The sequence below is a fragment of the Arthrobacter sp. JUb115 genome (assembly GCF_004365035.1).
GTDB lineage: Bacteria > Actinomycetota > Actinomycetes > Actinomycetales > Micrococcaceae > Glutamicibacter.
Genome location: NZ_SOBS01000008.1, coordinates 1 through 57,257 on the forward strand (window position 1 = coordinate 1; position 57,257 = coordinate 57,257).

The 57,257-nt window shown below is 61.8% G+C and carries 53 protein-coding genes and 1 pseudogene; 13 read left to right on the plus strand and 41 right to left on the minus strand.

The features are described from left to right. Positions 1-420, plus strand: a 420-nt coding sequence (locus tag EDF61_RS13595) for a fatty acid desaturase family protein (RefSeq protein ID WP_208294274.1), incomplete at its 5' end; no start/stop codon positions are given. A 22-nt stretch (positions 421-442) separates the two neighbouring features. Here the strand turns inward: EDF61_RS13595 and EDF61_RS13600 are convergent. The 7 genes from EDF61_RS13600 to EDF61_RS13630 form a co-directional block, all read right to left on the minus strand. Further along, positions 443-859 (minus strand): META domain-containing protein, encoded by a 417-nt coding sequence (locus tag EDF61_RS13600; protein ID WP_133834423.1) that lies wholly within the window; start codon positions 857-859, stop codon positions 443-445. A 45-nt stretch (positions 860-904) separates the two neighbouring features. Beyond that, entirely contained in the window at positions 905-2,461 is a 1,557-nt protein-coding gene (locus EDF61_RS13605; RefSeq protein WP_133834424.1) for an MFS transporter, read from the minus strand. Positions 2,462-2,559: 98 nt separating this feature from the next. After that, positions 2,560-3,315: a TetR/AcrR family transcriptional regulator gene (locus tag EDF61_RS13610; RefSeq protein WP_105662609.1), complete on the minus strand. Its 756-nt coding sequence runs from the start codon at positions 3,313-3,315 to the stop codon at positions 2,560-2,562. Positions 3,316-3,378: 63 nt separating this feature from the next. Next, complete coding sequence (locus tag EDF61_RS13615) at positions 3,379-4,368, minus strand: hypothetical protein (protein WP_133834425.1); 990 nt, start codon at positions 4,366-4,368, stop codon at positions 3,379-3,381. A gap of 102 nt (positions 4,369-4,470) precedes the next feature. Beyond that, positions 4,471-5,385, minus strand: coding sequence for a sugar ABC transporter permease (locus tag EDF61_RS13620; RefSeq protein ID WP_133834426.1), 915 nt, complete (start codon positions 5,383-5,385; stop codon positions 4,471-4,473). Beyond that, the gene (locus tag EDF61_RS13625; protein ID WP_133834427.1) at positions 5,385-6,980 is read right to left on the minus strand and encodes an ABC transporter permease subunit; all 1,596 of its coding nucleotides are present in this window, start codon (positions 6,978-6,980) and stop codon (positions 5,385-5,387) included. Before EDF61_RS13625 ends, EDF61_RS13620 begins: the two co-directional genes overlap by 1 nt. Before the next feature lie 116 nt (positions 6,981-7,096). Next, positions 7,097-8,365, minus strand: a complete 1,269-nt coding sequence (locus EDF61_RS13630; RefSeq protein WP_133834428.1) for a sugar ABC transporter substrate-binding protein — start codon at positions 8,363-8,365, stop codon at positions 7,097-7,099. A gap of 267 nt (positions 8,366-8,632) precedes the next feature. Here EDF61_RS13630 and EDF61_RS13635 point away from each other — a divergent pair, with 267 nt between their 5' ends. Both EDF61_RS13635 and EDF61_RS13640 read left to right on the plus strand, forming a co-directional pair. After that, complete coding sequence (locus EDF61_RS13635) at positions 8,633-10,321, plus strand: glycoside hydrolase family 13 protein (RefSeq protein WP_133834429.1); 1,689 nt, start codon at positions 8,633-8,635, stop codon at positions 10,319-10,321. A gap of 112 nt (positions 10,322-10,433) precedes the next feature. Next, positions 10,434-11,441 (plus strand): LacI family DNA-binding transcriptional regulator, encoded by a 1,008-nt coding sequence (locus EDF61_RS13640; RefSeq protein WP_133834430.1) that lies wholly within the window; start codon positions 10,434-10,436, stop codon positions 11,439-11,441. 197 nt (positions 11,442-11,638) lie between these two features. Here the strand turns inward: EDF61_RS13640 and EDF61_RS13645 are convergent, their stop codons facing one another. Next, positions 11,639-12,979 carry an MFS transporter gene (locus EDF61_RS13645; protein WP_133834431.1) on the minus strand — a complete coding sequence of 447 codons (1,341 nt, stop codon included), beginning with the start codon at positions 12,977-12,979 and terminating at the stop codon, positions 11,639-11,641. Positions 12,980-13,245: 266 nt separating this feature from the next. Between EDF61_RS13645 and EDF61_RS13650 the strand changes: the two genes are divergently transcribed. Continuing rightward, entirely contained in the window at positions 13,246-13,941 is a 696-nt protein-coding gene (locus EDF61_RS13650) for an IclR family transcriptional regulator (protein ID WP_133834432.1), read from the plus strand. 115 nt (positions 13,942-14,056) lie between these two features. On the opposite strand, the gene EDF61_RS13655 is transcribed toward EDF61_RS13650, so the two are convergent. The 3 genes from EDF61_RS13655 to EDF61_RS13665 all read right to left on the minus strand — a co-directional run bounded on the left by EDF61_RS13655 (position 14,057) and on the right by EDF61_RS13665 (position 19,706). Continuing rightward, the gene (locus EDF61_RS13655) at positions 14,057-15,331 is read right to left on the minus strand and encodes an MFS transporter (protein ID WP_133834433.1); all 1,275 of its coding nucleotides are present in this window, start codon (positions 15,329-15,331) and stop codon (positions 14,057-14,059) included. A 113-nt stretch (positions 15,332-15,444) separates the two neighbouring features. Then, on the minus strand, positions 15,445-18,543 hold the full coding sequence (locus EDF61_RS13660; RefSeq protein WP_133834434.1) for an AAA family ATPase: 3,099 nt from the start codon (positions 18,541-18,543) through the stop codon (positions 15,445-15,447). After that, positions 18,540-19,706, minus strand: a complete 1,167-nt coding sequence (locus tag EDF61_RS13665) for an exonuclease SbcCD subunit D (RefSeq protein WP_133834435.1) — start codon at positions 19,704-19,706, stop codon at positions 18,540-18,542. Before EDF61_RS13665 ends, EDF61_RS13660 begins: the two co-directional genes overlap by 4 nt. 51 nt (positions 19,707-19,757) lie before the next feature. On the opposite strand from EDF61_RS13665, the gene EDF61_RS13670 reads away from it, so the two are divergent. Continuing rightward, entirely contained in the window at positions 19,758-20,696 is a 939-nt protein-coding gene (locus tag EDF61_RS13670) for a hypothetical protein (RefSeq protein WP_133834436.1), read from the plus strand. Positions 20,697-20,773: 77 nt separating this feature from the next. Here EDF61_RS13670 and EDF61_RS13675 read toward each other — a convergent pair whose 3' ends face one another. The 5 genes from EDF61_RS13675 to EDF61_RS13695 all read right to left on the minus strand — a co-directional run bounded on the left by EDF61_RS13675 (position 20,774) and on the right by EDF61_RS13695 (position 24,686). Beyond that, positions 20,774-21,775, minus strand: a complete 1,002-nt coding sequence (locus EDF61_RS13675) for a 3'-5' exonuclease (RefSeq protein WP_133834437.1) — start codon at positions 21,773-21,775, stop codon at positions 20,774-20,776. A 227-nt stretch (positions 21,776-22,002) separates the two neighbouring features. Further along, positions 22,003-22,500 carry an SRPBCC family protein gene (locus tag EDF61_RS13680; RefSeq protein ID WP_133834438.1) on the minus strand — a complete coding sequence of 166 codons (498 nt, stop codon included), beginning with the start codon at positions 22,498-22,500 and terminating at the stop codon, positions 22,003-22,005. 187 nt (positions 22,501-22,687) lie between these two features. Next, positions 22,688-23,383 carry a hypothetical protein gene (locus tag EDF61_RS13685; protein ID WP_133834439.1) on the minus strand — a complete coding sequence of 232 codons (696 nt, stop codon included), beginning with the start codon at positions 23,381-23,383 and terminating at the stop codon, positions 22,688-22,690. After that, positions 23,380-24,297: an ABC transporter ATP-binding protein gene (locus tag EDF61_RS13690; protein WP_133834440.1), complete on the minus strand. Its 918-nt coding sequence runs from the start codon at positions 24,295-24,297 to the stop codon at positions 23,380-23,382. The genes EDF61_RS13685 and EDF61_RS13690 overlap by 4 nt, the downstream gene beginning before the upstream one ends. A gap of 29 nt (positions 24,298-24,326) precedes the next feature. Beyond that, the gene (locus tag EDF61_RS13695; protein ID WP_181148913.1) at positions 24,327-24,686 is read right to left on the minus strand and encodes a GntR family transcriptional regulator; all 360 of its coding nucleotides are present in this window, start codon (positions 24,684-24,686) and stop codon (positions 24,327-24,329) included. Positions 24,687-25,069: 383 nt separating this feature from the next. Between EDF61_RS13695 and EDF61_RS13700 the strand changes: the two genes are divergently transcribed. Further along, entirely contained in the window at positions 25,070-26,197 is a 1,128-nt protein-coding gene (locus tag EDF61_RS13700; protein WP_133834441.1) for a hypothetical protein, read from the plus strand. A gap of 66 nt (positions 26,198-26,263) precedes the next feature. Here the strand turns inward: EDF61_RS13700 and rdgB are convergent, their stop codons facing one another. The 3 genes from rdgB to EDF61_RS13715 all read right to left on the minus strand — a co-directional run bounded on the left by rdgB (position 26,264) and on the right by EDF61_RS13715 (position 28,373). Continuing rightward, entirely contained in the window at positions 26,264-26,896 is a 633-nt protein-coding gene (rdgB, locus tag EDF61_RS13705) for an RdgB/HAM1 family non-canonical purine NTP pyrophosphatase (protein ID WP_133834442.1), read from the minus strand. Continuing rightward, positions 26,893-27,627: a ribonuclease PH gene (gene rph, locus EDF61_RS13710; protein WP_133834443.1), complete on the minus strand. Its 735-nt coding sequence runs from the start codon at positions 27,625-27,627 to the stop codon at positions 26,893-26,895. The genes rdgB and rph overlap by 4 nt, the downstream gene beginning before the upstream one ends. Positions 27,628-27,716: 89 nt before the next feature. Continuing rightward, the gene (locus EDF61_RS13715) at positions 27,717-28,373 is read right to left on the minus strand and encodes a helix-turn-helix transcriptional regulator (RefSeq protein ID WP_133834444.1); all 657 of its coding nucleotides are present in this window, start codon (positions 28,371-28,373) and stop codon (positions 27,717-27,719) included. 88 nt (positions 28,374-28,461) lie between these two features. Between EDF61_RS13715 and EDF61_RS13720 the strand changes: the two genes are divergently transcribed. Beyond that, on the plus strand, positions 28,462-28,926 hold the full coding sequence (locus EDF61_RS13720; protein ID WP_286172256.1) for a hypothetical protein: 465 nt from the start codon (positions 28,462-28,464) through the stop codon (positions 28,924-28,926). Between the two features lie 227 nt (positions 28,927-29,153). Here EDF61_RS13720 and EDF61_RS13725 read toward each other — a convergent pair. The 4 genes and pseudogenes from EDF61_RS13725 to clpS all read right to left on the minus strand — a co-directional run. Further along, positions 29,154-29,948 (minus strand): annotated as a pseudogene (locus tag EDF61_RS13725) (MBL fold metallo-hydrolase); the annotation flags it as partial. Beyond that, positions 29,945-30,868, minus strand: a complete 924-nt coding sequence (murI, locus tag EDF61_RS13730; RefSeq protein ID WP_133834445.1) for a glutamate racemase — start codon at positions 30,866-30,868, stop codon at positions 29,945-29,947. The gene murI and the pseudogene EDF61_RS13725, both read right to left, overlap by 4 nt. Before the next feature lie 3 nt (positions 30,869-30,871). Beyond that, on the minus strand, positions 30,872-31,450 hold the full coding sequence (locus EDF61_RS13735) for a DUF2017 domain-containing protein (protein ID WP_133834446.1): 579 nt from the start codon (positions 31,448-31,450) through the stop codon (positions 30,872-30,874). 2 nt (positions 31,451-31,452) lie between these two features. Next, entirely contained in the window at positions 31,453-31,737 is a 285-nt protein-coding gene (clpS, locus tag EDF61_RS13740) for an ATP-dependent Clp protease adapter ClpS (RefSeq protein WP_105658428.1), read from the minus strand. 142 nt (positions 31,738-31,879) lie between these two features. Between clpS and EDF61_RS13745 the strand changes: the two genes are divergently transcribed. Both EDF61_RS13745 and EDF61_RS13750 read left to right on the plus strand, forming a co-directional pair. After that, complete coding sequence (locus EDF61_RS13745) at positions 31,880-33,178, plus strand: nicotinate phosphoribosyltransferase (RefSeq protein WP_105662594.1); 1,299 nt, start codon at positions 31,880-31,882, stop codon at positions 33,176-33,178. Positions 33,179-33,282: 104 nt separating this feature from the next. Then, a complete protein-coding gene (locus EDF61_RS13750) occupies positions 33,283-33,876 on the plus strand; it encodes an isochorismatase family protein (protein ID WP_133834447.1) in 594 nt (197 codons plus the stop codon). 85 nt (positions 33,877-33,961) lie between these two features. On the opposite strand, the gene EDF61_RS13755 is transcribed toward EDF61_RS13750, so the two are convergent. From EDF61_RS13755 to EDF61_RS13790, 8 genes are all read right to left on the minus strand, one after another. After that, positions 33,962-34,909, minus strand: coding sequence for a hypothetical protein (locus tag EDF61_RS13755; protein WP_133834448.1), 948 nt, complete (start codon positions 34,907-34,909; stop codon positions 33,962-33,964). After that, the gene (locus EDF61_RS13760) at positions 34,910-36,685 is read right to left on the minus strand and encodes an AAA family ATPase (RefSeq protein WP_133834449.1); all 1,776 of its coding nucleotides are present in this window, start codon (positions 36,683-36,685) and stop codon (positions 34,910-34,912) included. It lies immediately after the preceding gene. Positions 36,686-36,940: 255 nt separating this feature from the next. Then, complete coding sequence (locus EDF61_RS13765; RefSeq protein WP_133834450.1) at positions 36,941-38,707, minus strand: DEAD/DEAH box helicase; 1,767 nt, start codon at positions 38,705-38,707, stop codon at positions 36,941-36,943. A 55-nt stretch (positions 38,708-38,762) separates the two neighbouring features. Next, the gene (locus tag EDF61_RS13770; protein WP_105658424.1) at positions 38,763-39,014 is read right to left on the minus strand and encodes a DUF3039 domain-containing protein; all 252 of its coding nucleotides are present in this window, start codon (positions 39,012-39,014) and stop codon (positions 38,763-38,765) included. A gap of 301 nt (positions 39,015-39,315) precedes the next feature. Beyond that, positions 39,316-40,881 carry a transporter gene (locus EDF61_RS13775; RefSeq protein WP_133834451.1) on the minus strand — a complete coding sequence of 522 codons (1,566 nt, stop codon included), beginning with the start codon at positions 40,879-40,881 and terminating at the stop codon, positions 39,316-39,318. Further along, a complete protein-coding gene (locus EDF61_RS13780) occupies positions 40,863-41,621 on the minus strand; it encodes an ABC transporter ATP-binding protein (protein WP_105658422.1) in 759 nt (252 codons plus the stop codon). Before EDF61_RS13780 ends, EDF61_RS13775 begins: the two co-directional genes overlap by 19 nt. Before the next feature lie 139 nt (positions 41,622-41,760). Continuing rightward, positions 41,761-42,672, minus strand: coding sequence for a co-chaperone YbbN (locus EDF61_RS13785; protein ID WP_133834452.1), 912 nt, complete (start codon positions 42,670-42,672; stop codon positions 41,761-41,763). Between the two features lie 5 nt (positions 42,673-42,677). Further along, a complete protein-coding gene (locus EDF61_RS13790; protein ID WP_133834453.1) occupies positions 42,678-44,372 on the minus strand; it encodes a hypothetical protein in 1,695 nt (564 codons plus the stop codon). A gap of 161 nt (positions 44,373-44,533) precedes the next feature. Here EDF61_RS13790 and EDF61_RS13795 point away from each other — a divergent pair, with 161 nt between their 5' ends. Beyond that, on the plus strand, positions 44,534-45,901 hold the full coding sequence (locus tag EDF61_RS13795) for an AI-2E family transporter (protein WP_133834454.1): 1,368 nt from the start codon (positions 44,534-44,536) through the stop codon (positions 45,899-45,901). 23 nt (positions 45,902-45,924) lie between these two features. Here EDF61_RS13795 and EDF61_RS13800 read toward each other — a convergent pair whose 3' ends face one another. Beyond that, positions 45,925-46,296, minus strand: coding sequence for an Rv1322 family protein (locus tag EDF61_RS13800; RefSeq protein WP_105658418.1), 372 nt, complete (start codon positions 46,294-46,296; stop codon positions 45,925-45,927). Between the two features lie 59 nt (positions 46,297-46,355). Here EDF61_RS13800 and nucS point away from each other — a divergent pair, with 59 nt between their 5' ends. From nucS to nagA, 3 genes are all read left to right on the plus strand, one after another. Next, positions 46,356-47,051, plus strand: a complete 696-nt coding sequence (nucS, locus tag EDF61_RS13805) for an endonuclease NucS (RefSeq protein ID WP_133834455.1) — start codon at positions 46,356-46,358, stop codon at positions 47,049-47,051. Positions 47,052-47,227: 176 nt separating this feature from the next. Beyond that, positions 47,228-47,974, plus strand: a complete 747-nt coding sequence (locus EDF61_RS13810; RefSeq protein ID WP_133834456.1) for a DUF4126 domain-containing protein — start codon at positions 47,228-47,230, stop codon at positions 47,972-47,974. 129 nt (positions 47,975-48,103) lie between these two features. Next, positions 48,104-49,312 carry an N-acetylglucosamine-6-phosphate deacetylase gene (gene nagA, locus EDF61_RS13815; RefSeq protein WP_133834457.1) on the plus strand — a complete coding sequence of 403 codons (1,209 nt, stop codon included), beginning with the start codon at positions 48,104-48,106 and terminating at the stop codon, positions 49,310-49,312. A gap of 24 nt (positions 49,313-49,336) precedes the next feature. Here nagA and EDF61_RS13820 read toward each other — a convergent pair whose 3' ends face one another. The 9 genes from EDF61_RS13820 to EDF61_RS13860 form a co-directional block, all read right to left on the minus strand. After that, entirely contained in the window at positions 49,337-50,323 is a 987-nt protein-coding gene (locus tag EDF61_RS13820; protein ID WP_133834458.1) for an NAD-dependent epimerase/dehydratase family protein, read from the minus strand. 258 nt (positions 50,324-50,581) lie between these two features. After that, positions 50,582-51,010: a DUF2550 domain-containing protein gene (locus EDF61_RS13825; RefSeq protein WP_105658413.1), complete on the minus strand. Its 429-nt coding sequence runs from the start codon at positions 51,008-51,010 to the stop codon at positions 50,582-50,584. Positions 51,011-51,018: 8 nt separating this feature from the next. After that, positions 51,019-51,288 carry a F0F1 ATP synthase subunit epsilon gene (locus EDF61_RS13830; protein WP_038990466.1) on the minus strand — a complete coding sequence of 90 codons (270 nt, stop codon included), beginning with the start codon at positions 51,286-51,288 and terminating at the stop codon, positions 51,019-51,021. A 2-nt stretch (positions 51,289-51,290) separates the two neighbouring features. Then, entirely contained in the window at positions 51,291-52,736 is a 1,446-nt protein-coding gene (atpD, locus tag EDF61_RS13835) for a F0F1 ATP synthase subunit beta (protein ID WP_133834459.1), read from the minus strand. 35 nt (positions 52,737-52,771) lie between these two features. Next, on the minus strand, positions 52,772-53,665 hold the full coding sequence (locus tag EDF61_RS13840) for a F0F1 ATP synthase subunit gamma (protein WP_133834460.1): 894 nt from the start codon (positions 53,663-53,665) through the stop codon (positions 52,772-52,774). A gap of 76 nt (positions 53,666-53,741) precedes the next feature. Continuing rightward, entirely contained in the window at positions 53,742-55,379 is a 1,638-nt protein-coding gene (atpA, locus tag EDF61_RS13845; protein WP_133834461.1) for a F0F1 ATP synthase subunit alpha, read from the minus strand. 125 nt (positions 55,380-55,504) lie between these two features. Next, positions 55,505-56,317: a F0F1 ATP synthase subunit delta gene (locus EDF61_RS13850; protein ID WP_133834462.1), complete on the minus strand. Its 813-nt coding sequence runs from the start codon at positions 56,315-56,317 to the stop codon at positions 55,505-55,507. Then, positions 56,317-56,871 (minus strand): F0F1 ATP synthase subunit B, encoded by a 555-nt coding sequence (locus tag EDF61_RS13855; RefSeq protein ID WP_013348622.1) that lies wholly within the window; start codon positions 56,869-56,871, stop codon positions 56,317-56,319. Before EDF61_RS13855 ends, EDF61_RS13850 begins: the two co-directional genes overlap by 1 nt. Before the next feature lie 80 nt (positions 56,872-56,951). Next, on the minus strand, positions 56,952-57,164 hold the full coding sequence (locus EDF61_RS13860; RefSeq protein ID WP_013348621.1) for an ATP synthase subunit C-like protein: 213 nt from the start codon (positions 57,162-57,164) through the stop codon (positions 56,952-56,954). Between the last annotated feature and the right edge of the window lie 93 nt (positions 57,165-57,257).

Sequence of the window (57,257 nt, forward strand, 5' to 3'; positions counted from 1 at the left end):
GCCTTCCTCGGCGTGCAGCTGGCAGTCTTCGGCGTCTACATGGGTGCCTCCTTCGCCCCGAACCACAAGGGCATGCCGATGGTTCCCCAGGACGCCCGCATCGACTTCTTCTCCCGCCAGGTTCTGACCGGACGCAATGTCATGGCCAAGTCCAGCTGGGGAAACCGCGTGCTCTCCCACGTCTACGGCGGATTGAACTACCAGGTGGAGCACCACCTGTTCCCGTCCATGCCGCGCGCCAACCTGGCCGGCGTCTCGCGCATCGTGCGCCAGTACTGCGACGAGCACCAGGTGCCGTACACCGTGGCCAGTGTCCGCGAATCCTACGCACAGGTGATCACCTACCTGAACAAGGTCGGGCTATCGGCCCGGGATCCATTCGAGTGCCCGATGATCTCCGGTTACCGCGTCAGCGCATAGTTCCGGCTGAAGCAGCAAAGAGCTAGGATCCCTTGCCACCAAAGGCAAGGGTTCCTAGCTCTTTCCCGTCTGCGTCAAGAACAAGCATCTTTTCGCCGTCCTCCAGCTTGGCGGAGGCAGCGCGCGAGAGCCAGTCATCCACGCCTTCGCAGAACATCTTGGTCGAAGCCAGCGCGGCGAATTCCAGGTCTTCGGATGCATTCCAGGTACCGGCGAGGCGGTTGCAGCCATCGCTGCCGGTGACTTTGCCGTCCTCGGACAGTTCCAGCCACGGCTGGCCCTGCTCCTTGGTCCCCCAAAGGCCGACCGGATCTTGCCGTTCCACGCTGGTCTCGCTTTCAGTTGGCTGGCTGGCGCCCGGCTCGCCCGGGGTCGCCCCGCAGGCGGCAACGCCGAAAGCCAAAGACAGTGCCGCGGTGCGCAGGAAGAATCGCTTCATATCCCCCAGCCTAGGTCTTCGGCCCACCCGCTGGCCAGCACCGGATTACGGCTGGGAGTCTACTGGCTGGGTAGGCTCCTTCGGCCCGGCAACCTCGATTGCCCCCGTCACAGTACGCTGCACGCCGGTGCTGACGGGAACGACTTCTTCGGCAACTGGCTTGCTGCGGGCAGCATGGCTATGGCGCAGATCGAGGATACCGACCAGCAAGGTGGCCAGGACCAAGAGTGAAATGGCAGCGAATGAGAGCGCCATGGCGATCGAGTACCCGGCTACGTGGTTCATGCCGTAGAAGACAGCGGTAATCACCGCAATGCCCACCGCAGTGCCCACGCGCTGGGAAGTCTGCATCAAGCCGCCGGCGCTGCCGGAGTTGGCCACGGGAACTTCCATGAGGGTCAGAGCCTGGTTAGGCGAAATGATGAAGCCCTGGGCTACGCCGATGAAGGCCAGCGAAAGCAGCATCCACCAGATGCTCAGCAGCCCGCGATCCTCCAGGACCACCACGGCAATGGTGGCCAGCAGGCCGAACAGGGCGCTGAGAATGCCGCCAATGACCATTTTCCGCCCCACGGTCATGACATAGCGTCCGGCGATGTCGGAGCTGAAGGCGGAGAGCAGAGCCGCGGGAAGGCAGATCAGCCCTGCCTGCAGGGCACTGAAGCCCTGGGATTGCTGGACGTAAATGGCCACCAGCACCCAGACGCTGGAAACACCCATGAAGTACAGGCCAGCGATGAGCGTGCCGTTGGTGAAGCTGCGGATCTTGAACAGGGCCAATTCCACCATTGGTTCGCGCCCGAGCTTCTTGTACTTCTTCTCCCACCAGACCCAGAGCACCATGACCAGCACTGCCAAGGCCAGCAGCGACCAGAGCCATGGGGTTTCGCGGCCCTGGACGAATGGCAGGAGCAGGGCGAAAATGCCAACCGCCAGCAGGAGGCCGCCAACGGGGTCCAGATCCACCTTGCCCGCTGGCTTGTTGAACAGCGGCTTGGGCAGCCACAGCAGCGCCAGGACGATGGCCAGCACGCCGACCGGGACGTTGATCAAGAAGGTGGCACGCCAGCCGGCGTCTTCGCCAAACCAGTTGATCAGCAATCCGCCCAGCACCGGCCCAATAGCTACCGAGAAGCCGACGGCGGTGCCCAGCAGCCCGTAGGCCCGGCCGCGGGCCGCGCCACGGAAGTGCTGCTGGATCATGCCCATCACTTGGGGGTTGAGCAGGCCCGAGCCAATGCCCATGATGAAGCGGGCAATGTTCAATATCAGTGGATCCGCGGCCAGCCCTGCGAGGATGCTGGCGGCTGTGAAGATTGCCAAACCTGCCACGAACATCACGCCGCGGCCCAGCAGGTCGCCGGCGCGTCCGGCAGCGACCAGCACCACGCCGAAGGTCAGCGCATATCCTGCCAATACCCACTGCAGGTCCGCCTCGGTGGCGTGCAGGGTGGAACCGATGGCAGGAAGAACCACGTTGACGATGCTGACCGAAACCAGCGACATGAACATCGCTGCCAGCAGCACGCCCAGCAATCGCCATCGCGCTCCGGCCGAGAGTTCTTCAGCAACTGGTACCGGATGCGGCTTGCTCTGGGACATGGGTCAACTTTCAAACGAATTCCAGGCCGCACAATCCTGCGGTCCTTCAACCTACAGCGTTGGCCAGCTGGCTAATATTCCCTGTCGAAATGCTTATTTCATTCTTTGTGGTCTTCGGCGGCCCGGTTGAGCTCGAGCATCTGCGCAATAGCCAGCAACCGCAACTCGACGACTTCCCCGAAAAGGTCATCGCTGTCCTGCTGCGGCAGCTCGAGCGCTTGGCGTGCCAGCGGTGTCGGAACTTCCGGGTAGGCGTCAAGCAATTGGACCGGCACCAGCGAGCTCACGTAGTCCGGGCTGTCCTTCGAGCGGCGGTCATAGTAGTAATCCACATGCATCACGAAACCCAGGACATCCCGTTCCAGGGCGCGGACCATGGCCACTGCCTGCTTGAGCGTCAGCCCGATATCCACGAAGAAGGCGAGGATCCGTTCCATCAATTCATTGCGGAACGGGCCGGGCTCCACCTTGAGCTTTTCGTCGAGCGTCAATTGCGAAGCCCGGGGGTAGGCCCGGTAGGCCCGGCGCGTTGCGTTGTATGCTTCGGTCACCCCGAGCTTCCAGTCGTTGCAATCGAACTCGATCAGCGGATTGATCGAAATGAAGCGCCCTACCGCCAGGTTGATGACTTCTTGGCGATCCGCCACGTAGTTGTACAACGCCCGCGGGGTGACATTGAATTCGGCCGCAAGACGGTGCATGGTCAGCGCGTCGTAGCCCTCGGCACCGGCGATTTCCAAGGCCTTCTGGGCCAGCTGCTCTTTGCTCAGGGACTGGAACTCAGAGTCCTTGCGCGGGCGCCCGCGACCACGTTTTGTCGGTTCAGGAGAGGAATTTTCCTTATTCTCGGCCATGTCACGAGGATATACGCATTTTCTCTGTAAATTCCCGTTAAGCGCCTACAAGTATTGAAACTCCTAAAACAGGGCCAGCAATTTCCTGGCTCGCTCGTGCCACATGCCAGCAGCTAGCGCAAGATGTCCTACGGCGAAGCTCATGCCGCCAGCAAGCCACGGCCAGGCCAGGACCGCCCCGTAGGTTCCTGGCAGCGCAGCGACGAATCCAGCGGCCATCACCAGCAGGCCGGCTGCGACCAGCGCAATATGAGCCAGCTTCCAGCGGAAGGGCAGCAGCATCGCCAGCACGGCCAGCAGCGCGGCCGGAGCCACGATCAGCCATGGCGCAGCGCTGAAGCCGGCCAGGCCTTGGTAGCTGGCATACCCCAGGACCAGGATCAGCAGCACCGCCGCGCACACCAGCCAGCCGGGCCCGGGGCTTGCCATGGAACCGCGCATCATCAGCAGCGGGGTGAAAACCTGTGCCCAGAGCAGCACGGTCACCGGAATGAAAAAGAGCGAGAGCTGTCCGCCACCGGCCGCGCAGATAACGGTCATGATCACAGCCCCGAGGATGTGGATGGTAGTGCCGGCACTATTGGGCAGCCACAACGGAACCAGGCTGAGGATGACCGGAATGAACGCCAGCCAAATCAGCTGGGATCCGATCAGCAATTCGAGTTGCCCCAGCAGCCCGCCAACTCCCCCGGCAACAAAGCCGAAGCTCTGTTCGTTGGCCAAGGCGGCTTGCGGCGGGGCGAAAAGCACCACCATCAGGGTCAGCAGTGCGAGAGCGAAAATTGGCCACGCCAGAATACGCGTCAGGAAGTACTTGCCGCTGCCCACTTCCAGGGCTTCGGGCTCATGGCGTTCGAATTTGAGCGCACGCGAGGCAGGCTCGCCGAGCAAGCGGACCAAGTCGCTCTTGCGGCGTCCGCCGCCAGGCAGGCGGAGAATTTCCTGCTTGGTGGTTTCAATGACTTCGTTGCGTTCTTGCAAAGACAAGAAATCCAGCGCACGGCGAAGTTGCTCCAGGTAGTTGCGGGCGGCGCGCGGCAAGTAGGGCTTCATGCCTTTTACTCTACGTGCTCCGGCCCCTGGGCCGACGCAGGCAAAATGGGGCAACGCCAGTGGCGTTGCCCCATCTGCCCGAAGCCGGTCAGCTGCTGCGGGCTACTTGCCTGCGCCGGCGGTCAGGCCGCCGACAATGTACTTCTGCAAGAACAGGAACAATGCCATCACCGGGATCGCTGCCAGTACCGCACCGGCAGCGAAGACCGACCAGTTGGAGGTGAACTCCTCCGAGACGTAGGAGTACAGACCCACAGCCAGCGTCTGGTTCTCCGGGGAGACCAGGATGACCGAAGCGATCACGAAGTCCGAGGTGCTGGAAATGAAGGACAGCAGGCCCACGACGGCCAGGATCGGTGCCACCAGGCGCAGGATCATGGTGAAGAAGATGCGGGCATGGCCAGCACCATCGATCTTCGCCGCTTCGTCGATTTCCACCGGAATGGTGTTGAAGAAGCCGTACATCAGATAGGTGTTCACACCCAGTGCCCCGCCCAGGTACACCATGATCAACGCGATCTGGTTGTCGATGCCCAATACCGGGAAAACATCTCCTAGCGAGGTGAGCAGGATGAAGATCGCCACCACGGCCAGCAGCTGCGGGAAGATCTGTACGATCAGCAAGCTGACCAGGCCCACGCGGCGGCCGGTGAAGCGCATCCGCGAGAAGCTGTAGGCAGCCAATGCTCCGAGGAACACCGAAGCGGCCGCCGTGGTCAGTCCGATCACCAAGGTGTTGATGAACCAGGCGCCGAAGGGACGCTGCTGATTCTGGAACAGCTCCACATAGCTGTTGAAGCCGATGGTGGTGAACAATCCATTGGAAGACAGCAGGGTTCCGTTGGGGTTCAGCGAGGCCGAGAGCACGTAGAGCAGCGGGAAAGCCGCATAGATGCACAGGGCCACGCCGATCAGGTGGCGCCACCCGGTGGAGGCGAACCATTTGCCCAGGCCCTGGCGCCCGGCGCGCCCCTTGGGTGCGCGGGCTACCGGCCTGCCGGTGATTTCGGTGCTCATTAGTTCAGCTCCTCCAGTGCCTTGGTCTGCTTGAAACTGATAATCGAGATGATCGCGACGATGACGAAGATGATGATGGAGAAGGCGCTGGCCAAGCCGTAGTCGCGCTGGGAGCCAACGAAGGCCACCTTGTAGACCATGGAGATCAGGATGTCGGTGGATCCCACGTTCAGTCCTGCATCCTGCATGCGCGGCCCGCCTTCGGTGAGCATGTAGATCACGTTGAAGTTGTTGAAGTTGAAGGCGAAGGAGCTGATCAGCAGCGGAGCCACCGAGACCAGCAGCAGCGGCAGCTTGATCAACCGGAAGATCTGGAACGGCTTCGCCCCGTCGATGGTGGCCGCTTCGGAGAGTTCATTCGGAATGGACTGCAGCGCCCCGGTGCAGACCAGGAACATGTACGGGAACCCGAGCCACAGATTCACCCAGAGCACGGAGAACTTCGCCAGCCACGGGTCGGTCAGCCAAGGGATCTGCGCTCCGCCCAGGAGCACCTGGTTGACGAACCCGAAGTCGCGGTTGAGCATGCCCGCCCAGACCAGCCCGCCCAGGAACGCAGGGAATGCGTAAGGCAGGATCGAGATGACGCGGTAGACCTTCCGCCCCTTCATGCGCATGTCGTTGAAGACAATCGCCAGGAACAGCCCGAGGAAGAAGGTGGTCGCCACCGACAGGAAGGCGAAGGCGAAGGTCCACACGGTGACAGAGAACAGTGCATTGCGGATCGACGAGTCGGTAACGGCACGGGTGAAGTTCTCGAAGCCCACGTTAATGGACCAGCCGGGCATCAGCTGCGAGCCGTCCTGCGCGGTATACGCGCCCACGCCGGTGTCCCGGTACACCACGCCGGTCTTCTGATCGGTCATGGTGTCCGCGGCTTCATCATGCTTGATGGAGGAAGTGTACTGGTAGGCGGTGCGGCCATCACTGGTGCGCAAGGTGCCATCAGCCGGGTTCTCGGTGAATGGAACGGCCAGCGAGGTGACTTCCTGCTGGCGGCCCAGCAAATCGGCGAAAGCCAGTTCGGAGTAGTCCCCCAGGCCAGCGGGGTCTACCGGGGCGAAAGGATCATCCGCATCGCCGAGCAGCTGCTGGCCATCGCGGTCAATGAGCATCGCCAGCCCGTCTTGCCCCTCGAGGATGGAGACCGGGTAGCCGGCTGATCCCTCGACGCGGTTCTGGTTGGATTGCAGCAGCGCGCTGATCGCGTCATCCTTATCCGAGTTGTGCCCCGAACCGTAGTTGGTGAAGGCGATGTACCCGGTGTAGCCGATCACGAAGACCTGGAAGATCAGCAGGAAGATGGTGCCCGGCAGCAGGTACTTTGCCGGCAGCCATCCGCGCTTGAAGTAGACCACGTTGATCAGCACGGCAATGGCCGCGATCACCGCGGCGATCGCCCAGGCTTCGCGCCCCAGTGCGGTGAAGACCGCGAAGAGTGCGGTCGCATCGACGATCGCCACCAGGATGATCTTGGCGAGCATGGCGCCAGTGGAGGTGCTGGTGGCGTTGGCGAAGTGCCTGGCTGCCAGTGACAGCTTGGGCTTCGTCTCCTCGGTGCCGGGTTGCGGCCCTTGGCGGGCGGTCTTTGTCATCTTCCAGATGTCCCTGTCGATCAAGTGCAGTTAGCGCTGGTGCATTGCAGGCGCTGGAGCCCGGAGAAGTTCCTCCCGGCCCCAGCGCTCATCGTTGTGCCTGGTGGCAGGCGTTCCTACTTTGAGATGGCCTTTTCGATATCCGAGGTCATCTGCTTCCAGCGCTTGGCTGGATCGGCCTTGCCGGTGATGATCTCGGCCTCGGCTACGCCCCAGAACTCCCATACGGCAGCCATTTCCGGGATGTTCGGCATCGGCACGCCGTTGGCGCCGACCTCGCCGAAGGCAGCGATGGTTTCATCGGACTTGGCCGCTTCGAAAGCCGCCTTGTTTGCCGGCGGACGGTTGCCTACCTCGTACAGTTCGGTCTGGACTTCTTCGGTGCCGATGTAGTTGGTCAGGAATTCGGTAGCGGCCAGCAGGTTCTCGGTCTTCGCGGAAACGAAGAAGCCCTGCACGGCTACGAATGGCTGGGCTTGTTCGCCACCGGCCGATGGAATCGGGTCGATTTCCAGGTTGATCTCAGCTTCTTCCACTGCTTCCACGTTCCATGGACCGGTCAGGAAGAATGGCGAGTCGCCGGAGACGAACTTCTCCTTGGCGATGTCCCCGTCGAGGCTGGTCTTCAGGTTGCCTTCTTCGCCCTCTTCAGCCAGCCACTTGGCGAATTCGATGCCGCCCTCGTTGCCGATCTGCAGATCTGCCGGGTCATAGGCGCCCGTATCATCGGTGCCGAACACCGGTGCGCCGAAGGAGGTCTGGAACGGGTAGGCGTGGAATGGATCGCCGACATCAGAGACCTGCACCAGGAACGGGAATTCGGTGCCGGCCTTCTCGCCGGCGGCAATCATGTCATCGAAGCTCGTCGGAGCTTCCTTGACCAGATCCGCATTGCGCAGCAGGGCCAGGTTCTCGGTGGCATAGGGAACACCGTAGGTGTTGCCCTCGTAGCTCATTGCGTTGACGGCCACGTCCTGGAATTCGCCGGCCTTGTCGCCCAGCTCAACTGGCTGCACGACGCCGTTGTTGACCAGGTTGCCCAGCCAGTCGTGGGCGCCGATGGTGATATCCGGCCCCTTGCCGGTAGGAACCTGGCGCAGGAAGTCTTCCTGGATCTTGGAGAAGTCCTTGATCACCAGGTCCACCTTGACCCCGGACTGCTTCTCGAAGTCCGCCGCGGCCTCCTTCAGCACTGGTTCGCGGTTGGCATCCACCCATACGGTCAGCTTGCCGCCGGAGGCTGCTGCCGGGGAGGATTGCGCCGTTGCGGGGCTGGAGGAAGCTGCTGGCTCGCTGGTGCCAGACCCGCCGCAGGCGGTGAGCGAGAGTGCGGCAATGGCCGTCAGTGCTCCGCCGAGAAGCCAAGGGTGCTTATTCACCTTCATGGGATGTCCTTTCGTGACAACTGTGTCATCAGGGACCGGGTCGGCCGCGATTTCCGCTGGGCCTGCCGGTCGGGTCTTTAGTGGTGCGAGTAACACATTGATTGTAAGCGTTTACAGCGTGGCACAGATCATGAAAATTGACAACAACGCCGATAAAATCAGTTTTTATCGGCCGAGGCGCGAATTCAGACCTCGCCATGGAACGAGGGCTTTGAAGCATAATTGCAAGCGTTTACAAACTGTGGTGAATCATTTATCGTTACCGTCATGACTTCAATTCGTTCAGCAGCTGATTCCCTTGTGCAATCCGAAGACTCGCAGTGGTGGCGCTCCTCGGTGATCTACCAGATCTACCCGCGCTCCTTCGCCGATTCCAATGGCGATGGGATGGGCGATCTGCGCGGCATTACCCAACGCCTGGAAAGCATCGCTCAGCTTTCGGTCGACGCGATTTGGCTGTCGCCATTCTTCACTTCCCCGCAGAAGGACGCCGGATACGACGTATCGGACTACTGCGATGTGGATCCGCTGTTTGGAACCCTGGAGGACTACGACGCGATGGTCGCCAAGGCCCACGCATTGGGCCTGCGCGTCATCATCGATTTGGTTCCGAACCACTGCTCGGACCAGCACCCGTGGTTCCAGGAAGCGCTCAAGGCGGCGCCCGGCTCCCCCGAACGCGACCGCTTCATCTTCAAGGACACCCCGGCAACCGGGCGCCCGAATAATTGGGATTCGGTCTTCGGCGGCCCGATGTGGACCGAAACCAGGAATCCTGATGGCAGCGCCGGCCAGTCCTACCTGCATATCTTCGACTCCTCGCAGCCGGACTTCAATTGGCACAACGAGGAAGTGCGCGCGATGTTCCGCGACGTCCTGCGCTTCTGGCTGGACCGGGGCACCGACGGCTTCCGCGTTGACGTGGCCCACGGGCTGATCAAGGCCGAGGGCTTGCCGGACTTCACCCCGGACCCATCCGGAGCTTCCATGGGCGGCACCGACGAACTGGCTCCGTGGTGGGGCCAGGATGGCGTGCATGAAATCTACCGCGACTGGCGCAAGGTCATGGACGAGTACGACGGCGAGCGCGTGCTGTGCGCCGAGGCATGGGTCAACCCCTTGTCGCTGATGGCCAAGTGGGTGCGCGAGGACGAGATGCACCAGGCTTTCAACTTCCCTTATCTCTCTTGCGACTTCGATGCCCAGCAGATCCGCGAAACCATCGACCAGTCCCTGGAGGAGTTCGGCAAGGTCGGTGCCCCGAGCACCTGGGTGCTCTCCAACCATGACGTGGTACGTCATGCGACCCGCTTGGCGCTGACCGATGAGAACCCGCAGGGCGAGGGCATCGGCCCGAACACCCCGAACCTGCCGGAGGCTGCCGTGGGATTGCGTCGCGCTCGTGCTTCCAGCGCGTTGATGCTGGCCCTGCCAGGTGGCGCCTACATCTACCAGGGCGAAGAGCTGGGCCTGCCAGAAGCCGTTGAACTGCCAGATGAGGCGCGCCAGGATCCTACCTGGTTGCGCACCAATGGCGAGCGCTATGGGCGTGACGGCTGCCGGGTGCCCTTGCCCTGGGAAAGCGGCAAGCCCGCTTTCGGCTTCAGCGCGACCGGTGAAAGCTGGCTGCCGCAGCCGGCAGGATGGGATTCCTATGCCCGCGATGCGCAGGCCGATGACCAGCCTTCCACGCTGAACCTGTACCGCCGCCTGTTGCAGCTGCGCCAGGATCACGCACTGGGCACCGGCACCCTGGATTGGGTCGAAGGCACTGCGGATGATGTTCTGGCTTTCGCCAACGGCCCTGTGCTGGTCGTGGCCAACTACGCTGCAACTGCACAGCCTTTGCCTGCCGGTGCGCAGGGCGCCACCGAACTGGTGCGCAGCCAGAGGGAGATTTCGGCGGAACCGGGAATGATTCCGGGCGAAACCACGCTCTGGTTCCAGTTGCCGTAGCCGGCAATCTGCTGACCGGCTGCAGCCGCACCGGGTAATGTTGGGCAGGAGCCGTGGCCAGGGGAAGGGATTTCCCCTAGCCACGGCTGTGCCCATGAAGGAAGGAAGAGAAGTGGCCGGGATCAAAGACGTCGCACAAGCCGCTGGCGTATCCATTGCCACCGTCTCGCGCGCATTATCTGGCCGGGGTTCTGTCTCCGCGTCCGCGCAGGAGGCTGTGCAGCGCGCCGCCGCCGAGCTGGGCTATGTGGTCTCTTCTTCCGCGTCCGGGTTGGCCTCGGGACGCACCCGCAACATCGGCGTGCTCGTTCCGGTGATCAACCACTGGTTCTATGCCTGCGTGCTGGAAGGCATTTCCAGCCGCTTGATGGACGAGGGCTATGACACCACCCTCTATCAGCTGACCAAGGACCGCACCCAGCGCGAGAAGATCTTCTCCGATTTCCTGTTGCGCCAGCGCGTGGATGCGGTGATCGCGGTCAACGTCGAGTTGGCTGGGGACGAGGTCCAGGCGCTGCTGGCCATGGACAAGCCCCTGGTTGGCGTGGGAGGCCCGCTTCCCGGCGTGCCGACCCTGCACGTGAATGACGAAGCGATTTCTGCCCTCGCGACCGGGCACCTCATCTCCCTGGGCCATGAACGCATTGGCTTCATCGGCGGCAACGCGGAAACCGATGTGGATTTCATGGTGCCCACCCACCGCCGCACCGGCTACGAGCGGGCGCTGGCCGAGGCTGGACTTGAACTGGATGAGTCGCTGTTCGCCAGCGCGGACTTCTCCATGGCCCAGGGCTACGCGGTGGCCAAGCAGCTGCTGGGCAACCCGGCATCCCGTCCGACGGCAGTGTTCGCAGCCAGTGATGAAATGGCCATTGGCGCGATCCTGGCCGCCCGCGATCTCGGTTTGCAGCTGCCCCATGACCTGTCGGTCATCGGCGTGGACAATCACGACCTGGCCGAGCTCTTCGGCTTGACCACCGTCGAGCAGCGTCCGCATGAGCAGGGGCAGCTGGCGGTCGCCATGCTGCTGCGTGCTATCCGCGGCCAGGAACCGGCGCAAGCCCACGAGTTGGGCCATCGGCTGATCGTGCGCTCCTCCACCACCCGCCCCGCCCAGTAGCCGGCCAAGCATTCGGTCCCCGCATGCCGGCGGCCTAGGCGCAATCGATGGCGGCGGCCGGAAATCGGCGGTGCAGCAAGCTGCCCGCCGCATCTGCCCACTGATCGCCAAACCACCGGTCGCCAGACGCGCAAATGCCCGCGCAGGCCCAGGATCGCTTGATCCCTTGCCTGCGCGGGCATTGTGCTGCCGCGGAACTAGTGCGCCACGCGCGAGTCAGCCTGTTCGCCCTCGATTTCTTCCACGTGCAGGTTGCGTCCACGGGTCTCGCCCACCCAGAGCACCGCTGCCACGGAAATGATGGTCAGCACCATGATGTAGATGGCGATCGAGATCGAAGAGCCTGTGGCCTCCAGCAGGATCTGCGCCACGGTGGCCGCGAAGGCGCCGCCCAGAATGGCGCCAATGGCGTAGCCAATGGAAATGCCCGAGTAGCGGATCTGCGCCGGGAACATCTCCGCGTACATCGCCGACTGCGGGCCGTAGGACAAGCCCAGGCCAACGGTCAGCACGAAGATCGCAATGGTGTACAGCACAATGTTTCCGGTGTCGACCATCAGGAACATCGGGATCATCCAGATGAACACCAGCGCGTAGCCGATCACGAAGGTATTGCGGCGCCCGATCTTGTCCGAGAGCCAGCCGCCGACCAGGGTGAAGATCAGCCAGCCCACCGAACCGACGGTGGTAGCCAGGAGGATCGGTGCCACCGGCATCTCGAGGACCTTGGTGGTGTAGGAAATGAAGAACGCGATCACCAGGTAGCCGGCGGCGTTGTTCGAGATGAAGATCAGCGCTGCCTGCAGGACCTGCTTGGAATGGCTGGTCATCAGCTCGCGCAGCGGGGTGTGCTCGGAAGCCTTGCGCTGGGCGAGCTGCTTGAAGACCGGGGATTCCTCAACCGCACGGCGGATCATGTAGCCCACGAAGATCAGTGCAATGGAGAGCAGGAACGGGATGCGCCAGCCCCATGCGGCGAATTCTTCCGGGCTCATGGCAACGCGCAGGATGTAGAGCAGGCCGGTAGCCAGGATCATGCCGATGGGCACGCCGATCTGCGGGTAGGCGCCGAAGTAGCCGCGGCGATTCTTCGGTGCGTGCTCTACCGCCATTAAGGCTGCACCGCCCCATTCGCCACCGGCCGAGAAGCCCTGGACCACGCGCAGGAGCACCAACAGGATTGGCGCGGCCACGCCAATGGACGCGTAGGTTGGCAGCAGGCCGATGGCAGCGGTGGCAACGCCCATGAGGATCAGGGTGAGCACCAGGATGCGCTTGCGTCCGTAGCGGTCGCCCAGGTGGCCGGCAACCACTGCGCCCAGGGGACGGAAGAAGAAGGAGATGCCAATCATTGCGAAGGATAGGATCTGCGCGACACCCGGATTCGACTGCCCCAGGGGCTCGAGGAACAGCGGGGTCAGCAGCGTCGCGGTGAGCTGGGCGAAGATGAAGAAGTCGTACCACTCAATGGTGGTGCCCACGAGGGTTCCGGCAAGAACCCGGCGCTCCTCCTGGGTGCGAGAGACAGTCGATGACATGTGAAGACCTTTTGCGAGTTGTATACCGACCGTTCGGACGGTTTATGTCGGACACCATCATAAGCGCAGAGTGAAGCAGATCACAAGATCTATCCAAATGGTGACCAGCTCCAGCCAGGCACCCTCTCCCGAAACGGGCTGGGAATTCGGTGTTCTAATAGAGAACGACTAAAATCGGATATAGATCACCGACCGCTATGTCCCCCGGTTCACTACGAAGGCCCTCGACGACGTTCCAGCAGCGCCGCACGCCAGATTGAAGAGCAATGCCTACCTCCCAGACGCTTTCGCGTGGAATCCGCGTCCTTGAAATCGTCGCCAATTCCCCGGTCAACCTTTCCATCGCGGAAATCGCCGCGAAACTGGAAGTCCACCGCTCCATTGCCTACCGCATCATCCGCACCCTGGAGCAGCATCACCTGCTCAACCGCGACGAGGCCGGGCACATCCGTTCCGCTTCCGGCTTGGCCGTGCTCGCCCGCTCGGTCCAGCGCGACCTGCAGGCGGCCGCCACCCCGGAACTAACCGCGCTGGCCAACGAGCTGTCGATGACTGCTTTCGTAGCCGTCTGGGAACACGACCTGTGCACCACGTTGCAGTCGGTCTCCCCGTTGAACTCCCAGCGCGCGATCGTCCACCGCCCGGGCTCGGTGCACGGCATGGATGTGGGAGCTGCCGGCATCGCGATCCAGTCGCGCTATGCCAAGGCGGAGTGGGATGCCCTGGACACGGGCATCGAGTACCGCGAAGCTGCCGTCGCGGCCCGGGTTGACGGCTATGCCACCAGCGAGAACGAAGTCATCCAGGGCGTGACCTCCATTGCCGTTCCGATCCAGCATTCCGGGCAAACCCCGGCGGCCTTGGCCGTCGTCTTCGCCGCCAGCACGGTCGGCGGGTACGAGCGCATGATCGAGGAACTCAAGCACGCAGCGGCGCGCATCAGCGAAAAGCTCGCGCACTAGCAATTCCCGGCGGGGAAAGAAGAATCCCGTTGCCCTTCGCCTGCTGGGCGAGGTGCAACGGGATGCTTCTTATCCAGCTTTGCTGGCCGGCCGCAAGATGCGCAGAGTTCTTGCCCTAGCGGACGCGGGCCAGCGACGGGGACTTCGCGACAACGATCTTCATCGCCACAGCGGCCAGGAAGATCACCAGCGCGCCACCGGTGGAGACCCAGAAGGCGCCGAGGTAGCCCAGGGTCTCGGCGAAGACGCCGGCCAAGCCGTTTCCGATCGCGGTTCCCACAACAATGCCGGCAGAGAGCATGGTCATTACGGTGGACAGTCGCTGCGGCGGAGCGACTTCGCCGCCCAGGGTCATGACCGTGACGATCACCGGCCCTACCGCAAATCCTGCGATGAACAGGGCAACGAGCATCAGCGGGACATTGCCGGCCACGTGCAGCCCGAAGCTGAGCACGGTCAGCGCCGCACCGCACAGGATCCAGCGGTTGATCTGCTTGAAGGCCTGCGGCCAAGCGGCCACGGAGATCGCGGCAATCGCGCTGGAGAAGCCCATGGCGCCATAGAGCAGGCCGCCGGAGTTGGAATCGCCCTGCGCCCCGGCAAAGGCCAGGGTACCGGCCGCCGAGGAACCGAAGACCGTGCCCAGCGCCATCATGCCCAGGACCAGGGCGCCGATCGCGGCAACCTGCGCGCCGCTGATCGAGACCTTGGGAGTGTGCTCGGCGGTTCTCGCCGGCTTCACCGCATTGCCGGTACGGTGCGAGGCGAACACCGGCACCAGCACCAGGGTCAGCAGGGCGGCAAGGTAGAGCGGCAGCACCGGATCCACCAGGGATGCCAGCAGGCCCACGGCAACCGGGCCGAAGACGAAGCCCAGTTCATCGAACATGGACTCCAGGCTCAGTGCCGCCGAAAGGACCTTGTGGTTCTTCTTCTGCTGGCGGGTGATCGCAATCCAGCGGACGCGGGACATCGGGCCGACCTGCGGGCCGGTAGCACCGGTGGCCAGGCACATGATCGAGAGCAAGGCCGCGGACATATCCGGTCCCGAGTCGGCAAAAAGCGTCAGGGCAACCAGCAGGATGGTGTGGATGACCGCGACAGTGGTCAATACCGGACGCTGGCCCACCCGGTCAGCCAGATAGCCGATGCTCGGACCGCCAATGGCGGACCCCAGGCCAACCATGGCCGCGGCCAAGCCGCCCATGGCATATGAGCCGGTGGTAGCAGTTACCAGGGTCATGGACCCGATGGTGAGCATCGCCAGCGGGAGGCGTGCAAGGAAAGTAAGCGGCAGGAAGGGTGCTCCTACCAAAGGAACTAACGCGGAGTATCCGGACATCTTCTCGGATTCCTCACTGTTTTCCTTCGACAAAGTAGGCTGAGTCAACAAAACTCCATGACGAAGCGTGCGTCGTCCCACACCCCCCGACGCACAAAATTTCCCAGGCATGCCTGATGGCACTACTTTCAAGATAGCTACTGCCTTGGGGCAAGTCCAATCTATCCAGCCAAGATCACAGTGCCGTCGCGTTCAATGGTGGAACCGTGTTGGGTCTTGCTGACCGAAATCCGATTGGTGATGCGCTGCTTCATTTCTGCCACGTGGGAGACCAAGCCGATGGTCCGTCCCCCGGCACGCAAGTTTTCCAGCGCCTGCATGACTTCTTCCAGCGTCTCGGCATCCAGCGAACCGAAGCCTTCATCGACGAAGAGCGTCTGCATGTCCACGGCCCCGGAATGGTGCGAAATGACATCCGCCAGGCCCAGTGCCAGGGCCAGCGAGGCCATGAAGGTCTCGCCTCCGGAGAGCGTCTGGGTTTCCCGGCGCTTCCCGGTCCACGAATCGAGCACCTGCAACCCCAACCCGGACTTCGAATTGCCCTGCTTGGAATCATCATGGTGCAGCGAGTAGCGGCCGCCGGACATCATGCCCAGGCGCTGCGTTGCGGCGATGGCCACTTCCTCCAGCCGGGCCGCGAGCACATAGGTGCTCAGCGTCATCTTGTAGAGGTTCTCTCCCCCGCCACGAATCACTTCAGCCAATCCGCGCAGCCGGCGGTAGTCCTCGATGACCGGGCCTGCCTCGGTCCGCTGGCGTTCAAGATCAGTGGCTGCTTGCTCGTGGCGAGCGAGCTGGGTCTGCGCCAGCACTTCTTGTTCCCGCGCCGCTTCGAAGCATTCTTCGGCGAGGGAAGAGCGCAGCTTCGCTTCGGCAATCCCTTCTTCGCTTGGCCCTTCCAGGCCCTGCGCGGATAATTCCTGGGCCTTGCGGCAGTCCTGCGACGCTTCAAGCGTGGCAATGGCACTGGCCAGATCGGCATCGGCACGCTGCAGCTGGCGCAGGCGCTCGCGTTCGGCGCTGTCCAGCAAGGCGGCCTCGAAGGCAGCCGGATTCTCGAAACCGGCGGCCGTGCGCTGGCTATTCCAGGTGGCCTCGGCCTTCTCCAGCGCCTCGCTAGCCTCAAGGAAACGACGCAGGTGCTGCACTGCGCTGGCCAAGCCCTGGGACGTGGCGGACAGCTGCGCCACAAGTTCGGCCAGGTTCTCCCGGCCTTGGCGCAGCTGCTCCAGCTTGGCATCGAGTTCTGCCAGCTGGGTTTGCAGGGACTGCGCACGCTGCTTCGCTGTGGCGTGCTCGAGCACCGCCTGGGATGCCCGCGCGTTCTGCTGCTCGGTACGCTGGCGCACCGCGTCCAGCTTTGCCACGCGGGCAGCGATTTCTCCTTGCTGCTTCTGCTCCCGTTCCAGCCCGGCCTGCGCCGTGGCAAGCTCCGTCCGCAGGTCCGCGACCGAGGCGTCGCCCGCGGCTTCCTGCGCGGCCTGGAACTTGGCCACCAGGGTGTCGCGCGCCTGCGCGGCCCGTTGCCCGGCAGCTCTTGCCGCAGCCACCGCGGCTTCCAGCGCTTGGATCTGCTCATCGTCGATCAGCGGCGCATCGGCATCCGCCCGGGCCGGGGCGGGATGCTCTTGCGCACCGCAGACCAGGCACGGTTGCCCGTCTTCCAGCGCGGCAGCCAATCGCAAAGCGCTCTGGGCCAGCTGTTCGGTACGCAGGTCAAGCAAGGTATTGGCTACGCCTACAACCTCCAGCTCTTGTGCACTGGACTTCTCCCGTGCGGCCAGCGCCTGCTTCTCCAGGGCGTCGCGCTCGGTGGCATGCTGGATCCTGGTCTCCAGCCCCTTCACGTGTTCCTTGGCCTGCTGGACCTTGCCGCCGGCGGCTACCTGATCGAGGTCCGCGGCTTCCAGCGCAGCACGTTCGGCCTTGAGCAAGGCAACTTCGGCTTCGGCCTGGGCACGGGTCTCTTCCTGCGCAGCGGCCAGTTCGGCGGCCTTGCGTGCCTGGCCGGCCAGGACGTCGCGGCGCTTTTCATCGTCCAGGCCCGCCTTGGCCACCGCTAGTTCTTCGGCCGCTTGCTGCGCCGGCAGGCGCAGCTGCTCCAGACCGGCAGCGTCGGCACTGGGGTCCAGTCCCTGTTCGGTTTCAAGCCACAGCTTGCTGTCCAGCCAGGTGCCCTTGGCCTGCTCCTGGGCGACGGATGCTTCCTGGAGCTGGGCCTGGTAGGCACGCACCGCGCCCGCCTTGGCATCGCTGTCCAAGCGTGCGGCAGCCGCTGCTGCCGCTTCATGGTTCTGGGCGTAGCAAGCCTGCATGCCGCGCAGCTCGGCCAGGCGCGCGAAGATCCGGCGGCGTTCCTCCAGCGCCTGCGCCTGCTCGCGGGTGCGGGTCATCTCGGTGCGCAGTTTGGCCGCTTCGAGGGCCGAGTCCCGGTGAACCGCCGCGATCCGGCGGTGATAGCCGGCGAACTGCTCGGCACTGCTCAGGTCCCCCGCCGCGGCCTGTCCAGCGCCTTCGCCGTCGGCGTCGGCGTCGGCGTCGGCGTCGGCGTCGGCGGACTCATCAATGGCTTCGCGGCCTGCGAGGAACGCCCGGGCAGCGGAATGGATGGCCTCTTCACTGGCGCTCAGGCGTGCTTCCAGGCTCTCGGTTTTCTTGCGCTCTTCGGCCAGCCGGGCGGCGAATTCATCCTCGATCCGCGCATAGCCGCTGGTATCGAAGAGATTCGCCAGGAGATCTTCGCGGTCCTTGGCCTTGGCCCGCAGGAAGTCCGCAAAGCCGCCCTGCGGCAGCATGACTACCTTGGTGAACTGCTCGCGGTCCAGACCCAGCAGGCTGCCCAGGACGTGGCCCACCTCGTCGTTGCGGGTGGACAGTTCCTTCCAGCTCGAACCGGTGAACTCGCGCAGGAAGCTGGCGGCCTTCTGCTCGGTGGTCTTGTTCTTGCCGCGCTTGGACGGGCGCATCCAGGCCGGCGAACGGGTGACCTCGAAGCGCCGGTCGCCGATGGTCAGCTCGCAGACGACTTCCGGAGCCAAACCGGCCGGGGCATGGTCCGAACGGATCTGCCGGCTGCCGGCACGGCTTCCGGGCAGCGCGCCGTACAGGGCGTAGCAGATCGCATCCAGGATGCTGGACTTGCCGGCACCGGTGGGGCCATCGAGCAGGAACAGCCCGCCTTCGGCCAGTTCATCGAAGTCGATCTCTTCGGTGCCTGCGAAGGGCCCGAACGCCTGGATCTGGAGTTTGTGGATTCTCACTGGCTGGCCTGTGCCTCTCGGGTGGCTTGGATGACGGCGCCGATGACTTCCCGTTCCAGTTCATCGGCCGCGCGTTCGCGGACATGTTCCATGAAGTCCCCCACCACTTGTTCGGTGCTGGCGGCCTTGGCCATGCGCTCGGCATAGCTCGCAGTCTTGGCATCCCCGCCGGCGTGATCGGGGGCGAAGTTCAGCACCACGGTGTCGGGGAAACGGGTTCGAATCGTTGCCATCGCGTCGGCGGGGCGCTCGCTGTCGGTCAGCGTGACCTGGCACCATGCATCGACGGCGGATTCCAGTTCCGGATCCGCCAGGAGCTCAGCGAGCTTGCCCTTGAGGATGGCCAATTTCTTCGGCACCGGAAGCAGGATTTCCTGCACGGACTCTATGCCCCGGGCGTTGGTGTCGATCAGCCACACGCCCTTGCGCTGCGTTGCCTCGGAGAAGGAGTACGCCAGCGGAGAGCCCGAATAGCGAACGTGCTCCTTGACCTTCTGCCGTCCATGCAGGTGCCCCAGCGCCGAGTAGTCGAAGCGCTCGAAGAGCTCTGCCGGAACCACGTCGAGGTTGCCGGTGCTCAGTTCCCGTTCCGAGTCGCTGCCATAGCCGCCGGCGGCAAACAGGTGGGCCATCGCGATGGAAACTACCGGCTTGTCCCCTGCCCGCAGTTGCGCAAGATCTTCTTCGATCTGCGCTATGGCTGCCCGGACCACCGCTTCATGGCTGGCCTTTTCCACGCCCAGGCGTTCCATCACCATGCGCGGTTCCAGGTACGGGATGCCGTAGATGGCTACCCGGTGATCGCCTGCCTCGTGGATGACCGGCAGCAGCATGCGCTGGAGGTCGGCGATGATGTGCACCCCTGCGCTGTCCAATAGCTCTGCGCCGAAGCCCAGACGGGAGGCCGAGTCGTGGTTGCCGCTGGTGACCACGACGGCGGCCCCGGTGGCGCGCAGCTCGCGCAGCACCCAGTTGCACAACTGGACGGCATCCACATGCGGCAGCGCGCGATCGTAGATGTCACCGGAAATCAGCACCGCATCAACCTGCTGATTAATCGTGATATCGATGATTTCCTGCAGCACTGCACGCTGCGCTTCGATCAGGGAGGCCCCGTGGAAGGTCCGTCCCAAATGCCAGTCCGAGGTGTGAAGCAATCGCATGTGTCCAACCTTATGCAATGCCGCGGACAACTTGGACATTAGAATGGTGATGTGAATGAAACCGGTGAAACTGCACTCCTGCCAGAGAACTACTCAGACAAGGTGTTTGCGATCCTCCTCGGCCTAGCCGATGGCGCAACCCACGCCCGTGACGAAATTGACCCCGGGGCCACCGAAATCCTCCCGCTCTACCTGGCCGACGGCCTGCTGGAAGCGCTGGAATGGGCCAACGACGGTGTCGCCAGCGACGAAGCGGCCTGCATGTGGCTTGCGGCCCTGCGCGGCTACAGCAAGATCGCCGGCTCCTTCCCGGAACGCGCCCCGCAACCGCTGGGCCGCTGGATCGACAAGGAATTCGCCAACGTCGAGATCTTCGAGAAGATCCTGGACGGCGATCCGCAGAACCTCGCCGGCCTGGACAGCCCCGACATGGGACAGCCAGGGCGTCCCACCGGGGCTGGCGCCGACTCCACCGGCGTGCTGCCGCGTGCCGCGATTGCCGCGCTGCTGGCCCGGGTCCCTATGGGCACCACCGAGACGCTGGCCCGTTCGGCCGCCTTCCTGACCCACGACGACCAGGCGGCCAAGACCGCCATTGCCGCGGCGAAGATCATCCGTTCGGCGATGGAACGCTCCGAGGCCGCCGCCGGCGAATGGGCCGAGCTGCTCGTTGGCCTGCAGGGCCCGTCGGCCGATGCGCTGCGCGAGGTGGCCACCAGGATCGCCGAGAACATCTCGCTGTCCCCCGAAGAGGCCTACGCGGCGTACTTCGGCGAGCATGCCGCCGAGCAGGACGGGGACTCGGACATCGAGGCCGCCCCGGCGGCAACCGCCGAAGAAGAAGCCAGCCGGGATCCCGAGGTCGACGCCTACGCTGTAGCGCTGCTGGCTGCCATCTACGGCACCGAAGCCGTCGGCGAGCGCCCCGCGAGCGCACTGGATGACATCATCTCCGAGCTGCATGACCGCTGGATGGCGCTGCTGGTCTAGGAACCGCGCCCAGAGAAAAATGGCAGAAGCCCGGCCGGCACAGATTCGATCTGTGCCGGCCGGGCTTCTGCGGTTTGCTAGGCGGTCAGCCCGAACCCGCCAACCATCTGCATGAACTCGCCTTCGGAGATGATGCTGACCCGCTGGCCCTTTTCGCGCAGCCGGAGTACGTGCTTGGCCTTGTTGGTCAGCCGCCCGTTGGCCAGATCCTCCGGGACGAAGCCGTCTCCGACGACCAGCGCCGTGGTGGCTCGGGTGACCCGCGAGGCGGTCTGCGCGCCGTGTTCGGCGGCCAGTTCCTTGGCCTTGGGGCGCGGCATGGACAGGTTGCCGGTGAACACCATGATCTGGCCGAACAGCGGATGGCTGGGATCCGCGTTGTCGCTGGGCTTCGGGTTCGGCCCTTCCTGCGGCCAGTTGTTGAAGGAATCCTGCGGCGGCAACGGGTTGCCAGCAGCCAGCCAGCCTTGGGCGTCGCGGGTGGCGCGGGACAGTTCGTGGCCCGGCTGCCACGGCTGGGTCAGGCTCAGCCGGACGCCATAGTGGTCTGCCGTCTCCAACACGGACTGCCGTCCGCTGCGCCCGGCGATATCGATCATTGCCCAGGCACAGGCCACAGCGTCAGCCAGGGCCTCGTGGTGGTTTTCGATAGGGTGGCCCGCTTCTTCGGCAACGAACGGCAGCGAGTAGCTGGGCAGATCGTAGGCCTTGCGGGAGAGCTTGACGGTGCACAGGTGCGCAATTTCCGGTACCGGCAGTTCGCCGGCTTCGCACGCCGCGCGGATCACTCCGGAATCGAAAGAAGAATTGTGGGCCACCAGCACGTCGGATCCGATGAATTCCAGCAGTTCCGGAATCCTGTCGGTCACCCGTGGCGCGGCGCTCACCATGTCGGGGGTGATGTGGTGGATCGAGACGTTGCGCGGGTCGAAGTGGTCGAAACCTGCCGGCGGCTGCATGAGCCACTGTTCGGTTTCGACGATTTGCCCGGAGCGTACCTTGACCAGGCCCACCGAACAGGCGGAGCCGATAAAACCGTTTGCTGTCTCGAAATCTACTGCTGTGAAGTCCAATGCCACGCCCAATAGCTTACTCGCTTAATCGCTGGCACCGGCATGCGTGACATCCTCGCACCGTGCACCGCGCGGTGACCGCCGGGCGATAGCGTGCCAATAATTCGCTGCAACCCGATGTTGACCTGCATCGATCAAGTTGTCGGCGGCCTGCCTGGCTTGGGCGCAAGGCAGGGCATCTCACAATTGGCAGCCGGCTGCATTGAGCGAGTCGAACCCCGCAAGCAGGGAACTCAGTGCCCGAACAGCTCCTCGTAATGCTCGCTGAGCGCCGGATAGTAATCGGCCTCGAAGTCCACGCTGGCGGCGTCGGCTCCGTTCACCACGGCTGCCAGGCGGTCCAGGTAGTAGTCCCAGCCCGGCCCGACGGAGCCGGCGAGCTGCGGGTCGAGTCCCGGCATCCGGAAGACCAGGGAACTGCCCTCGCCGCAGGACTGCACCGCGAACTCCAGCTGCCAGGCCGAGGGGCCTGTTCCAAGTTGCACCTGCAGGTGGTGCATACGCGGATCGCAACGCAGGATTTCGACTCGTTCGGTGGGTGAACCGTCCTCGAGCAGCATCACTACGTCCACCGCGCCGCGCTCCGGGTCCCCGTGCCATGGGCCATACCAGAGCGCCAAGCACTGGGAGTCAGCCAGATAGCGCCAGATCCTGCTCGGGGATTGGGTGAACTCGCGGCGCAATTCCAGCGCTCCGTCTGCGGTTCGAATTCCGGTCGGCGAGGTGCTCATGATTTCTCTCCTGGGTTGCTTCCCTGCCGCCGCGGCACCGGCGACCCAGCGCCTTCACCGCCAGTCATTGAAGAATAGCAAATCGCGGTCCCGGGCCGCTGGGTGCCTTCTTGCAAAAGCAGGCACCGGTCCGCTTCCCCAAGGGGAAGGGAACCGGTGCCCATATGCCCTGCATTTCCGACCCGAGCTAGGCGGTTGCCTTGCGCAAGGTGAGGTAGGATCCGCCTGCCATCAGCAGGGCAACCAGGCCGCCCCACAGCGTGATTCCCGCGGCGGTCCAGGTCAAGGCCCAGCTCCAGAACTGGTCCCAGTAATTGCCGAAGGTGAACAGGGCGATGATTCCCAGCACCACCACACCCAGCAAGGTGAAGAAAGCCACCATGCCCGTGGTGCGCCACCTCATGTAGATGGTCGCTATCAGGAAGCCGACCATGAACAGCAGCACCATCAGCACGAAGTAGAACAGGATCTGGACCAGCCAGTTGTTATCCGCAATCCATTGCAGGGCGAAGAACTGGCCGCCCATGCCCCATCCACCGGTGGCGACTTCCAGCAATCCAATCAGGTAGTAGAACACCGACAGAACCAGTGCGCAGACCGAGAACAGTGCCACGGTGCCCAGATAGAAGGTACGCCGGGAAATGCTCATGGCCATGGAGAACGGGAAGGTCAACGTCAGCGCCTGGATACCCAGGGCCAGGAAGTACCACATCGGCGCTTGGGCGCCGCCGCTGTACAGCCCTTCGTCGCTGCCGTTGCGCCGGACCAGCCACCAGATGGCCAGTGTGAAGAGGAACGATGCGCCCAGGATCATCAGCGGGATTCCAATGAAGGTGGCTTTGTTGATCAGTTGCATGCGGGCGACTTTGATGATGCGATTCATTTTCTTGCCTCCGTCCGTTCGTCGACCCCTGTTTCGGTGGTGCTGCTCAAGGCGCTGCGGACTACCAGTTGCTGCAGCGAAACCGGACTCAGGTCCAGGCCCATGAGCTTCGCTTGTTCGCGCTGGTCCGAATCCAGCTTGGCTTTGATGGTGACGCTGGCCAGGGCACCGAGTGCATCGCGATGGATTACCTGCGCGGAGCCGATGAATTCCTGGACCTTGGCGTCCTCGCCAGTCACCGTCACCGCAGTGCCGCGCAGTTCTTCGGCATCCGAATCGATGACGATTCGCCCCTTGTCGATCACGATGACGTGTTCGAGCAGATTGGCGACTTCATCGATCAGGTGGCTGGAGAGCACGATGGTGCGTGGATATTCCGCGAAGTCTTCGACGAGGCGGTCATAGAAGATCTGCCGCGCTACCGCGTCCAGGCCGAGGTAGGGTTCATCGAAGAACGTGATGTCCGCCCGCGAGGCCATGCCGATGATCACGCCCACCGCGGACAGCTGTCCGCGGGAGAGCTTCTTGATCCTGCGCCTGGTCGGCAGCGCGAACGCCTCGACGAGATCCTGGGCCAGTTCCTCATCCCAGTTCTCGAAGAACAGGGCTGCGGACTTGAAGGCCTGATGGACCTTGAAGTCATCGGGATACTTCTGGGATTCGCGGATGAAGCAGATGCGCGAGAGCGTCGGATCATGCTCGAACGGGGCGTGGCCGAAGATTTCGGCGGTGCCTTGGTCCGCATAGTTCTGCCCGGTCAGGATGGACATGAGCGTGGTCTTGCCGGCCCCGTTTCGTCCAAGCAGCCCGTAGATCCGGTCGGGTTCCAGTTCCAGGCTGACGTTGTCGAGCGCTCGCACGTCCTTGTAGGTCTTGCTCAGCTCGCGTGTGGCGATTGCTGTCGTTCGTGGCATGTCGTTCCTCCCTGCTTAGTAGAGATGTTTCAAGAATCCGAACCGGTCTTGATCATGGCGACCAGCTCATCCAGGCCAATGCCCAGCTTGGAGGCTTCTGCGGTCAATGGGGTGATGAATTGCTGTTGGAATTTCTCGCGGCGCTGTTCTCGCAGCCGCCGCGGTGCACCTTCGGTGACGAACATGCCGATCCCCCGCTTCTTGTAGAGCAGTCCGTCTTCCACGAGCCGGTTGATTCCCTTGGCGGCTGTGGCCGGATTGATCCGGTAAAACGCTGCGAATTCATTGGTTGATGGAACTTGCGCTTCTTCTGCAAGAACACCAGAGATGATGTCGTTCTCAATCAGCTCAGCAATCTGCAAGAAGATCGGTTTTGAATCATCAATCATGCTGGCTCCTCTCCGTGCTCATTTCCACTAGGTTAGTTAGTGGGTTAGTTACTCATGTAACTAACCATAGAACCTAGTTCGGTTCTGTGCAATAGCGGGGCGGCAAAATGTCCACGGAATAACCGGTACCCCAAACTGTCCGCCTTGCTATCTATGCTGGGAACTGTCGACGGGGCGGCCTGGAACGGGCACTGGAGATGGTGCGTTCACCGTGGTGAGCACGGAAATGGAGCTGCAGACCGAGACAACGCATGGCGCAACCCGAAACCGGGAAGGGCTGGCAATGGCTTCGAATAATTTGCAGTATCTGGTCCGGGAAAATAGTGATCGCACGCTTGGCAATGACCGCAATCCACGGATTGCAGGCCTTTATGGGAGGGACCATGCAAGAACTTTTCAATCGCCTTGAGGCTCCGGATCCGCTTCTCGGAGCATTGGATCGCCAGATCCTGCTCGGGCTGTACAAGGTGCTTTTCCCCGAATCCACCGGTGAAGAAATGGCCCGCGCTACCCGGCGCGAGCTGATCGCCAGAATCCAGGACTCGCGCGCTGGCACCATGCAGCGTCCCGGCCGCAATATCCTGGACTACCCCTTGCGCCGCCCGAACCAAGCGGCATTGAATCGCGCACTGCTCACCGGCACGAAGGGCCAGCTGGTATATTGGTGCCGCCAGGCAAATGCACTGGCTTCCGCGGCGGCTCTGGGGCAGGAGAACGAGGCATTCCGCTGGAATTTGGAGGAACCCCTGCGGGCAGGCGATCTCGTCCTGACGGCATTGGAGGGCACTCCAGCGTTGATTGCCAGCCTTGAAATCACCGAAGCGGATGAGGCGGAGCGGCTCACCTTCACCAATTTGGCGACCTTCACCGACCCGATCTCCGTGGCTGAGCTCGAGTCCATGATCGGCGCAGAACTTCCAGGACGCTCGCAGTATTTGGCAGATTCCCTTGCCCAGAAGCTTCTGGGCAGCATCGGGGATCTGCTCGAACGCCCCCGCCCGATATTCGTCACCGCCGGCCCTTGCACTCCCTCGCAGCCCGCGAAGGCCAATGAGGTGCTGGGCGTTGTGGCCATCCTCCAGAAGGCTTCACCGTACGAACCGCTTGCTTGCGAAATCTGCGATCGGGATATTTCTGCCAGGCCCGAGGTCCATCTGCCGCAGAGCCATCACAACGGCCTGCGTTGGGAGATCCAGGACCATGCCGATGAGGTGGTGCTGCTTTGCCGCTGCTGCCACGACATGGCCCATCAGCCAACTCTGGAACAGCTTCGGAAGTTCGCGAAGCCTGCCTGCCCGGAATGCGGGGAACGCAATCCGCTGAAGATCATCTGGGGAATGCCAAGCTTCATGCCCGATGACGACGAGTACGTCACCGCTGGCTGCATGATGCCTGTGGGGCCTCCCGCACAGTGGCAGTGCCGCGCATGCGAAACCCAATACCTGGTGACCGAGTTCGACGAGCGGCCTTACCTGGCCCTGGCACGATTCGGCGAGAACTTCCCGCACTAGCGCAAGAACGCCAGCAAATCCGTTTCAGGATTTGCTGGCGTTCTTGTTCTATCCGGGATTTGGAGGCTACTTGGCCAAGGCCTTGGCGACCTCGTCGATGATGCTGGGCAGCAATGCGGCGAAGGCGCGAGCCCGGTGCGAGATCGCGTTCTTTTCCTCCGGAGTGTGCTGGGCCATGGACTTGCCGGCGCCGGCAGGTTCGAAGATCGGATCATAGCCGAAACCATGCTCGCCGGCACGCTCGGTGCGCAGCACGCCCTCGACCTTGCCCAGTTCCACGTGCTCGGCACCCTCTGGGGTAGCCAGTGCCGCGGCGCAGACGAACTGCGCTGCGCGGTGCTCGGCTGCAATATCGCCGAGCTGGCCGAGCAGCAGATCGATATTCGCTTCGTCATTGCCGTGCACCCCGGACCAGCGGGCCGAGAAGATTCCCGGTGCTCCCCCGAGCACATCCACGCTCAAGCCGGAATCATCGGCCAGCGCCACCAGGCCGGTGGATGCCGAGATCTCGCGGGCCTTTTTCAGCGCATTGCCCTGGAAGGTGACCTGGTCTTCAACCGGATCGGCAGCCCCAGCGGTGGCGGCGTCGATGACCTGGCTGTCAACATCCAAGCCCGGCACCTGCCCGCGCAGCAATTCGCGCAATTCGCGCAGCTTGCCCTGGTTGCGCGAGGCAAGCACCAGTACCGGCTTGCTCATTTTGTGCTGCTCAGGGTTTCACGCTGGATCTCGGCCAGCTCGTTGGTACCGCCAAGGGCCAAGTCCAGCAGGGCATCCAGCTCCTCGCGCTTGAATGGAACCCCTTCGGCGGTGCCCTGGACCTCGACGAAGTCGCCGGATCCGGTGACCACGACGTTCATGTCGGTCTCGGCGCGAACATCTTCCTCGTAGGGCAGGTCCAGCATCGGGGTGCCATCGATGATGCCCACCGAGATCGCGGCGACCGAGTCGGTGAGCACCTTGGCGTTGGCCTTCACGATGCCCTGCGAACGGGCCCAGGAAATTGCTTCTGCCAGTGCCACGTAGGCGCCGGTGATCGCCGCAGTGCGGGTGCCGCCATCGGCCTGCAGGACGTCGCAGTCCAGCACGATGGTGTTTTCGCCCAGGGCCTTGGTGTCCACGACGGCACGCAGCGAGCGGCCGATCAGGCGGGAAATCTCATGGGTGCGGCCCGAGAGCTTGCCCCTGACCGATTCGCGGGAGTTGCGGGTGTTGGTAGCACGTGGGAGCATCGCGTATTCAGCGGTGACCCAGCCGGTGCCCTCGCCCTTGAGCCAGCGCGGCACGCCCTCGGTGAAGGACGCGGTGCACAGCACGCGGGTGTTGCCGAATTCGATCAGCGCCGAGCCTTCGGCCTGATCGGACCAGCCACGGGTGATGGTAATGTCTCGAAGTTGCGCGGCTCCTCGGCCGTCAGCGCGTAAAGTCATGCTTCCATCCTAACCACGCGCACCGCGCGATCTGCACGGGTGAACCCGCGAGTTACGGTGAAATGCACCTCGTGGCGCATCCTTGGCAGCTACTGCGGATGCACCACAACGCAGCATCGCCCGGGACGCGGGCTCAGCTCGGCCCGGCTGCAATCCAACTGGCACCCCTCCAAGACGCCTGAAACCAGTTCATAGTTCATGGAGCAGACCAGTTCGGTCTGCTGCTGCGCGACCAGATGGAAGGGGCAGTTCCCCATGGAGATCTCTCCTCGCTCGTCTGCTTCAGGCGCATAGCCCAGCTCGTCCAGCAGCGGCACGAGCCCGTCACCGGCCTGCCCAAGATTCTGCCCCTCGCCTCGTGCCGCCTGACGCAGCGCCTGGAGCACGACCCCCGAGGCATCGGCACTGGCCGCGTTGGCCAGCAAGCTGCCCAAGAGGCGGTAATTGCGCGCTGGCAAGCTCACGGCGACTTCTTCTTGGGCGAGCGCGTAAAGTTTCGCGGTGCGCCCGGCCCCCGGTCCGTTTTTGCCCTCCGGCCGTGCGAAAGTCACCGCCAGCAATCCTGCGCTTGCCAGCCGGTCCAGATGGTAGGCGGCCAGGGTCCGGCTGATTCCTGCGGCCTTGGATGCCGCGTCGCGTCCCGCCGGTTGCGGGCTTTGCGAAATGAATTCGAACAGTCGCCGCCGAACCGGATCGTTGAGCGATTTGAGGACCGCATCTTGTTGCAAGCTCAGTTTTGTCGACATGCCAGAATTCTATCAACAATGGATCTTGACAAATAGGCCCGAGAGGCGAATTCTGGGTATACGTTCAAACCTTTGGAGGGTGATCGCCATGAGCGCCTCATGGAGCGAGAAGCATCCGGTCTCGCACATACGGGCAACAACAGCTGCACGAGTCAACACCGACCCGTCGTTGAGCGCATTCTGGATCCTGCGCATTGGATTTGTCGTCCTGCCCCTGCTGATGGGACTGGACAAGTTCGCGAATGTGATGGCCTACTGGCCGGAATACCTGGCCCCGTGGATCATTGCCATCGTGCCGTTCTCCGCGCAAACCGCCATGCATTTCGTTGGCGTGGTGGAACTGGTTGCCGCCGCATCGATGATCATCAAGCCGCGCTACGCGAGCTATGTGCTGTCACTGTGGCTGCTGGGCATCATCGTCAATCTGGTCTCGATGGGCGTCTTCCTCGATGTCGCCCTGCGCGACGTGGGACTGCTGGTCGCCGCATTGGCCCTGACCCGACTGGCCAGCAAATACGACAAGCCATGGGGCGCTAAGCACGGCGCCGGCTAGGCTTCTTCCGGGAACGCGAAAAGCACCGGCGGAGAGGATATTCCTTCCTGTCCGCCAGTGCTTTTCCCGGTTCCGCGTGCCTACTTCTTGCGTTTGAGCAAGGGGAACTTTCGGGTCTTCTCGTACTTGATGGTCGGCATGGTGCCGGTACGGGTCTTCAGGTAGTCGGTACCGCGCTCCCCCTTGAACAGGGCCGGGTCCTTGTCTTCCTTCAGGCTGCCGGAGTACACGCCGTAAGTCACCCCGGAAACCGCAACAGCGATCCCGCCGTCGTAGGTTTCCTTGGCTTCCTCGACCACCTTGTTGATGTCGGTCCAGACCGGAATGTGCGTCAGCAGCATGCGCTCGGCACCGGCCGCGGTCGCCATTTCGCCAGCACGCTTGCCTGTCAGGTGCACGCCGTCGATATGGTCATCGCGGCCCTCTTCGAAGGCCGCTTCGCACAGGAACATGTCCGCGCCGCGGGCGGCCTCAACCAGGCCATCGCAGCTGTCGGTGTCTCCGGAATAGGTCAGCACGCTGGTTAGCAGCTCGCCGTCGGGGCCCGGCTCGTGCGCTTCCACGCGCAGCGCATAGGCTTCCTTGATCGGGTGGCGCACCGGGTAGGGCGTGATGGTGAAGGGACCGATGTTCACCGGCTGCAAGGATTTCCAGACCTGGAAGTCGTAGTCCTTGGCCATGGTGTCGCCATCGGGCAGGGAGTAGGCCGTTTCGATGCGTTCGGCGGTATCTTCCGGACCGTGCACCAGCATCCGGTCCCGGCCCCAGCCCGTCGGATCCCAGCGAATCGCCACATGCAAACCGCAAAGGTCCATGCAGTGATCAGGATGCAGATGGGAAATCATGATCCCGTCAATGTCTTTTAGATCGGTGTAACGCTGAAGCACGCCCAATGCACCGGAACCCAGATCCAGCAGGATCTTCCAGTCGCGCGTGCCATCAAAGGCCGACACCAGGTAGCAGGAAGCGGGCGATCCCGGCCCTGGGAATGACCCGGTGCATCCAATGATGGTCAGCTTCATTCGTTACTCGCTTTCGACGCGGCAATCATCTGCGGGGTAATCCGCGAAATAGCTCCGGTCGGATAGTGGGCGGCTACATGGTCCACGTGGCGCACCTGCAGCACCTCGGGTCCGAGGAATCGGCGAGCCAGTACACCAAAGCTATCAGCGTTGCCTGTGGCTAGGAACTCATGACGCGCCGCGGCGCCGTCGTTGCGCACCAGTGCATGGCGGGTCAACGCGCGGAAAACGTCCTTTGCCGTTTCCTCGGCACTCGAAACCAAGCTGACCGAATCGCCCATGACATAGGAGATCACGCCGGTCAGCAACGGATAGTGCGTGCATCCCAGAACCAGGGTGTCTACCTCGGCGGCCTGCAGCGGCGCCAAGTATTCCTGCGCGATCTCCAGCAGCTCGGCACCGGCGGTAATGCCGGACTCCACGAACTCCACGAAGCGCGGGCAGGCCACGGTGGAGACCTGCAAGTTCGGCGCGGCCGCAAAGGCGTCCTCGTAGGCGCGTGAACCAACAGTCGCCTGAGTGCCGATGATGCCGATCTTGCCATTCTTCGTGCCGGCTACCGCACGGCGCACCGCCGGCTGGATGACCTCGACGACCGGGATGCCATAGCGCGCGGTATAGCGCTCGCGAGCATCGCGCAGCACTGCGGCAGAGGCCGAATTGCAGGCAATCACCAGCAGCTTCACGCCACCATCGACCAGCTCATCCATCACCCCCAGCGCATTGGCCCGAACCTGGGCAATGGGCAGCGGGCCATAGGGAGAGTTGGCGGTGTCCCCCACGTAGATCAGCGATTCGCCCGGCAGCTGGTCAATGATCGCGCGGGCCACGGTCAGCCCGCCAACGCCCGAGTCGAAAATGCCGATGGGGGTATTGGCCTCCGGGGCCGAGACCTGCCCGGTAGCAAAGTAGGAATTCATGGATTAGAACTCCGCATCCATCAGTGCAGCCATCAGGGTATCGAGTACCCATGAAATCAGGTTGTACACCAAGGACATGTATTCTTCCGGGGTGTTCACCTCGGATGCATCGAGCACCTCTGCGACCCGGGCCGAATCCTCTTCACTGCGGATTTCCAGGCGCTCTGCGAGCACCAGGCGCACGTCGTTCAGCGCTTGGGCAAAACGCGTCGCGGTGTCCTTGTCCAAGACCAGCTTTTCGGTGTCCAGCAGCATCTGGGCCTCACGCAGGCGGCCAACCTTTTGCGCGATCAGGTCGGCTTCGGTCAGCCGGCGATGCTCCGCGGCGGCCACTGCGTCATCGCTGGCATCCGGCAGCAGCCTGGCCAGCGCTGGATCGGAAACCGGCGGCAGGTCCATGGCCTCGGGCCGCATGCCGGTCAGGGCGTAGAGCGGATCAATATCTTCGGGCAACTGGTGCAGCTGCGCACGCTCCTCGAGCATTCCAATGACATCGCCGAAGAGTTCGCGGATCAGTTTTCGTTCTGCGGAGTGCAGTGTTCCGGTAATGCCCTTGGAACCGTTCTTGAAGGCCTTCGCCACGTTCAGGCTCCCTGGGTCATCGTTGCGTTCAGGCCGAATCCGTGCATTGCCTGCACATCGGATTCGATAGCTTCGCGGCTGCCGCTGCGCACCGTGCAGAAGCCGTCATGGTGCACCTGCAGCATGAGCTTCTCGGCTTTTTCCGCGCTGAAACCAAAGTAGGAACGGAACACGTAGGATACGTAGCTCATCAAGTTCACTGGATCATTCCACACGACCAAGCGCCAGGGCTTGTCTTGGGATACCAGGGTTTCAAATTCGGAAAGTACATCGGGCATTGCGGTCATGGCTTCCATTTTACGCTTGGAAGCTGAACGCAACACCGGACACGGCAAATATCACCTTGAGCGTGAGCCGTTATACAGTAAAACCGGTCTGCTTTCCCAAGCAGCACCGTATAAGGCCTTTTCCGATCATCAGGAGCGTCACATGCGCACCAGTCTCTTCACCGACCACTATGAGCTGACCATGCTCCAAGCAGCGCTGGGATCCGGTGCAGCTCACCGCCCGTCTGTCTTCGAGGCATTTGCTCGCCGCTTGCCCGAGGGCCGGCGCTATGGCGTGGTCGCAGGTACTGGTCGCGTGCTCGAAGGGTTGGCAAACTTCCGCTTCGATGACGAACAGCTGCGTTTCCTCAGCGACAACAAGGTAGTCAACGCGGAAACCATCAAGTACCTGGAGAACTTCCGCTTCACCGGCAGCATCTCCGGCTACGCCGAGGGCGAGTTGTACTTCCCGAATTCGCCGCTGCTGACCGTGGAGTCGACTTTCGCTGAAGCCTGCGTTATCGAGACTTTCCTGCTCTCGGTCATGAACCATGATTCGGCCATCGCTTCGGCGGCATCGCGAATGATCGCCTCGGCCGGCGAACGCCCATGCATCGAGATGGGCTCGCGCCGCACCCATGAGGAATCAGCAGTGGCTGCCGCGCGGGCCGCCATGATTGCCGGATTCACTTCAACGTCCAATTTGGAAGCCGGTGCCCGCTATGGCTTGAAGACCGTTGGCACTTCGGCCCACTCGTTCACCCTGCTTCACGACACCGAGCGCGCCGCCTTCGAAGCGCAGGTTGCCTCGCTGGGCAAGGACACCATCTTGCTGGTGGATACCTACGACGTGGAGAAGGGCGTACGCACCGCGGTTGAAGTTGCGGGTCCGGAACTAGGCGGAGTCCGGCTGGACTCGGGCGACCTGGTGCAGCAGGCAGGCTGGGTTCGCGAGCTGCTTGATGACCTGGGCAACTGGAACACCAAGATCACCGTGACCTCGGACCTCGACGAGTACGCGATCGCCGCCCTGGCCAGCGCCCCGGTTGACGCCTATGGCGTCGGCACGGCATTGGTCACCGGCTCCGGCCATCCGACCGCGTCGATGGTTTACAAGCTGGTTGCCCGCCAAGACGATTCGGGGCAATGGATTCCGGTCGCCAAGGCCGCGGCGAACAAGGCCAGCGTGGGCGGGCGCAAGTACGCGGTGCGCCAGCTCAATGAACGCAACCGCGCTGTCGCTGAAATCGTCTCCACTTCCGAGTACACCACCGGCGGCCCCGAGCGGGATCTGGTGGTCCCGTTGGTGCGCCATGGCGAGATCGATCAGGCGTACGTGGGTGCAGCTGGCGTCAAGCTCGCCACCGAGCGCCACTTCGCATCGGTCCAGGAACTGCCAGGCGTGGCACGCAAGATGCAGCGTGGCGAACCGGTCATCCCAACCGTCATGATCCAGGACTAGTCGAACACACGAAAATCCCAGCTGCGGGACGTAGGATCCAGATTCAAGGATCCTGCGGTCCGCAGTTTTCCAATCTCTACATTTCCCCCAGCCAGGAGGCAGCGATGAGCAGAGCCCTGTTGATCATTGATGTCCAACCCGACTTCTGCGAAGGCGGAGCCCTGGCCGTGACCGGCGGCAACGCCGTCGCAACGGCCATTGCCGCAGACATTGCCGAACGACGAGAATCCTACTCGGCAATCGTCACCACCCAGGACTGGCACATCGAGCCAGGCGATCATTTCTCGGATACCCCGGACTTCATTGATTCCTGGCCGGTGCACTGTGTCGCTGGAACACCCGGCGCCGCGCTGCATCCGCAGCTTGCCGAGGTGCCAGTGGATGCGCACTTCGCCAAGGGGCGCTTCGCCGCAGCCTACTCGGGCTTCGAAGCCAGGGTGCTGGATCCCATGGCTGACAAGGCGGATGAAAGCGGAGAACTGCTGGGCCCCTGGCTAAAGGCCAAGGGCGTTACCTCAGTCGATGTCGTGGGTCTCGCCGCCGATCATTGCGTGAAGGCCACCGCCTTCGATGCAGCTGAAGCAGGGTTTACCACGACCATCATTTCTCCGCTGACCGCAGCAGTCTCCCCGGAGAATCTGCCAGATGTGCATGAAGTGCTGCGCGCCGCTGGAGTGACGATACTCTTCATTGGATGAACATCTGAAGCAGACACGGACGCACAAAGCATCTAGGAGTCGGCCTGTCGATATTGATTGAAAATTATCTCGAGAGATCCTGTTCTCATTTAAGATGGCGGACAATTTTGCCTACGACAACCCTCGCGTTTCCACTATCCACGTAAAAATAGATCCGTCCTGCGGTGGCGAATAACTTGGTATGCCATTCACACACATATTCCACATCAGAAATCTTGATTTTACGCTCTCGCATGGCATCTTTATCTTTATGCGTCCTCGGCGACTCTCTGGAGGCCACAACCGCATGCCCATTCAAGGCTATTTCACGAGCTTTAGTGTCTACAGACTCTTCCCAAATGCGCACCACATGGTCATTAAGAACTTCCAAATGACCAAGAATCATTGATTCAATTTCTCGCTTATCTCCGGGAATTTCAGAAATATTATTGAAAATATTTTTTGAAAACATTAGATCAGGAAATGCTTCAGTGTAATAATCAAACAGCATTTCAGGATTTTCAAGAATTATTCTCCGCCAAATAAATGACTCTGGAGAGTTCGAACTAAACTCATTCAGATTTGTTAAATAAACACTTGTTGACTCGGAACAGCCGTGTTCGCAGCGTAATACATCCTTTTCAGTTTTCCAAAATGCAGCATCAGACAGGAGAGCAATGTATTCATCACCTTGTGTCGAGTGAATCAAACGGCGAATATGATCGACGTTGGATGGATCCCCCATCAGCGGCGAATACTCCACGACCTCTGAAATTGCGCACCCCAGCGAGTCGTTCATATCCACTTCAAAGAGTTGACTGGATAGGCTTACCATCATTGTCCAGAAATCCTGCATCGGAAAATCATTCGCTAAGTATTGCTCCTGCAGCGTTTCAGTCAGATCGCAAAAGTCTGCATACAACTGGGATTCTACTTTCGCGTCACAATTGGCTTCGATTTCAAATAAACGACTCCAAAATTCAACTGAACCGAGATTATCTGCACTAGGGATCAAATATTCAGGGTCGAGCAAAGTAATAATTGGCGTGCTCAATTATTTAACCTTTTCCGACTTACTTTTTCTGATTCGTGAAGAGTTAGACTTCATGATAGCGCGAATATCATCCTGGGTAGCGGATAAGAAATCATTAGGCCACTCAGATAAGTCTCCGTACGAGCCAACCCTGAGAGACCTACCGACCCCGCCTGCAATAGTAGATTCAATGAAGACGATATCAACCTCGTCCGGGGATAGGGACTCTTCTGCAACCCTGCGTCTAATCCGAGTAATCATAGCTTCACTATGTGTTTCCACAAGCACAGATACATCCGGCCGGGAAGTGATTAAGAAGTCTGCCAATAACGCTTGCGCATTAGGATGCAAATGCAATTCCGGCTGCTCAACAATAAAAATTCCACTCCTTGGTGCCATGAGGAGCCCGATGATTATTGGAAGTGCTTGACTAACTCCGACTCCAACCGATGTCAGGTCACGTCCCTCTCCGTCAATTTCGACTTCGATTCCTACACCGAGTTTTCCTTGTGATTTCGATGTCGCTCCATCACTGATTTCCAGCTTGTTCAGCCAATAATTAATCGCGTCTTTTAAGGGTTCTTCTCTAACGGAAGAATCAAGCGTTTGTCGATATGTGACTTTTCGGTTCGCAAACCTATTCAACACGGCCGCACTATATTCGCCTTTAGCTCCGACTGGCAGACCTCGGGATAATTCATTCCAATGAGACCAAAGCACGCGAGGTTCGTCTCGCAATGGACCAATGTAATTGAGATTCTTTCCAAGTTCCATCAGATATCCCCTCATTCCGTCTATGAGAGAATATTCGGTAGATAGTAGCTCTGTATAATACTTTTCTACAATTCCAGTCGGAGAAAAACCTCGTTTTCTCCGTGAAAATCGGCTCGGAAACTCTAGAACAACATATGGCCTCTTGGCTCGTTGAGCCATAGTCTGCTTCAGGATCTCGGGAATATTTTCGCCGCTTCCCCTGAGTAACTGATCCATCAATAAATGGGGGATTTCGGAATCTTCCGTCATCAAAGATAACAATCTTTTGGCGTCTGGAGTGCCTTCTTGGAAAGACTGTTCTAAAAGATCGATTGTTTCACGCACATATGTGTACCGCGAATCCAATAGGGCCAGACTCGCTTCGTGAGATGCCTGAGAAGCATCGTTTTCAAACGTATCGCGGAAGCCTCGCGAATAACGCGATGAAATCGTCTTCTCGTTACTCAGCACTACAATATTTTTAGCAATAAGGCCTTGAAGCACTAGGTATACCGCTGGTTTTGATTTTTCATCTGTTTCGGAGTCCTGTTTTAGATGTAGCGCCGTAAAGTCATCTAAATCAGGGAGTATTGATTTTAAGCGAATGAGAGTCTGCTTTTTTATATGTGCAGAATCAAATAAAATGTCCCGTCGCCTTATATCTTCATATAGTTCAGTGAGTATGATGCGCGTGACCTGAAGATTGCTCTGATTTTGGTCTGAACTTAGTTGAATTTCCGCGAAGGCCTGCTCAGGGGACTCAACTTCAGAATCATAAAAATCGGTGTTAAGGTCAATTTTTAGGCTCATAGTCTTACCAGGAGAATCTGCACGTACGAGCTCCGAAGGTTTACCGAGACGTGTCAATGATCCGTTGAGAACGACTGGTCCAGTTCGATACAGGCTTTGCGCTGTCATCAGCAGCGACTGAATCAGCGATGACTTCCCACTACTATTAACGCCTGTAATAAGAGTTGTAGAGCCTGGTTTCAAATCAATGTTGGCCTTAGCCAAACCCTTGAAGTTCGATATTTCCCAATACATGCGGGGCTCAATTCAGCTTGACCGTTGTTTGATACTGTCCAATATATACAATTTTGAGTTCTAACGACGAATAAGACGTATTGACCAGGGAGACTAATTACTCCCGGAATCAGTCTCCCCGCACGACGAGAAGACGTGAGAACACAATATCGCTAGCGAAGCGACGAGAACTGATATGTGGTCTTGGAGAATTGAACAATCTCCTGTTGAATCTAAATCCAACTAAGTGTCCTTACGCCGCTAACGCCGCCAGCGCTACTTTCGTCCGACGAACCAGTCCTGCAGCTTGTCGATACGCGCCTGCAGCTGATCAGCTGTAGCCTGAGGCACCGCAGGTCCACCGCAGACGCTGCGCAGCTTGTTGTGGATCTGCCCGTGCGGGGTGCCGGTGCGGGCAGCCCATGCCGAGACATTCTTCGACAGCTTGGTGCGCAGTTCCATCATGCGGCGGTGGTCGGAGACCGGCTCGGGCTTGGTGCCGCCCTTGGAAATCTGCTTGTTCTGCTGCTTGCGCAGCAGCTCGGAAACCTGTTCGGTATCCAGCAGGCCAGGGATGCCCAGGAAGCCGAGTTCTTCTTCACTGCCGATGTCGGCACCGGTACCGAATTCGCCGCCGTCGAAGAGCACGCGGTCAAAGGAGGCCTGCGAGTTCAGCGCCTCGAACTTGTTGCGCGTCAGATCGTCGCTGGCCTTGTCTTCCTTGTTCGCCGCTTCCAGCAGAGAATCGTCCAGCCCGTCCTCGTCCTTAGAACCTTCACGGTCCAAGGCGTGGTCGCGTTCGACTTCCATCTCGTTGGCCAAGGCCATCAGGATCGGCACCGAGGGCAGGAAGACCGAAGCTACCTCGCCGCGCTTGCGGCTACGCACGAAGCGGCCGACCGCCTGGGCGAAGAACAACGGAGTGGAGGTGGACGTCGCATAAACGCCCACGCACAGACGCGGAACGTCCACGCCTTCGGACACCATGCGCACCGCAACCATCCAGCGCGCGTCGGATTCGGAGAAATCATCGATCTTCTGCGATGCCTTGGGGTCATCGGAAAGAATCGTGGTGACCTTCTCGCCGCAGATTGCTTCGAGCTGGGCCGCGTAGCCGCGCGCGTCCTCGTGGTCGGTGGCGATGATCAGGCCGCCGGCGTCCTTCACGGTGCGGCGGACCTCCGAGAGCCGCCGGTCAGCGGCCTGCAGCACCGACGGGATCCAGTCGCCGTGCGGATCCAGCGCGGTGCGCCAGGCATGGGCGGTGACATCCTTGGTGAAGCCTCCGCCGAGGTTTGCTTCCATCTCCTCGCCGCCGGAAGTACGCCAGCGCATATTGCCCGAATAGGCCATGAACAGCACCGGACGGACCACGTGGTCAGCCAGGGCGCTGCCGTAGCCGTAGGTGTAGTCCGCCTTGGAACGGCGAATGCCATCGCCCTCGTCCACATACTGCACGAAAGGAATCGGGGCCGCATCGGAACGGAACGGGGTACCGGTCAGGGCAAGCCGCCGGGTGGCCGGTTCGAATGCTTCACGAATGCCATCGCCCCAGGACAGGGCATCGCCGGCGTGGTGGACCTCATCCATGATCACCAGGGTGCGGGCATCTTCGGTTTTCGCGCGGTGCACCGCGGGCTTCAGCGAGACCTGGGCATAGGTCACCACCACGCCCATGTAGTGCGAGCCGTGCCGGCCGTCGGAGTTCTTGTAGTTCGGGTCCAGTGCGATGCCCACACGCGCCGCCGCATCCGCCCACTGCTTTTTCAGGTGGTCGGTGGGCGCGACAACGATCATGCGGTTGATCTTGCCCGAGTCGATCAGCACTTTAGCCAGGCGCAGCGCGAAGGTGGTCTTACCCGCGCCAGGGGTCGCCACGGCCATGAAGTCCTTGGGCTCCGTGTCGAAATACAGAGCCAAGGCCTCGGCCTGCCAGGCACGCAGCTTCGGCCCAGTTCCCCAAGCCGCACGTTCCGGGTACGCTACCGGCAGCTTGTCTTCGAGTGGAAGCTTGTCGCCAAAATCAAAAAGTGTCTCGGTCATTTACCTTTTCCCGGCCGCGTGCATTGTGTGAAGTAGTGCTAGTTCATTCGCAGCACTACCCCATCATGGAGTCGTAGACTTCCTTGCACTCGGGGCATACCGGGAACTTCTGCGGATCTCGGCCTGGCGTCCAGACCTTGCCGCACAGAGCGATCACTGGGTCGCCGGTCATTGCCGACTCCATGATCTTTTCCTTCTGCACGTAGTGAGCAAAACGCTCATGATCTCCGGCCTCGACACTCTGGGTTGTCTCGGTACGTTCAATCGTGGCAGTGCCACCGCGGGTTTCTTCAGACTGTTCCACCATGCCTCCAAGTCTAATACGGATTGCCACTGCTGTCCGCGTGGCAAGCATGGGAGCTTGTCCACATTGACTTTGCCGCGCTGCACTAGGCCGCCCCATCAAATTCCTCCTCTATGCAAGTCAACAACCTTTTTTCAGTGGTCTTGCGATGCGTTGCGGCGCCCTTGGAAGTCGATATTGCGACAATTGGGCGCGACCCGATCAATATCCTGTGAACCTCCTTGCACCCAAGACAGGCAAAAGGCCGCCTAGCGGAAAACAGCTTCCCGCTAGACGGCCGAAGGCAGCAATTCGGCTTCTGCGCCTACTTATTGAGGATGACCGACTGCATCAGCTCAGGAGTGCGCTTTTCGTACCATTTGCCACCGAGGGCAATGCCACCGAGCATCAGTCCGATACCCACGACCAGGCCCGCGCCCAAGGTGATGAAGCCGAAGGACTGCGACTGCTTCACCCAGCCGATGATGTAGGGAATGAGCACCGGAATCAGCAGGAGGCCCATGGCAAGCATGATTCCCAGCTGGGTCAGCGCAATGCGCATGCCATTGCCCGGAGGGGTCTTCATCGGGTTATCACCCGGCAGCGGCACCGAATAGGTGTAGCGGGCCGAGGACACCGACGCGACGCCCAACGCGATGAGCAGCCCAGCCAGTGACAGGCCCAGGTCTCCCGGGATGCGCCACAGCGCACCGGAGATGAGGCCCGGCAAAATGGCTGCCGCCAGGACCGGAACGATGGCAATCAGGAAACAGGACAGCACTCGCCCTGCACGATCAGCACGTCCGGAAATGCCGGTCAGCGCGTGCAGCGCGAAGGCGGTGTTGTCATAGGAAATATCGGCTGAGATGGAGAAGCCCATCAAGATGCCGATCAACGGGCCCAGCAGGAACATCATCACGTAGCTGCCGGTCTGGTTGCCGGTGAACCAGAAGAGCAACGGCAGCATCGGCACAATGAGCACGCCAATGGCATAGCGCGGATCCTTGAACCAGTAGGTCAGTGCGCGGGCAGCCACGGCGCCCGTTGGCGTGGCCGGCATCAGCTTGAAGAAGCCCAGTCCCTTGGCCGTAGCAGCGCGCTGCTCTGGCGGCGGGGTCACCGTGGCTTTCGCGGTAGCCCGAGCCAGCAGGAGGTAGAGTCCGCCAAGGTAGAGCAAGCCCAGCGCCAAGTGGATCGCCATCTGGCCGTACAGCTCCGAGGCAAAGGCCCCGGGAATCGCGGCAAAGGCACCCAACGGGGTGTAGCCCAAGACCGCGGCAATCGGCTGGATCCAGTCGCTCATGCTCTGTGCGGCAGACAATGCCGAAGTCACGATCGGCCCCAAGGCGATGAGCACCACGAACAGCAGGACGAAGGTCAATTCACGGAATCGGCGCTTGGCCCGAAGCGCGGTCGCCATGATCACCAGATACTGGCAAAGCAGAATCGCCATTACCGCGGTCGCCACCGCTGCCAGCAGGGCAAGCATGAGCGCGCCCGCATCGAAGCGCCACATCAGCGAGGCGCCGAGCAGGCCCGCAATGGTCAGCACCGCGGGAATCGAGATGAAGCCAGCCAGCACCAGCGCTGGCCCCAAGGTCTTTTCCGGAATCCCGAAGTGGACAAAGCGTGAAGGCTCCAGGGTGAGGTCAACACCGGTCAGCAACGGCGGGATAATGGCCCAGCCCAGCACCACGGCCGAGCCGATCAGGGTGAAGATTTCACCCTGGAAAGGAATATCGCCGGCGGTAAACCACATGGCCAAGGTCAGCATGGTGATCATGCCCAGTGCGTACAGGCCACCGATGATGACGCCAATGAGTTGGCCGACGGAGCGCTTGAAGCCGTTGGCGAGCAAGCGCAGTTTCAGGCTTAGGACGTGCGCAACCATGACAGCCCCTCATTATTGGCGCGGCCGCCCACCAGATCGACGAAGCGATCTTCCAGGCTCATGCCGCCGCGGACTTCATCCACGGTGCCCTGCGCCTTGAGCATGCCATCGGAAATGACCGCGACATGCGTGCACATGCGCTGGACGAGGTCCATCACATGCGAGGAAACGATGACGGTGCCGCCGAATTCAACGTAGTTATTCAGGATGTCGCGGATATTCGCCGCCGATACCGGGTCCACCGCCTCGAACGGCTCGTCCAGAACCAAGAGCTTTGGCGAGTGGATCATCGCGGTAGCCAAGGAAATCTTCTTGGTCATGCCGGCCGAGTAATCCACGACCAGCTTGTCGCCGTCATCGAGCAAATCCATCACGCGCAGCAAGTCTTCGGTACGCTGGGCAACTTCTGCGCGTTCCATGCCGCGCAGCAATCCCGAGTAGGTCACCAGCTGGCGGCCGGTCAGCCGGTCAAACTGGCGCACGCCATCAGCCAGGACCCCCAAGGTGGCCTTGGCCGCTTGCGGATCAGCCCAGATATCCACGCCGTTGACCAGCGCTTGGCCTGAATCCGGACGCAGCAATCCAGTGGCCATGGAAAGCATGGTGGTCTTGCCGGCACCATTGGGTCCGACAAGACCGTAGAAGGAACCCGCAGGAACTTGCAGGCTGACGTTGTTCACGGCAATCTTGGCGCCGAATTGCTTGGCAAGACCCCGAATGTCCAGTGCGATCTGATTCATAGCTTAAGACTAGCAATGCCCCTAGTCAGAACGCATCATCCTTTGGAGTTAAACCCAGGGATAAGACAACCGCCGCGACCCAGGGGAAAACCCTGGGCCGCGGCGGTTGAACTGCTTGGTCCAGTCCCCGGACGTCAGCCTAGAAGAGTACGCGTGCCAGTTTCTGACGCGAGGCAGCTACGCGTGGATCGCTGTTGCCGATCACCGCATAGAGCTCAATCAGGCGACGGCGTACCCGCTCGCGGTCCTCATCAGCCAGGCGGGAGATCAGCGAAACCAGCCGGGCGAAGGCATCTTCGACATGTCCTCCCACCACGTCCAGATCTGCTACATCCAGCTGCGCCGCGACGTCTTCAGGGTTCTGCGCGGCTTGCTCGCGGGACTTGTTCAGATCCAGGTTGTGCGTGCGCGAGAGCAGGCGAACCTGGTACACGCCGATCTGCGCGTCCTTGTCGTTCGGCTTCTCGTTCAACGCTTCCAGGTAGGCGGCCTCGGCGGCGGCGTAGTCCCCGGCATCGATGGCGTCCACGGCCTTCTGGTGCAGCGGCGGCAGCTCTGGTTCAGGCTCGCCGGCCTGCCCGGAGAATGCCGGGGCGGTACCGCTCATGCCCTGCTGGACTGCGAGCTGTTCAAGCTGTGCGAAAACCTGGACAATCTGCTGTTCATCGGCGGGCCCCTGGAACAGCGGCACCGGCTGGCCCTTGATCAGCGCAACCACCATCGGGATCTGCTGCGCCTGGAAGGCCTGGGCGATCTGCGGGTAGGTTTCTGCATCCACCAGGCCGAGGATGAATTTGCCGCCCTTGGCATCCACCAGCTTGCGCAGCGTCGCATCCAGGTCTGCCGAGACCTGCACGCGAGGCGAGCCGAGGGAAACGATGGCAGGTACCTGCTGGGACATGCCGACGAACTGCTGGAACGCAGCCTCATCCAGATTGGTGGTCCAGCTTGCCGGACCAGCCGGCATGCTGCCGGTAGCTTCCGGGCCTTGGCTGGCCAGGGCGGAGAGATCTACCGCACCGCGGGTTGAGGGAATGTTCTGATCAGTCATGGGGGTTAGTCAACTTCCTTCACATCGAGCAGGATCTGGCTTGCAGAGATCAGCTGGATCTTGTCCTTGGAACCGTCGGCTGGCAGGTAGAACATCACTGGTTCGGCGTAGGTGCTTTCCACGTCGCCGTTCGAGGAGCTGGATCCCAGCAGCTGTTCGGTCAGCTTGTCGGTGCTCTTGAGCGGGTCAGCGTCTTCGGTGCGCACGAAGAGCGCCTTGTTGTTCAGCTTGCCGGTAACAATCGCTCCGCCATCCGGGGTGGAAACCACCTTGGTGTCGCCCTTGGTAACCGTGCGGTTGTACTTGACGTCCGCCTCGTTGGCTTCCTTGGACTCATCCTTCTGGGCTGCGTGCACCGCCTTGATGAAGTCCGATTCGGCAAACTTGTCCTTGTCCTTGGCTTTGCCATCGGTCAGCACGTTGCCCAATGCTTCCAGGGCCTTCTCCGGGGTCATCTGCAGGCCCTCGGCGTTGGCAGCCAGCTGCTTGGTCGACGGGTCGCCAACGGCGATGCCCGGGAAGGTGGAGTTCGGCAGCATCTGGCCGGCGAAGACCACCTTGAAGTTATCGCGGGCGTTGGCCTGCACCAGGGTCAGCGCCTGCGGCAGGGTGTCGGCATCATTGTTCTTCGCGGTCACCACCGAGATCACGCGGGGGAACTTGGCTTCATTCGCATTCGGCACAGCGGCCGAGCGGATGACCTGGGTAGTGAGCGCCATCGGCTTGTCTACCTCGAACTTCTCCTTGAGCATGTCGTAGCGCTTGTCGCGCAGGTACTTGAACGCACCGGCGCTGCGTGGTTCCAGGGCCTTGGCGTCGTTCTTCTCATCGGCCTTGGCTACCTGCTTCTGGGCATCAGCCAGAACGCGCTTGAGCTGTTCTTCGGTGATGACCGGGAAGCTGGATACTTCTTCAACCGAGGAAGAGGCGGACTCGGAGCCCTTGGCATCATCGGACGCTTTGGCGTCCTCCGACTTCTGCTCGGATTCCGAAGGCTTGGCGCTGGACTCGTCGCTTGGCGCCATGGGCAGCGAAACACCGGAGATCGCCAGGGCCACCACGGCCACGGCGGCGACCGAGTGCTGGGTGTTCGACCCGCTCTTCGGCTTGCCCGGGCGCATGACCAGCAGGGCCAGTCCGAAGACCAGCAGCAGCGAGCCGGCAATGATCAGCGGCAGGGCAAATGGCATGGCGTCGTCGTTCGCGTAGGTTACCGAGATATCCACCGGAGCGGCATCCTTTCCGCCTGCGGCCAGCAGCAGGGACCAGTCGCCGGAATCCGGAGCGGTCCAGCGGTAGGTCATGGTCTGATCCGCGGTCTGCGAGTCGAAGAAGATGTCATCACCGGCGGGATTAGGCGCATCGGCCTTGCCCTTGGCGTGCTCGGCGATCATCTTGTGGTTTTCGGTGTCGATGCCGGTGACCGACACATGCGATGCATCGCCGATCCACGCCTCGACGTCATAGTCGCGGCCCAAGGAAGCAGTGAATTCACCCTTCGACTTGATCACCAGTTCCACCGGGTCCAGCTTGGGGTCGTTGACCGAGGATTCAATCAGGGTCAGCGGTGCCTCATCAGCTAGTTGCGGCATGCTCGCGGTCACCGTTTCGGGCGGGGCCCAAAAGGTCTTCTGTCCGATGCCGACTACCAGGGCCGCGGCCCCCAGCAGCATCGCGATCAGGGAGATTACTTTTCGCACAAGTTCACCTATTCGCCTACGTCTCACAGCTGTTCTTTGACAAGTCTAACGAGTTGCGGCCGATCATGGTTCCGATCCGCGCCTGTGAACTGGCTCAACAACGCAACAGCACGGTGTCTTGAACCACTTAACAGTGGCCGATGCGCGATATGCTCTGACCCATGGAGCCTGATCAGCCGCACCCGCATCGCGATAAGCACGTACCCGAGCAGCGTTCCGACGCGTCGGATCGCTCTTCCGGGCCTGCAACCTCCGGCCCGGAATCCACAGCGCATTCCCAGCCTCATGAGGGCAATTCCCAACCGGAATCACCTGCGGCCGCCGGCGCGCAGGCCCGTTATCCGGGCGCTGCGCCGACGGGGGCTAATGCGTCCCGCGAGGGCTGGTCCAAGAAGATCGCCGAACGCGTGGGCAAGATGCTCAACACCCCGCAGCGCAGTGCGGCCCTGGGCGAGGAACCGGAGCATCCGCTGGATGGCTCGCCGGAACCGATTCCGGCGCTGCACCCTATTTCCATGGGCTTCTTGGGCACCATCGGCGTGGGCATCGCCCTGGGCGGCTACTACCTGCTGACCAACGTCGGTTCGCTGATGACCTGGATTGCCATTGCGCTGTTCATCGCGCTGGGCCTTGATCCGATTGTGCGCTTCATGATGCGCAAGGGATTGACCCGTCCGCTGGCTGTGGCCGCGACCATGGTCAGCTTGCTGGCGATCTTCGGCGGCTTCATGGCCTTGATCATCCCTACGCTGGTCAACCAGATCACCGCCTTCATCACGCGGGCGCCGGAAATCGTGGATGATTTCCTCAATAGCGATTGGGTCCGGGAAATCGACCGGCAATACGCGGTATCCCAGCGCATCACTACCGAGGTCGACCGTTTCTTTGGCGATTCGGGCGCGGTGACCAATGTGTTCGGCGGCGTCCTGGGCGTATCGCAGACCGTCGCCCAGTCCATGTTCGGCGTGCTGATCGTGCTGGTGCTGGCCATCTACTTCCTGGCTTCGCTGCCAGGGATGATGGGCTTCTCGCTGCGCCTGGCCCCGCGCTCCAAACGCGACCGCGTGGCCGAATTGACCGTGCGCATTACCCGCTCCGTGGGCAATTACGTGATGGGCCAAGCCACCGTGGCCATACTGAACTGCCTGGTGGCGCTGGTGCTGATGAGCGTCCTGGGTGTTCCATTCACCGCGCTGCTCACCTTGCTGGTAGCGATGCTGGCCTTCATCCCATTGGTCGGCGGGGTGATTGCCGGCGTGCTGGTCACCTTGGTGACATTGTCACTGGGCTGGCAGACCGCCCTGATCTACGCGGTGTGCTACTTCGGCTACCTGCAGGTCGAGGCGTATTTCGTTTCGCCGCGCATCATGCGCCGTGCGGTGGCAGTGCCCGGCGCGGTCGCGGTGATCTCGGTGATTGCCGGCGGCACCCTGGCCGGGGTCACCGGTGCGCTCATGGCCATCCCGGTGGCAGCCAGCGCCATGATCCTGCTGCGCGAAGTCTTCATCGCCCGGCAGGACCGCCGCTAGCACCTGCCCTTTAGGCAGCTGGCCTAGTAGCGGTAGGAACGGGTTTCCCAGCAGTGCGGATGCCAGTGGCGGCGCGCGTTGGCCGCGGCATCATCGCCCGACCAGTGGTCCGCGCGCCAGGCGACCACATGGGCAACTCCAACTCCGATGGAACGGTGGCACCCCGGGCAGGAATAGGGCTTGTTGGCGTTCATCGGCGCAATCTTGCGCACATGCCATTGGCCGTCGGGGGCATCCTGGCGCAGCACCACGCCGAAGCGGGCACGCTGCATCCACTCTTCCTGGCCCGAACCGTAGCCCTGCTCTTCATCCCCGGAACCGTAGCCGGAGCCGGAGTTCCGGCCTTGGGCGGGTCGGGAATTCTTGGAGCGGCGCGGGCGGTTGGAACGTGGCATGTCTTTAATCATGCCGTATCTCCCGGCACAAGTCGCAACCAGCTAGTAAAGTGTGTGGGGTGCGTTTAGTGGTAGCGAAGTGTTCAGTTGATTACGAGGGCCGTCTTCGAGCCCACCTTCCGTTGGCGACCCGCTTGATCATGGTCAAGGCCGACGGCTCGGTACTCATCCACTCGGACGGCGGCAGCTACAAGCCGCTGAACTGGATGAATCCGCCGTTGATCCTGCGCGAGGCAGATCCGGATGAGGACGCCGCGGCATTGGGTGCCACCGCTACCTGGACCGTGTCCAGCGCGAAGACCGATGACAAGCTGACCATCCACTTCCATAGCTTCGAGCACGACTCGGCCCACATCCTGGGCACCGATCCGGGGCTGATCAAGGATGGCGTCGAAGCCGACCTGCAGCGCCTGCTGGCCGAGCAGATCGAGTTGCTCGGCACCGGCCACCAGCTGATCCGCCGTGAATACATGACCGCCATCGGCCCGGTGGATATCCTGGCCCGTGATGCCAAGGGCGCCACGGTTGCCGTGGAGCTCAAGCGCCGTGGCGATATCGACGGAGTGGAACAGCTGACCCGCTACCTGGAGCTTCTGAACCGCGATCCCCTGCTCAAGCCGGTTACCGGCATTTTCGCCGCGCAGCAGATCAAGCCGCAGGCCCGCACCTTGGCCGAGGACCGCGGCATCCGCTGCCTCACCTTGGATTACGACGCAATGCGCGGAGTCGACGACTCGGCAGGACGCCTCTTCTAGAGTTGAGGATCCTCCCCGAGCTGCTTGGCCTTGGCGCATCCGCTGCTGGCCGGATGCAGCTGCCTGGCAGCCTTAGCTTGGCCCTGCAGAAAACTGCATCCCGACTGCTAGTCTGATCTCCTCTACCAAAAGCGCTCGGTGCCGCACGGCCCGGGCCGCCAGGCTCGGGAGGACCATTGGATCCGCTGACAGCTTCGCTCATGGCCATTGGCAGCGGTTCCGCTGCGGGCCTGCGGCCGTATTTCACGGTATTGGCCCTGGGCATCGCGGGACTCGTGATCCCCGATACCGCACCTGACATGATCGCTTCTGCGGCACGGCAGATTCCTGAAAGCATCACCAATCCGTGGGTCCTGGCCATCTGTGCCGTACTTGCCATCGGCGAGGCCGGCCTGGATAAGATCCCTTTCCTCAATCTGTCCATGGAAACCATCTCGGTGTGGCTGCGGCCAGTTTTCGGCGCCCTGGTTGGCATCGGCCTTGGCGCCAATTCGGGAGTCGAGGTTGCCGTCCTCACCGGCCTGCTCGGCGCGGGCTCCGCGCTGTCGGTGAGCCTGGGCAAATCGTCGATGACCGCGGCGACCAATGCCGTGCCCGAACCCATCACCCAATGGGTGCGCAGCCTGGCAGAAGATCTTGGCGCGCTGGTTCTCGTCTTCGCAGCTGTACTGGTTCCCGTGTTGGCTGCCGTGCTCGGACTCGTTGCCATTGCCATCGGCTTCTTCCTCTACCGCATGTTCCGCAGGGTCTACCGGTCAATGAAGAACCGGGTCGGCAGCGTCAGGCAGAACCGGGCCGCCGCGCACTCCGCGCGCGAAGCGCAGCTGGCCTCCGGCACGAAGACCAGCACGCTGCAGGCGCTGCAGGCCCTGGCCACCGGCAACGCGCCGGCTTCCGAAGATCCTGCAGGCAAGGGCAGCTAGCGCCTCGCCGTGGCCAGGTGCCCGGCGCACTGGGGCTACTGCGTTCCCGAATCGCTAAATGCCAAGTCCACTGAGAAAATAATCCGTCGAGTCGGTGACTGGACGCGTTCTCTCTTCTAAGCTGGGAACATGACTACGACGCGCTACGCCCTTCATGCCACCCTGATTTCCGATGGCCTCAAGGTCACCGATGGCGTGCTCGCCGTGGAAGGCGACCGCATCCGCTTTGCCGGCAACCGCGATGACTTCAACGCACTGGCCGATGCTGCCGACTACCCGGTACGCGAGGTAGCCCCCGGATCCATCATCATCCCGGGCCTGATCGACCTGCATTGCCATGGCGCCCTCGGCGCGGACTTCTCGGCACCGGATCATTCGAGCGTCACCGAAGCGGTGGAGTACCTGCACCGCTCGGGCACCACTACCCTGCTCGCGTCGCTGGTCACCGCAGAGCCCTCGTCCATGATCGAGGCCGCCGAGCTGCTCGCCGAGCTGGCGGAGGCCGGCCAGATTGCCGGCATCCATGCCGAAGGCCCGTTCCTCTCCGTAGCCCGCTGCGGCGCCCAGGATCCGCAATTCCTGCAGGATCCGGATCCGGAATTCGTCAGCGAGCTGGTGGCTGCCAGCCGCGGCCAGCTGCGCACCATGACCTACGCTCCGGAATTGGCCGGCAGCGAGGAACTCGTTGAGCAGCTGGTCTCCCACGGCGTGGTCCCGTCGCTGGGGCACACCGATGCCAGCGCCCAGATCACCGCGGATTCCCTGCGCTTTGCCCGCGAACAGCTGCGCAGCGCCGGGGTGGACGGCTTCACCGAACGACCTACGGTCACCCACCTGTTCAACGGCATGCCTTCGCTGCACCACCGCGAACCCGGTCCGGTGGCCGCCTGCCTGGAAGAGGCAGTGAACCGCAATGCGTTCGTGGAGCTGATCGCCGACGGGGTGCACCTGTCCCCCGATACCGTGCGCCTGGTCTTCCGCTTGGTCGGTGCGGAGAACATCTTGCTGGTCAGCGATTCCATGGCGGCCACCGGCTTGGCCGATGGGCAGTACACCCTCGGCCCGCAGGATGTGAATGTGGCCCTGGGCCAGGCACGGCTGGCCAGCGACAATTCCCTGGCCGGTGGCACCTGCACGCTGCTGGAAATCGTGCAGCGCGCCGTGCAGTCCGGGGTCTCACTGGTCCAGGCGGTCAACTCGGCCACGTCCATCCCCGCCTCGCTCATTGGCCTGGCCGATGAAGTCGGTTCCCTGCACTACGGCTTCGCCGCCGATGCGCTGATCCTGGATGCTAATCTGCAGCTGGTCCAGACGATCCGCAACGGGGAATACCTCTAGCCCACCGAAACATCCCGGACTGCGCTAGCCCTGCCGGATCCGCGCGAGCTGGCCGAGCAGCTCAAGCTCCTCGGCCCGGGCCAGGCCAGCACGCCGGGACCGGTCCAGTCCGCGAGCCCGTTCATCGGCCAGCACGTCGCCGAGCAAGTCCTCCAGGTCCCGCTCCGGGCCATTGGCCAAGACGTACCGCTGGTTGCTGCGCTGGGCAAAGCCGTGGTCCTCAAGCGCAAGCCACAACGGCAGCGAACGCGCCCCGGCCCAGTAATTGACCTGGCGTTCGCGCAGCCATGCGTCCTGGGCGGTGACCAGTTCCCCGCTGAATCCCGCAATCCGCGCGGCAGCACTGAGGAATTGGGCGAAGCCGTGGGATGTTCCGGCCACGTTGAAGGTTCCGGTCAGCGTACGCGCGGCGGCATCGATGATCCACGCGGCGGCATCGCGCACGTCGATCACCTGCACATGGCGGCCCGCGGTTGGCGGGATGAGGACCTGGCCGGCACCGGCCAAGGCCAAGCGCGAAACCCAGTAGGAAAACCGGTCGCTGGGATCGCCAGGTCCGGCAAGCAGCCCCGGACGGGCAATGAGCAGCCGGTCGGCAACCATCGCCGTGCTGGCCTGTTCGGCAAGGACCTTTGCATGCCCGTAGTCGCCGGGATCGGACGGTTCATGCAGTTGCGCGTCTTCGCCGGCACCGGGCAGCTGCGCGCTGGCATAAACCGAGATGGAGGAAACCAGGGTCCAGTGCCGCGCAGTCGCGGCCAGGGCCGCCAGCGCCTCATGCACCCATTGCGGGTCATAGGACAGCTCGATGACCGAGTCGAATTCGATGCCCTGCACGGCGTCATAGGCCCCGGGTTGGCTCCGGTCGGCACGCACCAGCTGCGCACCCTGGGCAACCTCGCCGGAATTGCCGCGCGCCAGGCAGGTGACTTCGTGGCCACTGCGGATCAGCTGACGCGCCAGCTCGCGGCCGAGCCAGGCGGTGCCGCCAAGGATCAAGGTTCGTTCCATGCGAACAGTCAACTACGTCCTGCGCCACGGGCCCAGGCATTTCGCACTCAGCGCAGTTCCTGCCGGTAGTGCGACAGTCCCGGATTCAGGACCATGGGTGCTCCGGGGATCGCACACGCGCAGCTGAGCAGTGAGCCGAGCACGCTGGCGATCCGCAGCGGCTTCCCCAGCCTGCCAACGCTGCCTGCCAGCATTGCCTAGCCCGGGAACGCGAAAACCGCCGCTGCATCTGCAACGGCGGTTTTGCTTTATCAAGTTCTAGATCTGCCAGCTCCCGGCGATCGGCCCGGCTTCGAGCCAGGCCGAGAAGCCGGTGTAGTCGCGGTAGTCCATGGCCAGCAGCAGCTCATCACCGCTGCGCACCAGCATCACGATGATGAATCCTGGCGGGATCCGCGAGGTTTCCTCATCGGTGGGCTGGCGTGTCCCGGTGATATCCAGGCCACGGCGCTCGATCACGAAACTCGGGACCGGGGAGACAGAGAAAAACCGCAACAGGTCCACATGCGCTCCGCCGTAGCGGCCGATGACCATCATCCATTTGCCCGAAGGCGCCAGGATGGATGCATCGAAGGTGCCCAGCGTGCGCCGCAATTGGATGCGGCGCACTGCCATGGCCCCGAAGAACATGGCGATGCCGATCAGGATCAGCAACGCGATCAGAACTGGTGCGGTTATCTCAAACAATTCATCGCCTACGCTGCGGTACCAAGCACAGCGTTGTCAGCAACGATCACTACGCGATCCGAATCAACAGAGAAGAAGCCTCCGTCGATCTGGACCGAGAAGCGGGACTCGGAAACCGGTTCGATTTCCAGGTCCCCAGCGGCAAGCACGGACAGCATCGGAACGTGACCGGGCAGAACACCGATCTCGCCGTCCACCGAACGAGCCTTGACCAGCTTCGCAGCGCCCGACCACACGAAGTGGTCAGCCGCGACGATTTCGACCTGAAGCTCAGCCATAATTAGCTGGCCTTCTGGATTTCGGCCCACTGGCGCTCGACGTCGTCAAGACCGCCGATGTTGAAGAACGCCTGCTCTGCAATGTGGTCCAATTCGCCATCGCAAATGGCCTTGAAGCCTTCGATGGTGTCCTTGATCGATACGGTCGAGCCCTCGACACCGGTGAACTGCTTTGCGGTGTAGGTGTTCTGCGAGAGGAACTGCTGGATACGGCGTGCACGGGCGACGACGATCTTGTCCTCTTCGCCCAGCTCGTCGATACCGAGGATCGCGATGATGTCCTGCAGTTCCTTGTTCTTCTGCAGAATGGCCTTCACGCGGATGGCTACATCGTAGTGATCTTGGCCAATGTACTGCGGATCCAGGATTCGCGAGGTCGAGGTCAGCGGGTCGATCGCCGGGTACAGGCCGCGCGACGCGATTTCACGCGACAGCTCGGTGGTTGCATCCAAGTGGGCGAAGGTTGCTGCTGGAGCCGGGTCGGTGTAGTCATCGGCCGGGACGTAGACAGCCTGCATCGAGGTGATCGAGCGGCCCTTCGTCGAGGTGATGCGTTCCTGCAGCAGACCCATTTCATCGGCCAAGTTCGGCTGGTAGCCCACGGCGGAAGGCATGCGGCCCAGCAGGGTCGACACCTCGGAACCTGCCTGGGTGAAGCGGAAGATGTTGTCGATGAACAGCAGCACGTCCTGGTTCTGGACATCGCGGAAGTATTCCGCCATGGTCAGAGCCGACAGTGCCACGCGCAAACGGGTTCCAGGTGGCTCATCCATCTGGCCGAACACCAGTGCGGTGTCCTTCAGGACGTTTGCCTCGTCCATTTCGACCCAGAGGTCGTTGCCTTCACGGGTGCGCTCGCCAACACCGGCGAATACCGAGGTACCACCGAAGTTACGTGCAACACGGGTGATCATTTCCTGGATCAGCACGGTCTTGCCAACGCCGGCGCCGCCGAACAGGCCGATCTTGCCGCCCTTGATGTACGGGGTCAGGAGGTCGATCGACTTGATGCCGGTTTCCAGCATTTCGGTCGAGCCCTCGAGCTCCGAGAACTTCGGAGGCTGGCGGTGGATTGGCCAACGCTCGGTGACCTGGATCTCCGAGTTGTCAACGTCCAGGGCGTCGCCCAGGACGTTGAAGATGTGGCCCTTGACGCCGTCGCCTACTGGGACGGAGATGGCAGCGCCGGTATCGGTCACCGAAGCACCGCGGACCAGGCCGTCGGTGGCCTGCAGCGATACTGCGCGGACCAGGCCCTCACCGAGGTGCTGGCTGGTCTCGAAGGTGATCTTCTTGGTTTCGCCGTTGAGGGTCAGCTCAGCGGTCAGTGCGTTGTAGATAGCAGGCAGTGCGTCGGCTGGGAACTCGACGTCCACGACCGGGCCAGTCACGCGCGCGATGCGACCGATGGCCCCTGCGGTAACCTGCTCGTTGAGTTGGGCAGTCATCTTTCTCACTTCTTGTCTGGTCGGAGTATCGGTAATTAGCTGTTCAGCGCGTCGGCGCCGGCGATAATTTCCGAAAGCTCCTGGGTGATTTCAGCCTGACGGGCATTGTTGAGCAATCGGGTGTACTTCTTGATCAGTTCACCAGCGTTGTCGCCTGCGGCCTTCATGGCGCGCTGGCGGGCAGCGAGCTCGGAAGCAGCGGACTGCAACTGGCAGTTGAACAGTCGAGAATCGATGTAGCGCGGAAGCAGTGCGTCAAGCACTTCTTCCGGCGATGGCTCAAACTCGTACAGTGGCAACAGCTCGTCGGTTGGAGTCTCGGATTCATCCTCGACAACCTCCAACGGCAACAGACGGATGACCGTCGGTTCCTGCGTGACCATCGACTTGAACTGGGTGTAGACGACGTGGATCTCGTCCACGCCACCCTGCTCGAAATCGGTGTCGAAGTCCTCCAGGAGGACATCGCGCAGCTCGCGTGCGGTTTCGAAACGCGGGGAATCAGTTTCCCCGGTCCACACTCGTGCGTACTCGCGTGAACGGAAATCAAAGTAAGCCTGGGCCTTGCGGCCGACCAAGTAGGTCTTGACTTCCTTGCCTTCTTCACGCAGGAGTTCCACGAGGTGCTCTGCCTGCTTCAGAACGCTGGCGGAGTAGGACCCGGCAAGTCCTCGGTCCGAAGTCATCACCAAGACCGCGGCGCGGCGTACCTGCGCCGGCTCGGTGGTCAGTGGATGCTCGACATCGGCCTGGGACGCGACGGCGGTTACTGCACGGGTAATCGCATTGGCATACGGCAGCGAGGCCGAGACACGCGTACGTGCCTTACCAATGCGGGATGCAGCGATCAGTTCCATCGCCTTGAAGATCTTGCGCATCGACTTGGTCGATCCGATCTTCTGGCGGTAGACCCGAATCTGGGCTCCCATGTGTGTCCTTTCCTTATCCCCTACCTCGGGAGGGCGGCGCCGTTACCGGCGCCGCTCCCCCTTGGCAAGGAAATTGTCAGCGCTTCTGCTTGACGATCTTTTCCTGGTCAACGGACTCGGAATCGAGAGCGTCGTGCTCTTCGTGCCCGGCGGCGACAAGCTTGTCGTCGCCTTCGCCGAAGAAGCCGGCCTTGAAGTCCGCAACAGCGGTCTTCATGGCTTCCAGAGTCTCGTTCTCCAGCTTGCCGGTCTGGCCAATCACGGTCAGTACATCGGTGCGGTGGCGCAGGTAGTCGATGAACTCGCCCTCGAAGCGGCGTACATCCTCAACCGGGACATCGTCCAGGTAGCCGTTGGTGCCGGCCCAGATCGAAACGACCTGGTCCTCAACCGGGTACGGGGTGTACTGGCCCTGCTTGAGCAGTTCCATCAGGCGCGCACCACGGGTCAGCTGCTGCTTGGAAGCAGCATCCAGGTCCGAGGCGAACATTGCGAATGCCTGCATGTCGCGGTACTGGGCCAATTCCAGCTTCAAGGTACCGGAGACCTTCTTCATGGCCTTGACCTGTGCCGAACCGCCAACGCGGGATACCGAGATACCCACGTCGACAGCTGGACGCTGGTTGGCGTTGAAGAGATCCGACTGCAAGAAGATCTGGCCGTCGGTGATCGAGATGACGTTGGTCGGGATGAACGCGCCCACGTCGTTGGCCTTGGTTTCGATGATTGGCAAGCCAGTCATCGAACCTGCACCCAGCTCGTCCGACAGCTTGGCGCAACGCTCAAGCAGGCGGGAGTGCAGGTAGAAGACGTCGCCTGGGTAGGCTTCGCGTCCTGGCGGACGGCGCAGCAGCAGGGACACGGCACGGTAGGCTTCAGCCTGCTTCGACAGATCATCGAAGACGATCAGAACGTGCTTGCCACCGTACATCCAGTGCTGGCCGATGGCCGAGCCTGCGTATGGAGCCAAGTACTTGAAGCCGGCCGGGTCGGATGCCGGGGACGCCACGATGGTGGTGTACTCCAGTGCGCCCTGCTCTTCGAGGGTCTGGCGAACGGCAGCGATGGTCGATGCCTTCTGGCCAATTGCCACGTAGACGCAGCGGACCTGCTTGGTCTGATCGCCGGATTCCCAGTTAGCACGCTGGTTCAGGATGGTGTCAACCGCGATAGCGGTCTTGCCGGTCTGGCGGTCGCCAATGATCAGCTGACGCTGGCCACGGCCGATCGGGATCATGGCGTCGATAGCCTTCAGACCGGTCTGCATTGGCTCGTGCACGCTCTTGCGCTGGGTCACGCCTGGTGCCTGCAGCTCCAGGGCGCGACGGCCCTCGGCAGCGATTGGGCCCAGGTTGTCCAGTGGCTCGCCCAACGGGTCGACCACGCGGCCCAGGTAGCCGTCGCCGACTGGAACCGAAAGGATCTCGCCGGTGCGCTCTACCTTCTGGCCAGCTTCGATGCCGGTGAAGTCACCAAGCACAACGACACCGATTTCGCGGGTATCGAGGTTCTGGGCCAGGCCCAGGGTGCCATCTTCGAACTTCAGCAACTCGTTGGCCATGACGGAAGGAAGGCCTTCCACTCTGGCGATGCCGTCGCTCGCGGCGACGACGCGTCCCACCTCGGTGCGCTCTGCCTTACCCGGTTCGTAGGAAGATGCGAACTCGTTTAGGGCATCGCGGACGTCGTTGGCATTGATGGTCAAATCGGCCATCTGCAGTCCCTGCTCTCCTAAATTGTGATCCGGTCCATTGGACCGAATCGAATGTGAATGAAGTCTGTTGTGGTCCTGGCAGCCAGGAACACCAGGCGAAGGATCACTCCCTAGCCCAATGAGTCCTAGCTGGCCAAGGCGCGGCGCAACTCGGCCACGCGTGATGCCACGGAAGCGTCGACAACTTCGTCGCCAACCTTGACTACCAGTCCACCGACCAGCGATGGGTCGGTAGTGGCGTTGAGCTTGAGCTGACGACCGTATAGCTTGTTCAGGCTGGTCTCCAGGCGCGAAAGCTGGGCTTCGGAAAGTTCTACAGAGCTGGTTACCGAGGCAATCCAGCGCTGCTGGCGCTTGGCCACGAGCTCTACGAAACGTCCAACCAAGGCTGCTGGCTTCAAACCGCGGGGGTTCGAAACTGCCTGGGAGATCAAAACCTGCGAGGTCTGCGACGCGTTAGGCACGAGCTTCAGCGCGAGAGTGCGCTTAGCCTCGACTGGGGCCTGTGCATCATCCAACGCACGCTGCAGTTCGTGATTGCCACGCACTGCCTCGATGAAGGAGAACAGATCCTGCTCCAGCTTGTTCAGCCCCGAAGCGCCGTCCTGCTGCTCTGCCACTGCGGTGACCGCAGTGACAGCCAGCGATTCGAGCGCATCGCTAATGTCGCGTTCCGAGCTCCAGCGGGTAGAAGCCAGCTGTGCGACGACGTCCTCGGCGTCAGCCGAGACCTTTCCGTGCAGCAGCTGAGCCAAAAGGCCTGCCTTGTCGGCATTTCCACGGGCTGGGTCAGTCATTGCGCGGCGGAGACCGGCATTTGCATCCAGTACTTCCAGGACCGCGAACAGTTCCTTAGGCAGCTCAATAGATGCCAGTGCCAGCTTGGGTTCCAGGAACGCCAAAGCCTTTGCCAGTGACTCGCTCGATACACTTGCCATTAGTTCGATGCACCTGCGTTCTGCTGAGCTTCCAAATCGGTCAGGAACTTGTCAACCACGCGCTGGGCACGGGCATCGTCCTGCAGAGCTTCGTCAACAACCTTGCTTGCAAGCTCGGTAGCCAATGCGCCCACGTCGGTGCGGAGCGAAGCCAGAGCGGATACGCGCTCAGCTTCGATCTGGCGGTGCGACTGCTCGGTGATACGAGCTGCCTCATCGGTTGCCTTGGTCTTCAGATCCGCAAGGATCTGAGCACCTTCGCTACGAGCTTCCTCACGGATGCGGTTTGCTTCGGTGCGTGCTTCCAGAAGCTGGGCCTTGTACTGTGCCAAGGTCTCCTCTGCTTCCTTCTGCGCTGCTTCAGCCTTCTCAAGGCCACCTTCGATCGCGGTGACGCGATCTTCATAGGACTGCTCGAACTTTGGAGCAATTACCTTGATGACGATGAACAGAAGGACCGCGAAACCAACACCCGTGACGAGAATTTCCCACGGGTTCGGCAACAGCGGGTTGACCGATTCGCTCGCAGCGAGGATGAAATCAGTGCTGTTCATTCTCACTATTCCTTATCTACTAGTTTCCGCTTGTGTGTACGCCTCGCGATAGTGGCGAGGCCACTACAGTTGCGAAAAGACTAGGCGCCGATGACGAAAGCGAAGACCAGGCCCAGGATGGCCAGTGCTTCAGCAAGTGCGAAGCCAAGCATGGCGATTGGCTGCAGGATGCGCTGAGCCTCAGGCTGACGTGCAACACCGTTGATGTAGGCAGCGAAGATCAAGCCAACGCCGATAGCCGAACCGATAGCAGCCAGGCCGTAGCCGATCATATTCAGGGAGCCGTGCAACATGTGATTATGTTCCTTTCAAGATACCGGGCTTTTGCCGGTAGGTTGTGAGGTATTCCTTGAGCGACTCAAGGAAGATCTTTATGGGTTGGAAGA

Coding starts and splice junctions, on each gene's coding strand:
- EDF61_RS13635 (WP_133834429.1), top strand. CDS start 8,633: ATGACTTCAATTCGTTCAGCAGCTGATTCCCTTGTGCAATCCGAAGAC.
- EDF61_RS13760 (WP_133834449.1), bottom strand. CDS start 36,685: ATGTATTGGGAAATATCGAACTTCAAGGGTTTGGCTAAGGCCAACATT.
- EDF61_RS13650 (WP_133834432.1), top strand. CDS start 13,246: ATGCCTACCTCCCAGACGCTTTCGCGTGGAATCCGCGTCCTTGAAATC.
- murI (WP_133834445.1), bottom strand. CDS start 30,868: ATGAATTCCTACTTTGCTACCGGGCAGGTCTCGGCCCCGGAGGCCAAT.
- EDF61_RS13830 (WP_038990466.1), bottom strand. CDS start 51,288: ATGGCTGAGCTTCAGGTCGAAATCGTCGCGGCTGACCACTTCGTGTGG.
- EDF61_RS13600 (WP_133834423.1), bottom strand. CDS start 859: ATGAAGCGATTCTTCCTGCGCACCGCGGCACTGTCTTTGGCTTTCGGC.
- EDF61_RS13820 (WP_133834458.1), bottom strand. CDS start 50,323: ATGGAACGAACCTTGATCCTTGGCGGCACCGCCTGGCTCGGCCGCGAG.
- nagA (WP_133834457.1), top strand. CDS start 48,104: ATGACTACGACGCGCTACGCCCTTCATGCCACCCTGATTTCCGATGGC.
- EDF61_RS13685 (WP_133834439.1), bottom strand. CDS start 23,383: ATGAATCGCATCATCAAAGTCGCCCGCATGCAACTGATCAACAAAGCC.
- EDF61_RS13855 (WP_013348622.1), bottom strand. CDS start 56,871: ATGAACAGCACTGATTTCATCCTCGCTGCGAGCGAATCGGTCAACCCG.
- EDF61_RS13665 (WP_133834435.1), bottom strand. CDS start 19,706: ATGCGATTGCTTCACACCTCGGACTGGCATTTGGGACGGACCTTCCAC.
- EDF61_RS13860 (WP_013348621.1), bottom strand. CDS start 57,164: ATGTTGCACGGCTCCCTGAATATGATCGGCTACGGCCTGGCTGCTATC.
- EDF61_RS13800 (WP_105658418.1), bottom strand. CDS start 46,296: ATGCCACGTTCCAACCGCCCGCGCCGCTCCAAGAATTCCCGACCCGCC.
- EDF61_RS13645 (WP_133834431.1), bottom strand. CDS start 12,979: ATGTCATCGACTGTCTCTCGCACCCAGGAGGAGCGCCGGGTTCTTGCC.
- EDF61_RS13840 (WP_133834460.1), bottom strand. CDS start 53,665: ATGGGAGCCCAGATTCGGGTCTACCGCCAGAAGATCGGATCGACCAAG.
- EDF61_RS13630 (WP_133834428.1), bottom strand. CDS start 8,365: ATGAAGGTGAATAAGCACCCTTGGCTTCTCGGCGGAGCACTGACGGCC.
- EDF61_RS13765 (WP_133834450.1), bottom strand. CDS start 38,707: ATGACCGAGACACTTTTTGATTTTGGCGACAAGCTTCCACTCGAAGAC.
- EDF61_RS13775 (WP_133834451.1), bottom strand. CDS start 40,881: ATGGTTGCGCACGTCCTAAGCCTGAAACTGCGCTTGCTCGCCAACGGC.
- EDF61_RS13615 (WP_133834425.1), bottom strand. CDS start 4,368: ATGAAGCCCTACTTGCCGCGCGCCGCCCGCAACTACCTGGAGCAACTT.
- EDF61_RS13850 (WP_133834462.1), bottom strand. CDS start 56,317: ATGGCAAGTGTATCGAGCGAGTCACTGGCAAAGGCTTTGGCGTTCCTG.
- EDF61_RS13680 (WP_133834438.1), bottom strand. CDS start 22,500: ATGAGCACCTCGCCGACCGGAATTCGAACCGCAGACGGAGCGCTGGAA.
- EDF61_RS13690 (WP_133834440.1), bottom strand. CDS start 24,297: ATGCCACGAACGACAGCAATCGCCACACGCGAGCTGAGCAAGACCTAC.
- EDF61_RS13605 (WP_133834424.1), bottom strand. CDS start 2,461: ATGTCCCAGAGCAAGCCGCATCCGGTACCAGTTGCTGAAGAACTCTCG.
- EDF61_RS13620 (WP_133834426.1), bottom strand. CDS start 5,385: ATGAGCACCGAAATCACCGGCAGGCCGGTAGCCCGCGCACCCAAGGGG.
- EDF61_RS13700 (WP_133834441.1), top strand. CDS start 25,070: ATGCAAGAACTTTTCAATCGCCTTGAGGCTCCGGATCCGCTTCTCGGA.
- EDF61_RS13785 (WP_133834452.1), bottom strand. CDS start 42,672: ATGACTGATCAGAACATTCCCTCAACCCGCGGTGCGGTAGATCTCTCC.
- atpD (WP_133834459.1), bottom strand. CDS start 52,736: ATGACTGCCCAACTCAACGAGCAGGTTACCGCAGGGGCCATCGGTCGC.
- EDF61_RS13745 (WP_105662594.1), top strand. CDS start 31,880: ATGCGCACCAGTCTCTTCACCGACCACTATGAGCTGACCATGCTCCAA.
- EDF61_RS13750 (WP_133834447.1), top strand. CDS start 33,283: ATGAGCAGAGCCCTGTTGATCATTGATGTCCAACCCGACTTCTGCGAA.
- EDF61_RS13795 (WP_133834454.1), top strand. CDS start 44,534: ATGGAGCCTGATCAGCCGCACCCGCATCGCGATAAGCACGTACCCGAG.
- rdgB (WP_133834442.1), bottom strand. CDS start 26,896: ATGAGCAAGCCGGTACTGGTGCTTGCCTCGCGCAACCAGGGCAAGCTG.
- EDF61_RS13715 (WP_133834444.1), bottom strand. CDS start 28,373: ATGTCGACAAAACTGAGCTTGCAACAAGATGCGGTCCTCAAATCGCTC.
- EDF61_RS13610 (WP_105662609.1), bottom strand. CDS start 3,315: ATGGCCGAGAATAAGGAAAATTCCTCTCCTGAACCGACAAAACGTGGT.
- EDF61_RS13720 (WP_286172256.1), top strand. CDS start 28,462: ATGAGCGCCTCATGGAGCGAGAAGCATCCGGTCTCGCACATACGGGCA.
- EDF61_RS13780 (WP_105658422.1), bottom strand. CDS start 41,621: ATGAATCAGATCGCACTGGACATTCGGGGTCTTGCCAAGCAATTCGGC.
- clpS (WP_105658428.1), bottom strand. CDS start 31,737: ATGACCGCAATGCCCGATGTACTTTCCGAATTTGAAACCCTGGTATCC.
- EDF61_RS13695 (WP_181148913.1), bottom strand. CDS start 24,686: ATGATTGATGATTCAAAACCGATCTTCTTGCAGATTGCTGAGCTGATT.
- atpA (WP_133834461.1), bottom strand. CDS start 55,379: ATGGCCGATTTGACCATCAATGCCAACGACGTCCGCGATGCCCTAAAC.
- EDF61_RS13625 (WP_133834427.1), bottom strand. CDS start 6,980: ATGACAAAGACCGCCCGCCAAGGGCCGCAACCCGGCACCGAGGAGACG.
- EDF61_RS13770 (WP_105658424.1), bottom strand. CDS start 39,014: ATGGTGGAACAGTCTGAAGAAACCCGCGGTGGCACTGCCACGATTGAA.
- rph (WP_133834443.1), bottom strand. CDS start 27,627: ATGACTTTACGCGCTGACGGCCGAGGAGCCGCGCAACTTCGAGACATT.